Consider the following 57,671-nt stretch of genomic DNA (forward strand, 5'->3'; position numbering starts at 1 on the left):
CGGGGCCTCCGGCCGCGCCGAACTGCTGCGCGCCTCCGCCCTGGCCCGTGCCGCCCGGCTGCCCCGCCTGTCCGCCGCCTGCGTCGCCGTGGCGGCCGGAGCACGCGACCACCCCACCCCCGACTTCGACCTGTCCGCCTACACCGCCTCCCTCACCGCCCTGCTCGACCTGGCCTGGCGGCTGGGCGGCGGCCCCGAGGGCGGGCGCCCCGCCCCCACCCGGGCCGACGTCGGAGTCGGACGGCGCGCCTACACCGAGATCGGGTCGCTGCGCCTGTACGGCCTGGGCTGCGAACGCGTCGTCACGGCCTCGGGGTACGCGGGCGTGGTCACCCATCTGGTGTCGTTCTCCGACGGCGCGGCACGGACATGGAGCGTCTCCGACATCGCGCCCGGCGGCCCGGAGCGGGCGGCCGCCGCGCACGGCGCCCGGGTCTCCTTCGGCGGAACCGCCCTGAGCCACCGCGACCTGGGGCGGACCGCCCTCGTCGCCCAACGGGTGGGCGCCAGCGCCGACGGCCGGCTCAGCGGGACGTCGGCCACCACGGCCGCCACCGCCGACGCCCCGCCCTGGGACGAGGGGCCCCTGGCGGTGCTGTGGGAGCGCCCGGCGGCCGAACAGATCGCGGACGCGCTGGCGGCCCTGGCGGTACCGACCCGCCGCAGCGGCGCCGACCTGGTCTTCGCCGAGTTCACCGTGGTCGGGCCGCACCCGGAGGGCGCGGCGGTGACCGCGGACGGCCGTGCCCACGTCCTGGTCGCCGACGGCGCCCGGGACCCGCTGCGGGCCCGCAACCTGGCCCGCATCGCCCGGGACCCGGGGACGGTGCTACGGGTCATGGCCCGCCCGGTCCTGGAACACCCCGGCGCTCTGGTGCCGATCACCGTCGGCGACCTGTCGGACCTGCCGCAGGCCCGCCGCGGTCGTGCCGACCTGTCACTGGACACCCTGCGCTGGGCGGACCCGGAGCCGGTCGTGCCGCCGCCCGCGTTCCCGCCGCCGCCCGCCCCCGACCCGGGGACGGCGGTCCTGGCCCGCGTGCTGAGCCGCCTGGCCGAGGCCGGCCGGGAGGCCGTCCCCGCCGATCCCGGTTCGCGGTTGCGCGAGCGCCACCTGCCGACCGGCGCCGACCTGCTCACGGAACTGGCGGCGGCCGCCCGTGAACGGGTGCGCACGGCGACGGGGGAGTCGGCGGTGCCGCCTCCGGACCGGCTCGCGCTGGCCTGGCTGGCCGCCTCGACCTACCTCACCGCGGTCCGCCACCGCCTGCACACCCTCGCCTGGGGTCTGTGACCCGTCCCCGCCGGGGACGGGCCGCACGCCGGCCCGGCGGACACCGCCGCCGGGCCGGCCGGGGTCAGGGGCGGCGCCAGGCGAGGACGGCGGCCCAGACGGCGGCGCCGGTCAGGACCAGCGCCAGCGGCACGTGCGCCTGGAGCGGGCCGTAGGTGCCCAGCGCGGCCTGGGGGAAGCCCAGCAGGAACGCCAGCCCGCTGACCAGCATCAGCGTCCGGGGGACCCCGCCGCCGCGGCCCGCCGAGTTCCAGTACCAGAGCGCCGCCGCCAGCTGGAGCACCGCCATCGCGTGCACCCCGAACGCCCCGTAGTAGTGCAGGGGCAGGGCGGCCTCGTTGAACGTCACCAGCTGGCCCGCCGTCGCCCCCTCCCACAGGATCGCGGCCAGGTGGGCCAGTGCGGCGAAGCGCAGCACCCACAGTCGTGTCGGTATCGCGGTGGTCGTGGTGGTGTCCATGGCGGGCCTCTTCGTCTGTGCTCGGTACGGCCGACCCGGCCATTGTCCCCCGCGGGGCGGCCCCGGTCTGCCTACAAGACGACACGGACGCCACATGTCGCCGACCGGCTTCGGGCCCTTCTCCGGCCGCGAATCCCGCTACGATCGGTGCCCATGTCCCGTCTCGACAGCAAGGCCGTGCTCCAGGGCCGCCGCTCCCGCCATTCGATCACCCTGATCCTGGGTATCACCGTCAGCCTCGTCTGCATGGCGGGCATGCTCGTCTACCTGTGGCTGCTGGCCCTGGCGGGCGGCGCGGCCGCGGGCATCGACGGCGCCACCGGGTTCGTCGTCGCACTCGTCGCCGCGGTCATCCCGGCCGGCATCCTGGTCCCGCTCATCCTCATGCTCGACCGCCTGGAGCCCGAGCCCGGCTGGGTGCTCTTCTTCGCGTTCGTCTGGGGTGCGGGCGTGGCCGTGGTTGCGGCCCTGCTGCTCAACACCTGGGGGTTCGCGGCGATCACCGTCCCGCTGTTCGGGCAGGAGGTGGGCGACTTCCTGGGCACCTCGGTGGTGGCACCCCTGGTCGAGGAGAGCGCCAAGGGCATGGTGCTGCTGATCCTGTTGTGGCGGCGCCGCAACGAGATCGACACGTTCACCGACGGCGTCGTCTACGCGGGCATGGTGGCGACCGGGTTCGCCTTCACCGAGAACATCCTGTACTTCCTCAGCGCCTTCTTCGACGGGACCCTGGTCGCCACGTTCGCGATCCGCGGTATCGTCGCCCCCTTCGGACACCCGCTCTACACCGCGATGATCGGTATCGGCGTCGCCTACGCGGCCATGCGGCCGGGCTTCCTGCGCCTGTTCGCGCCGATCGTCGGCTGGGTGTTCGCGGTGGTGCTGCACGGCATGTGGAACGCCTCCACCTACTTCGGCTGGACCGGGCTGGGCCTGGCCTACCTCGTGCTGTTCGTCGTGCTGGTGGGGGTCCTGGCGCTGGCCGCCCACGACCGCCGCGGCCAGGTACAGGCGATCGCCCACTACCTGCCGCCCTACATCCCCACCGGGCTGGTCTCCCCGGCCGACATCACCATGCTCAGCACGCTCAAGGAGCGCCGTCGGGCCCGTGAGTGGGCGGCGCGCAACGCGGGGGCCAAGGGCCGTGAGGCGATGCGCGAATACCAGCTCGCGGCGACCGAGCTGGCGCTGCTGCACAAGAAGCTGGACGCGGGGGTGCGCCGGGAGGACTGGAAGGTCCGCCGGGACGCGTTCCTGGCCCTGATGCATGTGTCACGGGACGCGTTCCTGGGCCGTGTCCCCCAGCCGGTGGCCCCGGGCTGGGCCGAGCGGCCCACGGACTCGGGCTTCCTGCGCCGTGCGGACTTCGCCCACGTCATCGCCCAGACACGGGCTCAGCAGGAGTACTCTCCGCGGCACGGTCGGTGAGGGCGGACTCCCCGCCCGCCGGGACCAGGCGGGTGGTGGCGAAGTACAGCCGGGAGATCGCGATCCAGGTCAGTGCCGAGCCCAGCACGTGCAGGACGACCAGGCCCTCGGGCAGGGCCAGGGCGTACTGCACGTAGCCCACGACCGCCTGGCCGACCACGACGGCGACCAGCAGCAGCGAACCGACCTTGGCGGACCGCCCCGCCCCGGTGCGGAACGCCAGCACGGCGGCCAGGACCGCGCAGGCCAGCGTCAGCCAGGCCAGCGCCGAGTGGAGCTTGGTGACGGTCTCCAGCACGAAGCCCCAACGCGGCGCGGCGGCGTCGCCGCCGTGCGGGCCGGTGCCGGTGACCACGGTCCCGGCGATCAGCAGCAGGAAGCCGATGACGACGAGGCCGATGCTCAGGGTGTGCAGCATCGGGTTCACGCAGACCCGCGGTGTGCCCTCGGGCTCGCGGGAGCGCACGTACAGCGCCACCGTGATGAAGACCATCACCATGGACAGCAGGAAGTGCGCGGCCACGGACGCGGGGTGCAGGTCGGTCCACACGGTGATGCCGCCGACCACGCCCTGGCCCAGAACGCCGAAGGGGATGATCGCGGCCAGGCGCACCAGGTCGCGGCGGCGCGGCCGGGCCCGCAGGAAGGCCACGAACGTGATGACGGCCACCGCCAGCACGATGAAGGTCAGCGTCCGGTTGCCGAACTCGATGGCGGCGTTGAGCGCGGCGTGCCCGGTGTCGACGGGCACGAAGCTGTCGGGCGTGCACCTGGGCCACTCCGAGCAGCCCAGGCCCGAGGAGGTCACGCGCACGGTGGCGCCCGTGACGGCGATGCCCGCGTTGACGGCGATGTTGCCCAGGGACCACAGGCGCAGGGACTTCGCGGTGGGGTTCCAGATGCTGCGGGCCAGCAGGATCAGGGCCAGCACACCGGTGGCCGCGACGGCGATCTGCCATCCCCACAGGGGGACGCCGAGCAGGGCGATGTCCTCCGCCGCGAGCGGGGCGGGGGTGATCGCGGCGGACGCCGCGGAGACCGGGGAATCAGACATACGACAGAGCGTAGTACACGGGCCCGGGGGCCGTGACCCGACCCCGCCGACCGGTGCGACCTGCACCGACAGGGGGCCGTCCGCAGGCGGCAGGGCGCGCCGCGGCGTGTTCGCCCCCGGTCGTACCCGGTCGGCCGCCGCCCGCGCCTACCCGGACCGCTCCGCGGCGCCCGACGCGGACGTGCGGGTGGACCCCGCGCTGGCGAGGATGACACAGCCCACCGCCAGCCACTGCCAGACGGTGAGCAGTTCGCCCAGCAGGAGCAGGCCGACCAGGGCGGCGGCGGCTGGTTGCAGGCTCATCAGCACGCCGAACACCCGCGGCGGCATCCGGCGCAGGGCGTTCAGCTCCAGCGTGTAGGGGACCACCGACGACAGCACGCCCACCGCCAGGCCGAACAGCAGCACCCGCCAGTCCAGCAGCGCGGCACCGCCCTGGGCGATGCCCGCCGGGGCCATCAGCAGCGCCCCCACCACTCCGGCGATCGCCAGCCCGGACGCCCCGTCGAACCGCTGGCCGGTGGCCGCGCTGAGCAGGATGTACCCGGCCCAGGACACCGCGGCCAGCACCGCGAACAGGATGCCGAGCGGGTCGAGGGAGCCCGACTCCAGGCCCAGGGCGGCCACGCCCAGCCCGGCCAGGCCCGCCCACAGCAGGTCGACCCGGCGGCGCGAGCCCAGGACCGCGATGGCCAGCGGGCCCAGGTACTCGATGGTCACCGCGATGCCCAGGGGGATGCGTGCGAACGCCTGGTAGATGAAGAAGTTCATCATCGCCAGCGCCACGCCGTAGCCGACCACCACCAGCCAGTCGCCGCGCGTGTACGCCTTCCAGGCGGGGCGCACCACCAGGCCGAGCAGCAGGGCGGCGGTCAGCAACCGCAGCCAGACCACGGCGGCGGGCGGCAGCACGTCGAACAGGTTCTTGGCCACTCCGGCGCCGGTCTGCACCGAGACGATGCCGATGAGCACCAGCCACACGGGTGGTACCGCGTCCGCCGCGGTGCGCAGGGAGAACGGTGCCTTCGGAGTGGTCGGGGTGCCCATGGTCATTCATCCTATGTTTTGTGGCTCGTGCTCCGGGCGCCCCTCCACCTCCGTGGACTCCACGCCGTCCGAGACCCGGGCGGGGAAGACCGCCGCCAGCAGCATCAGACCCCAGGCGGCCATGGACACCGACGGCTGGAGCAGCGTCATCACCAGCCCGTACACCGTTCGCTCCGCCTGGTCGACGATCGCCTGCACCCCGATCCACAGGAACGGCAGCGCCGCCGCCAGCAGGTTCACCGCCAGCGCCGCCCAGATCAGTCCGGAGCGGCCCGGCCGCCGCCATAGCAGCAGTGCCCCGCCGGCCACGAACAGGAACACGGGCGGGCCGAGCAGACGCACGGCCATGAACCAGGGCACTCCGAGGGCTTCCATACGGGGACTTTATCGAGAGCGCCCCACGCTCCCCGATTTATGGGGGAACGTGAACGAAAGGTGCGAAACGGTATGACATGCTTCCTGATGGACCGTCCCCCGCCCACTGGAGCCTGTTCCCCATGTCCCGATCCCGCCGTCGCGCCGTCCCCCGAGCCGCAACGGAACGGTACATACCCCGCTGGCCGATGCTCGCCGGCGCCACCGCCCTGGTCCTCGCCGCCGCCATCGTCGGCTACGTGGGCGGTCTGTTCACCGCCCCCGACGACGCGCGGGCCGATGAGAGCGTGATCGCCGTCTCGGGTGTCCTGGTACAGCCCGGGGCGCCGGAGGAATCCCCCGAGCCCTCCCCGGAACCCTCCGAGGAACCGACCCACCCCGCGGGGATCGACCCCGAGACCGTCTACGTCCTACAGAACGTGCACGGCGACCGCGCCCTGGACGTCGTCCAGGCCGCCACCCACAACGGCGCCCCCGTCCACCTGTGGGACCGGCACGACCAGGGCAACCAGCAGTGGCGGTTCAACCCCGTCGAGGGCGGGTTCTACGAGATCGAGGGCGTGGGCAGCGGCAAGGTCCTGGAGGTCCCCACCGACGCCGCGGCTCCGCCGGTGGCCACCCTGCTCACCAGTACCGGGGCGAGCAACCAGCACTGGACCGTCGTCGACGTGGGCGGTGGCGTCGTCCGCCTGGTCAACCGGGCCACCGGCCAGGCCCTGGAGGGCCAGGGCGGCGCCCCGGACAACGGGACCCCCGTCATCCAGGCCCCCGACGGCGGGCACGCCTTCCAGCAGTGGCGGCTCGTCCCCCTGAGCTGAACCGCCCGGCCGCCGGTCAGGGCAGCAGCAGCTCGTGTACCGTCTTCCAGCAGGTCTCGTCGGCGGCGTTCAACAGCCCCAGCACGTCCCGGCCCTGGTCGGGCCGGTAGGGCGTCCCGTCCGGCCGCCGCGACACCCCGCCCGCCTCGGCCAGCAGCAGCGCGCCGGGGGCGTGGTCCCAGGGCAGGGTCCGGTGGAACAGCAGGAAGTCCTGGGCGCCCTCGCACAGCAGCGGGTAGTCGACGGCACAGCAGTGCGCGCCGGCTCCCACGCGGGCGAACCGCGGCACCGACGCCTCCACACGCCGCTTCGCCGCCGGATCCAGGAAACGGGTGAGCACCGAGCCGCGCAGCCGCCCGGGGTCGGTCGGCGCCGGATCCCGGTGCAGCCGCGTCCCGTCGCGCCAGGCGCCCGCACCGCGTTCGGCGGTGTACACGCGGTCCCACTCGGGCTGCACGATCCACGCCGCGACGGTCTCCCCGCCGTGCACCAGGGCCGCCATCACCCCGTACTCGCGGCGGCCCTCGACGAAGTTGCGGGTCCCGTCCAGCGGGTCCACCAGCCACACCACCGGTTCGGTGCGCAGCGCGTCCACCAGCGCGGGGTCGGCGGCCACCGCCTCCTCGCCCACCACCGGCGCGTCGAGCAGCCCTCGCAGCCGGGCCGTGATGACCCGCTCGGCCTCCTGATCGACGACGGTGACCAGCTCGCCCGGGGTCTTCTCCATGACCTCGCCCTCGGACAGCGAACGGGCCCGGGGCAGGACCACCTCGCGGGCCACATCGCGCAGGATTCCGGTCACCGCGTCCATGTCGATCATGCCCGCCATCCTAGGACCGGGCCCCGACACGCCTGATACCCTGGCCCCGTGTTCCACCCCTGTGCGTAGACCGGCACCGGACCGCCGCACCCTCCGTGCCCGCGGTTCCTCCGGTGTCCGTGCACATCCGCGGCGCCCGTGCGCCGCCGCCCCCTGAGGGAACACACCCGTGTCATCGCCCCACCGGGCCGACTCCTACCGTGCCGTCCTGCGCACGCCCGGAGCGGTCCGCTTCTTCGCGCCCGCCATGCTCGGGCGCCTGTCCTTCGGCCTACTGGGCCTGGCCCTGATCCTGTCCGTCACCGCCGCGGCCGACTCCTACGCGGTGGTCGGCGCGGCCACCGCCGCCTACGGCGCCACCGCCACCGCCCTGGCCCCGGCCCGCGCCCGCCTCATCGACCGCCACGGCATGCCCCGCACGCTGGTCCCGATGGCGGTCCTGGCCGCCGCCGGCCTGCTCGCCCTGGCCTGGCTGACCTGGCGGCCGGGCGCCCCCGCCTGGTCCCTGGTCGCGCTACCCGCCCTCGTCGGGTCGGTGATCCCGCCGCTGGGGCCGGTCACCCGCACCCTGTGGAGCCGTCTCCTCGCCGATCGCGACGGCCTGCGGCAGCGGGCCTACAGCCTGGACTCGGTCGTGGAGGAGGCGGTCTTCCTCGCCGGTCCGCTGCTGCTGGGCGCCCTGCTCCCGTTCGCGCCGCCCGCGGTCGGCCTGGCCGGGGCCGCACTCCTGCTGGTGACCGGGGTCGTGCTGCTGGTGGGCACACCCCTGGCCCGGCGGGGTGCGTGGGAGATCCAGGACCCGGCCCCGGACGGCGGCCCGGCGCCCTGGCGGGCCCTGGCGCCCGCGATGGCGATGGCGGCGGCGCTGGGCCTGACCCTGGGCGCGGCCGGCATGGTCCACGTCGCCTTCGCCGAACGGCACGGCGACGCCGCCCTGCTGGTGCGGTTCGAGATCGCGCAGACCGCGGGCGGGATCATCGGCGGGCTGGTCTACGGCGCCGTGCTGTGGCGGCGGGGGCCGCAGCCCCGCCTCATCGGGCTCGGCCTGGGCGTCGGGGCGGCGACGCTCCTCGCCGCGACCGTGTCCGGGCCGCTCGCACTGTGCGCGGTGCTCTTCGCCGCGAGCGCGGCGGCCACTCCGGCGATCACCACCGCCTACCTGGCGGCCGACGCGGCGGCGGGTCCGGGGCGGGCCACCCGGGCGGGCACCTGGGTCAACACCGCCTTCAACGCCGGGGCGTCCTCGGGCGGTGCGGCGGCGGGCGTGCTCGCCACCCTGGTCGCACCCGCCCAGGCCTACCCGGTGGCGGCCCTGCCCCTGCTGGTCGTGCCCCTGCTGGTCGCCGGGGCCGCGGTGCTCACTCCCAGCGGAAGAGGCGGGCGGCCAGCGCTCCGCCGACCACGGCCCACACCAGGAGGACCGCGAACACCCCCGGAGAGGGAAGGGAGCCGTCCGTCAACACCGTCCGCAGACCCTCGCTGAGCGCGGTGATCGGCAGCGCCGAGGACACCGCCTCCAACGGGCCGGGGAACGCGCTGACGGGGAAGAGCACCCCGCCCAGCCCCAGCAGCAGGATGTAGACCAGGTTGGCGGCGGCCAGCGTGGCCTCGGCCCGCAGCGTCCCGGCCATCAGCAGCGCCAGCGAACTGAACGCGGCGGTCGCCAGCAGCACCAGGGCGGCCGCCGCGACCGCACCGCCGAACGACGCCGCCGGGGTCCAGCCCAGCGCCAGCGCCACGGCGCACAGCACGGCGATCTGGATGACCTGCACGCCCAGTACGGCCAGCGTCTTGGCGGCCAGCAGCCCGAACCGGGACAGCGGGGTGGCGCCCAGCCGCTTGAGCACCCCGTACCGGCGCTCGAACCCGGTGCCGATGGCCAGCCCGGTGAACGACGTCGACATGATCGCCAGCGCCAGGACACCCGGGGTGAGCGCGTCCACCCGGGGGCCCTCGCCGACGTCCAGGACGGAGGTGAGGCTGAAGCCGACCAGCAACAGCACGGGGATGACCATGGTCAGCAGGAACTGCTCGCCGTGGCGCAGCATCACCCGCAGTTCCATCCCGGCCTGCGCGCAGACCATCCGCCACATCGGCGCGGCGCCGGGGGCGGGGACGAACGGGGAGGCGCCGCCGTCCGCCGGGCGCGCCGCGCCCGGCGCGGGCGCGGCGGTGCTGGAGATGTGCTCGCTCATGATTCGCGCAGTTCCCTGCCGGTGAGTTCGAGGAAGACGTCTTCGAGGGTACGCCGTCGCACGCGCAGATCCTCGGCCAGGACACCGGCGGACGCGCACCAGGCGGTCACCGTGGCGAGGAACTCCGGGCCCAGCGCCTCGGGATCGTCGGTGCCGATCACGTATTCGCGTCGGCCGCCCGCACCGCGCGCGGAGGCGATCCGGGTCCCGGCGGGCAGTGCGTCGCGCAGCGCGTCGGCGTCGATGGGGGCGTCGGTGCAGAAGCACACCTCGCGGCGGCCCCCGGCCAGTTCGGCGGGGGTGCCCTCGGCCACGACGGCGCCGCGGTCGATGATGACCACGTGGTCGGCGAGGCGCTCGGCCTCCTCCATGTGGTGCGTGGTGAGGATGACGGCCACGCCCGCACCGCGCAGTTCGGCGACCAGGTCCCAGGTGGCCATCCGCGCCTGGGGGTCCAGGCCCGCGGTGGGCTCGTCGAGGAAGACCAGTTCGGGTCGGCCGATCACGGCGCAGGCCAGCGACAGGCGCTGCTGCTGCCCGCCGGACAGGCGGCGGAACGGGGTGCGCGACACCGAGGTCAGGCCCAGCCGCTCCAGCAGCAGGTCCGGGGACACGGGGGAGGTGTGGAAGGAGGCCATCAGGCGCAGCCACTCGGCCGCGCGGGCCCCGGTGGGCACCCCGCCGGACTGGGGCATGACCCCGACCCGGGGCTTGAGGGCGTCGGCGTCGGAGACCGGGTCCAGGCCCAGGACCCGCACGCTGCCGCCGTCGGCGCGGCGGAAGCCCTCGCAGATCTCGATGGTGCTGGTCTTGCCCGCACCGTTGGGTCCGAGCAGGGCGGTCACCGCGCCCCGGCGCGCCCGGAAGGTGAGGCCGGAGACGGCGGTGGTGGCGCCGTAGCGCTTGACCAGGTCGACGACCTCGACGGCGGCTGTGTCCATGGGCCCAGAGTCTACGTGCGCCCGCGCGAGGCCCTTCACCGCCCCGCGCGCACCGGTGGCGGCGGGGGTGGCGGCCCGCCCGGCGGGAGGGGCTGCGCATTGTCCATATCTCGGGACGGTTGTCTCACTTTTCGAGACGATCGGTCGAAGGTAGGATGACCTGCGCTTTTCCGCTCGGGGTTTCGCCACGGTGAACTCCCAGTTAGGCAAGCCTGACCTTCGTGACGAAAGGCATGAAAGCGGGTTTGCCACGGCGGACTGATTTACGCCACACTGATGTTGTCAAAAACAGGAGTCGCCGTCGAGGGGAGGGGACCGTCGTGCCCGACGCCACCAACGTACCCCGCCCCCTGGCCGGGCCCGAGCGCGGAGCCGAGACCGGCACGCGCGCGCGTGTGGCCCGGCTCATCCTGGAGCAGGGGCCGATCACCGCCTCCGCCCTGGGGGAGCGGCTCGGCCTGACCCCGGCGGCCATCCGCCGCCACCTCGACAACCTGACGAGCGAGGGCATGGTCGAGGCCCGCGACGCCCGACCCCCGGGAGGCCGACGCGGCAGGGGGCGCCCCGCGCGTGTCTTCGCCATCACCGAGGCCGGTCGCGACGCCTTCGTCCACGCCTACGACGACCTCGCCACCAGCGCGCTCCGCTTCCTCGCGGAGACCGCCGGTCCCGAAGCGGTCGGGGAGTTCGCCCGCAGTCAGGTCGCCGACCTGGAGAGGCGCTACGAGCCGCTGCTCGCCGCTGTTCCACCCGAACAGCGCGTCCGGCTGCTGGCCGAGGCCCTGTCCAACGACGGTTACGCCGCCACCGCCGGCCGGGCACCGGCCCCCGGAGGCGGCGACCAGTTGTGCCAGCACCACTGCCCTGTCGCCCACGTCGCAGCCGAGTTCCCGCAACTCTGCGAGGCCGAGATCGAGGCCTTCGCGCGGCTTCTGGGCACCCCGGTGCGCAGGTTGGCCACCATCGCCCACGGCGACGGTGTGTGCACCACGCACGTCACCCCCAGGGGTGACGACGGGGCGGGCGGGGACGACCACGCCCCCGCGACCACCAGCGCCCGCCGCACGGCGGGCGGAGGATTGCAACACCACTAGGACGTCTGAGTCCAGGAGGAGTCCGCGCATGACGTCTATCGCGCATCCCGAACTCGAAGGGATCGGCAACTATGAGTACGGCTGGGCCGACTCGGACCAGGCCGGTGCCTCGGCCCGCCGCGGTCTGAACGAAGAGGTCGTCCGCGACATCTCCGCCAAGAAGGGCGAGGCGGAGTGGATGACGAAGCTCCGGCTCAAGTCGCTGAAGCTCTTCGACAAGAAGCCCATGCCCAACTGGGGCGCGGACCTGTCCAAGATCGACTTCGACAACATCAAGTACTTCGTGCGGTCCACGGAGAAGCAGGCCACCTCCTGGGAGGAACTGCCCGAGGACATCAAGAACACCTACGACAAGCTGGGCATCCCCGAGGCGGAGAAGCAGCGCCTGGTCGCCGGTGTCGCCGCGCAGTACGAGTCCGAGGTCGTCTACCACCAGATCCGCGAGGACCTGGAGGAGCAGGGCGTCATCTTCCTGGACACCGACACCGCGCTCAAGGAGCACCCGGAGCTGTTCCAGGAGTACTTCGGCACGGTGATCCCGGCCGGCGACAACAAGTTCGCCGCTCTCAACACCGCCGTGTGGAGCGGCGGCTCCTTCATCTACGTTCCCAAGAACGTGCACGTGGAGATCCCGCTCCAGGCCTACTTCCGGATCAACACCGAGAACATGGGCCAGTTCGAGCGGACGCTGATCATCGTCGACGAGGGCGCCTACGTCCACTACGTCGAGGGCTGCACCGCGCCGATCTACAAGTCGGACTCGCTGCACTCCGCGGTCGTCGAGATCATCGTCAAGAAGAACGCCCGCTGCCGGTACACGACCATCCAGAACTGGTCGAACAACGTCTTCAACCTGGTCACCAAGCGCGCCATCGCCGAAGAGGGCGCGACCATGGAGTGGATCGACGGCAACATCGGCTCCCAGGTGACCATGAAGTACCCGGCCGTCTACCTGATGGGCGAGCACGCCAAGGGCGAGACCCTGTCCATCGCCTTCGCGGGCGAGGGCCAGCACCAGGACACCGGTTCCAAGATGGTGCACTGCGCGCCCAACACCTCCTCCACCATCATCTCCAAGTCGGTGGCCCGCGGCGGGGGCCGCGCCTCCTACCGGGGTCTGGTGCAGGTGCAGGAGGGCGCCCACAACGCCAAGTCCTCCGTCAAGTGCGACGCGCTGCTGATCGACACCATCAGCCGCTCGGACACCTACCCCTACAACGACCTGCGCGAGGACGACGCCGAGCTCGCGCACGAGGCGACCGTCTCCAAGGTCAGCGAGGACCAGCTCTTCTACCTGATGAGCCGGGGCATGGACGAGGACGAGGCCATGGCGATGATCGTGCGCGGGTTCGTCGAGCCCATCGCGCGCGAGCTGCCCATGGAGTACGCGCTGGAACTGAACCGGCTGATCGAGCTTCAGATGGAAGGAGCGGTTGGTTAAGTTGACCGGCCCGAGCATCGAACCCAAGGCCCACAGCCACGGCCTCGGGGACATCCCGTTCTCCAAGCTTGCGACCCACGGGTCCTTCGACGTGAACGACTTCCCCGTCCCCAACGGCCGTGAGGAGGAGTGGCGGTTCACCCCGCTGCGCCGCCTCAAGGGCCTGCACGACGGCACCGCCGCCGCCGACGGCACCGACAAGATCGACATCGACGCCCCCGAGGGCGTCACGGTCGAGACCGTCGGCCGTGACGACGCCCGTCTGGGCACCGCCGGCACGCCCGCCGACCGCGTCATCGCCCAGGCCTACTCGTCCTTCGAGCAGGCCACGGTGGTGACCGTCGCCCGGGGCACCGCGCTGGAGCGCCCGGTCACCATCAACCGGGAGGCCCAGGGGGGCACCCGCTACGACCAGTTCGTCATCGACGTCCAGCCGCTGGCCGAGGCGGTCGTCGTCCTGGACCAGACCGGCACCGGTGTCCGCGCCGGCAGCGTGGACGTCCACGTCGGCGAGGGCGCCCGGCTGACCCTGGTCAGCCTCCAGGACTGGGACCGCGACGCCGTCGACGTCACCCAGCACAACACCCAGGTCGACAAGGACGCCACGTTCAAGTCGATCGTCGTCACGCTCGGCGGCGACCTGGTCCGGCTCTCCCCGAAGGTGGCCTACAAGGGGCGCGGCGGCAACGCCGAGCTGCACGGCCTGTACTTCACCGGCGACGACCAGCACCACGAGCACCGCTCGCTCATCGACCACAACGTCTCCAACACCCGCTCGCGGGTGGAGTACAAGGGTGCGCTGAGCGGCAAGGGCGCCCACGGTGTGTGGATCGGTGACGTCATCATCGGTGAGGGCACCACCGGCACGGACTCCTACGAGCACAACCGCAACCTCCAGCTCACCGACGACACCCGCGTGGACTCGGTGCCGAACCTGGAGATCTTCACCGGTGAGGTGGAGGGCGCCGGCCACGCCGCCGCCAGCGGTCGCCTCGACGACATCCACCTGTTCTACCTGCGCTCGCGCGGCATCCCGGAGGACGAGGCGCGCCGCCTGGTCATCCGCGGCTACTTCCTGGAGCTCATCAACCGCATCCCGGTCGAGGGGCTCGCCGAGGAGATCATGGCCAAGGTCGAGCGGAAGCTGGCCGCACATGAGTGACGCCGGTCGCTGGGTGAAGGTCGCCGAGCTCGCCGAGATCCCCGAGGAAGGGGTTCTCGGGGTCGAGACCGACGACGAGACGCCCATCGCACTGGTCCGGTCCGAGGGCGAGGTGTTCGCGGTGCGGGACGTGTGCTCGCACGCGGAGGTCCGCCTGTCCGAGGGCGAGGTCGAGGACGGCACCATCGAGTGCTGGCTGCACGGCTCCTGTTTCGACCTGCGCTCGGGGGCGCCGATCAACCCGCCCGCCACCCGGCCGGTCCCCACCTATGACGTGAAGATCGACGGCGACGACGTGCTCGTGTCGTTGGACGAGAAGAATTCCTGAGGCTTGAAATGACGAAGTTCGAAATCCGCGGTCTGCGTGCCGACGTCCTGATCGGTGAGGACGAGCGCCGGGAGATCCTCAAGGGCGTCGACCTCACCATCAACTCCGGTGAGACCCACGCCATCATGGGCCCCAACGGCTCGGGCAAGTCCACGCTGGCCTACGCCATCGCCGGGCACCCGCGCTACGAGATCACCGAGGGCGAGGTCCTCCTCGACGGCGAGAACATCCTCGACATGAGCGTGGACGAGCGCGCCCGCGCCGGCGTCTTCCTGGCCATGCAGTACCCGGTCGAGGTCCCGGGCGTGTCCATGTCCAACTTCCTGCGCAGCTCCGTCACCGCGGTGCGCGGCGAGGCCCCCAAGCTCCGGCAGTTCTCCAAGGAGCTCCAGGGCGCGATGAAGGACCTCTCCATCGACTCCGACTTCGCCGCCCGCGGCGTCAACGAGGGTTTCTCCGGCGGTGAGAAGAAGCGCCACGAGATCCTCCAGCTGGAGCTGCTCAAGCCGAAGATCGCGATCCTGGACGAGACCGACTCCGGCCTGGACGTCGACGCGCTCAAGGTCGTCTCCGAGGGCGTCAACCGCGCCAAGGAGAACAACGACCTGGGCGTCATGCTCATCACGCACTACACCCGGATCCTCAACTACGTGAAGCCGGACCACGTCCACGTCTTCGCCAACGGCCGCATCGCCGAGTCCGGCGGCTCCGAGCTGGCCGACACCCTGGAGGCCGAGGGCTACGAGCGTTTCGTGAAGGCGGGCGCATAACCGATGACCACTGTCCGCGAGTTCGGTGGGGCCACGGCCCCGCTCGACGTCGCGGCGATCCGGAAGGATTTCCCGATCCTGTCCCGGACCGTCCGCGACGGACGTCCGCTGGTGTACCTGGATTCCGGGGCGACCTCACAGAAGCCCCGCCAGGTGCTGGACGCCGAGCGTGAGTTCTACGAACGCCACAACGCGGCGGTGCACCGCGGTGCGCACCAGCTCGCGGAGGAGGCGACCGACGCCTACGAGGCGGCGCGGGAGACCATCGCCCGCTTCATCGGCGGCGACGTCGGCGAGGTGGTGTTCACCAAGAACGCCACCGAGGCGATCAACCTCGTCGCGTACGCGATGGGCAACGCCGCCACGGCGGACGAGGGCCTGCGCCGCTTCCAGGTGGGTCCCGGCGACGAGATCGTCGTGACCGAGATGGAGCACCACGCCAACCTGGTGCCCTGGCAGGAGCTGTGCCGTCGCACCGGGGCCACCCTGCGGTGGTTCCCGGTGACGGACCGGGGCCGCCTGGACCTCTCGGGTCTCGACACCCTCATCGGCGAGCGCACCAAGGTGGTCGCCTTCACCCACCAGTCCAACGTGCTGGGCACCGTCAACCCGGTGGCCGACATCGTCGCCCGGGCCCGTGAGGTGGGGGCCCTGACGGTGCTGGACGCCTGTCAGTCGGTGCCGCACATGCCGGTGGACGTGGCGGAGCTGGGTGTGGACTTCCTGGCCTTCTCCGGGCACAAGATGCTCGGACCCAACGGCATCGGCGTCCTGTGGGGGCGCCGGGAGCTGCTGGAGGCCATGCCGCCGTTCATCACCGGCGGGTCCATGATCGGTGTGGTCCACATGGAGTACTCCACCTGGGCCGAGCCGCCGCAGCGGTTCGAGGCCGGGGTGCCGATGGCACCGCAGGCGGTGGCCCTGGCCGCGGCCTGCGACTACCTGTCGGCCGTGGGCATGGACCGGATCGCCGCCCACGAGCACACGCTGGTGGAGTACGCGCTCAAGGCGCTCTCCGACGTCGAGGGGCTGCGCATCATCGGCCCGAACGACGCCGTGGACCGCGGCGGCGCGGTGTCGTTCGAGGTGGAGGGCATCCACCCGCACGACCTCGGGCAGGTGCTCGACGACCGCGGGGTGGAGGTCCGGGTGGGTCACCACTGCGCCTGGCCGCTGCACCGCGCCCTGGGCGTGCACGCGACCACGCGCGCGTCGTTCTACCTCTACAACACCACGGAGGACGTGGACGCGCTCGTGACGGCCGTCAGGGCCGCTCAGGAGTTCTTCGGAACCCGGGGCTAGGCCCCGCACCGCGGACGGGCCCGGGAACCGGGGTGCGAGAGCCCCCGCGGTCCGGGACCGAACCCGGCCGAAGCGGAGCGCAGGCCAGAAGAATGACGAGGAAAATCCGCACATGCAGCTGGACGCGATGTACCAGGAGATCATCCTGGACCACTACCGGAACCCGCACCACAAGGGGCTGCGGGATCCGCACAACGCCGAGGCGCACCACATCAACCCCACCTGCGGGGACGAGGTGACGCTCCGGGTGGCGCTGACCCCGGCGCAGGGGGACGGAGCACTGGACGATCAGGCTCTCGTCAGTGACGTCTCCTACGAGGGCATGGGCTGCTCGATCAGCCAGGCCAGCACCTCGGTGCTGACCGACCTGCTGATCGGGCGCACGGTGGCCGAGGGGATGCGGACCCTGGAGGCCTTCAACGAGCTCATGCACTCCAAGGGCAAGGGTGAACCCGACGAGGAGGTCCTGGAGGACGCGGTCGCGTTCGCCGGGGTGTCCAAGTACCCGGCCCGGATCAAGTGCGCCCTCCTCGGGTGGATGGCGTGGAAGGACGCGGTAGCGCAGTCCCTGGAGAAGGAAGGCGTCTGATGTCAGTGAGCGAGAACGAGACCCCGACGACCGAGGCCGCCCCGGCCGAGGTCCCGCTGTCCCCCGAGGCCGAGGCGCTCGTCGAGGAGATCGGTGAGGCCCTCAAGGACGTCATCGACCCCGAGCTCGGCGTCAACGTCGTCGACCTGGGGCTGCTGTACGGGGTGAACGCCGACGACGCGGTGATCACCCTGGACATGACCCTGACCAGCGCCGCCTGCCCGCTCACGGACGTGATCGAGGACCAGGCCACCAGCGCGCTGGAGGAGTTCGGCCGCGAGGTCAAGATCAACTGGGTCTGGATGCCGCCGTGGGGTCCGGACAAGATCACCGACGACGGGCGCGACCAGCTGCGCATGCTGGGCTTCAACGTCTGAGTCGTCCGACGGCCGAACGGGCCGGGCACCCCTGGCGGGTGCCCGGCCCGTCGTCGTGTCAGCGCACCTTCTGGGTGACGGCGACGCAGGCCAGGACCACGAGGACGGTGGGCAGGGCGCCGGTGCCGGGCCGCTCGCCCAGCAGCAGCACCGCCCAGGTCAGGGTGAGCAGGGGCTGGACCAGCTGGATCTGCCCGGCCCGCGCGACGCCGATCAGACCCATGCCGCGGTACCACGGGATGAAACCGCCGAACTGGCTGACCAGGGAGAGGTAGACCAGACCGGCCACCGCGGAGGGGGTCGGCGCGACCGGTTCCAGGGCCAGGGCGACGGCGGTGACGGGCAGGCTGAGGGGCAGGGTCAGCACCAGGCCCCAGGCGATCACCTGCCAGCCGGGCATCGAGGCCGCCAGCCGGCCGCCCTCGGCGTACCCGTAGGCGCAGGCGAGCAGTGCGCCCAGCAGGAAGAGGTCCCCGAGCCCGGGTGAGCCGCCGGTGCGGGCGAGGGTGAACCCCGCGACGGCCGCGGCGCCGACACCGGCGGCGATCCAGAACGCGGGGGAGTGGCGGGTCCCGCCCAGGAGGGTGGCCAGGACGGCGGTGGTCACCGGCAGCAGCCCGACGACCACGGCGGCGTCGCCCGCCCCCGTGCTCCCCAACGCCAGTGAGGTCAGCAGCGGGAAGCCCACCACACAGCCGGCGGCGACCGCCGCCAGGGCGGGGAGCTGCGCACGGGTGGGCAGCGGTGCGCGGACGGCGGCCAGGCAGCCGGCGGCGACCAGCCCGGCGACCGAGGCCCGCAGCACGGCGGTGGTCCACGGGCCGAAGCCCTCCAGGGCCAGTGCTGTGGAGGGAAGGGTGAGGGAGAAGGCGGCCACTCCGAGGAGGGCCAGGACGGCGCCGCGCGGAATCGCTACCGAGGATCGAGTGGTAGCGCTATCGTGTGCTTTCATGAACAAGGGTAGCAGTGGCCGGGATCTGACCGAGGTCCTGCGTCGTGAGTTCGAGCGCTACGCCCCCGGGGAGCGGCTGCCCGCCAGCCGGACCCTGGTGGAGCGGCACGGGGTGGGACCGGTGACCCTCTCCCGGGCGATGGCCCGCCTGGTCGCGGAGGGGCTCGTGGTCACCCGACCCGGTGCGGGCTCCTTCCGGGCCGGGGAACCGGTGCGCCGGCCCGCGCGGGACACCTCCTGGCAGGAGGTCGCCCTGGACGCGGCGCCCGAGGCGGGCGGGATCCCGCGCAGCCTGGACGACTCCGGGTTCCTCGCCACCCTCGCCCCCGCCCCGGCCGGGGTCGTCCCCCTGCACGGCGGCTACCCGCACGCCTCGCTGCGCCCGGACCGGGAGCTGGCCGCCGCCGCGGCCCGGGCCGCCCGCCGCCCCGGCGTGTGGGGGAGCCCGCCGCTGGAGGGGGTGGCGGAGCTGCGCGACTGGTTCGCCCGGGAGATCGACGGGGCGTCGCTGGACGCCTCGCACGTGCTGGTCACGGCGGGCGGGCAGAGCGCCCTGTCCACCGCGCTGCGGGCGCTGGCACCGCCCGGATCCCCGGTCCTGGTGGAGTCGCCGACCTACCCGGGGCTGCTGGCCATCGCCCGGGCCCTGGGCATGCGCCCGGTGCCGGTCCCGGTGGACGGGGACGGGGTACGGGTGGAGCTGCTGGTCGAGGCGTTCGCCGCCACCGGTGCCCGGGTGCTGGTGTGCCAGCCCCTGTTCCACAATCCGACCGGGGCGGTGCTGACGCAGGAGCGCCGTGCCGGGGTGCTGCGGGCCGCCCGGGAGGCGGGCGCGTTCGTGGTGGAGGACGACTACGCACGGCGGTTGGCGCACACCGACGCCCCTTCCGTGCCGCCGCCACTGATCGCCGACGACCGGCACGGGACGGTGGTGCACGTCCACTCGCTGACCAAGGCCTCCTCGCCCGGGCTGCGGGTGGGCGCCCTGGCGGCGCGCGGACCGGTGCTGCGCCGGCTGCGCGCCGTCCAGGTGGTGGACTCCCTCTTCGTGCCCCGGGTCCTCCAGGAGACGGCCCTGGAGCTGGTGGGCTCCCCGGCCTGGGCGCGGCACCTGCGGGCGTTGGCCGAGGGGCTGACCCGGCGGCGCACGGCGGTGGCGGCCGCCCTGCTGGAGCGGGCTCCGCTGGTGGAGCAGGTGTTCCGGCCGGGCGGCTACCAGGTGTGGGCGCGCCTGCCCGACGGCACCGACGAGGACGCCGTCGCGGCGGCGGCCCCGCGCGCCGGGGTGAAGGTGGCGGCCGGGCGGCCGTTCTTCCCCGGGGAGCCGCCCGCACCGTACCTGCGCCTGGCCTACGCGGGCACCTCGGGGCCGGAGGAGGCCGCCGAGGGGGTGGCCCGGCTGGCGGCGGCCCTGGACGCCACCCGGGAGCCGCTCTAGAAGGGTCCGCAGGCGTCGGGCAGGTTCGCCAGGGCGTGCACCTCGGCGGCGACGTCCTCGGGGCCTTCGACGGTGCGGCCGAAGGGCAGCCGGACGTCGTGGTCGCCGTCGGGGCCCTCGAAGCGCAGGGTCATGCCGTAGCGGTCCACGCCCAGAGGGCGGGGCGGGACCGGGGGGACGTCCCCGGGGCATACCTCGGCCAGTGCGGCGAGCAGGTCCGGGTGGTCCTCCTCCAGGTGGCGCAGCCAGGGGCCCTCCCAGCGGCCCAGCGGGTCCGGCTGGGCCCGGAGGAACTCGTCGTTGCCGAGCAGGTGGCAGCCCTCGGTGTCGGAGTGCACCACCAGGTACGGGTCCAGGGCGACCATGGTGCGGCCGTGGCCGATGTCGAGCAGGCGCTCGTCGGGGTCGTCGCGGATCAGCCGCAGGGCCCGCATGCGCGCCGTCGCCTCGTCCAGGGCGGTGAGGGTCCCGCTGATCCACAGCAGGGAGCGCGTGGGGTCGCGCAGCGCCACCGCGCTGGTGTCCGTGAACTCGACGGTGGCCGCGGTGCGCCCGCGGGACATCTCGTCCAGCAGGTGGTGGCGGTCGGGGAGCAGCAGGCTCACCGTGCCGCCGGGGTGCACGTGGCAGGCCGGGTCGACGAGGTGGAGGGTGCCGCTCTGGGTCGTGACGGTGGCCGGATTGGGCCGGGCCAGGACCGCTCTGGCGCGCTCGGCCGGGGAGGGGGCCAGATGCCGGGAAGTATGCAGGGGAACCACCTCAACTATGCTTAGGTAAGGCTAACCTACAAGAATCATCGGGTGGAGGGAAAGTCCCGGATGTGAAAAACCAGGCCCCCGGTCGTGGGACCGGGGGCCTGGACGATGCTTCCAGGGCGTGTTCGCCGGATGCTTTCGTGCGGCTCGGCGCTTGCGCCGAAGGACACGAGCGGCCGCCGGGCGATCTCTCGCACGACGACGAGCGCAGGCGGCGCAGCGGGAGGCGGCCCGGCGGCTCCGCTGAGGCACCGCGCCGACGGCGTCCGTTGAGGGCGGCGGGGGCGGGCGGAACGACCCGTCGAACACGCCCTAGTGGGCTGCGAACAACCCGGCGCGCAGCTCGCCCGCGATGTCGTTGTCGCCCCGCCGGGTGAGCAGTTCGATCAGGGACTGCGGGTCGGTCGGGGCCCGGTCGTCGCTGGCGGTGATCCGGCGGGAGAGGATCTTCAACGCCTCCTCGGTGGAGGACGGTGCCGTGTAGCCGCTCAGGTGCAGCGCCCGCGCGGTCGGCGAGTAGTTGCTCAGGTCGGTCGCCGGCAGTTTGCGCGCGTCCAACCGGTCGCCCGACACGGTGATGAAGACGCGGTCGCCGGGCTGGGCGGCCTGGCGGCGCAGCAGCGGCCGTAGCGAGTCGAACGCGGGCTGGTCGCGCCAGACCAGGACCAGCAGGTCCGCGCCGGGCGCGGTCAGGCACAGCAGCCGTCCGGGCTGTAGGCCCAGGTGGGTGGCGTATCCGGCGGGCACCGCCACCGGGGCGCCGTTGAGGTGGTCGGCGGTGATGTCGATGCGGTGCCACCAGCGGCCGTCGGGCGCCCGGAAGCAGCGGGCCGCCATGGCCGGGTCGCCGGGGATCGGCCGTCCCGGGGCGGCGGGCGGCGCCATCGGAGCCGGGGCGGGCGGCATCTGCTCCGGGGGCGCGGGCATCCGCATGTCCGCGGCGGCCGCGAACGGGGCGGGAGCGGGGTGTGCGGGCTCGGGCGCCGGCCCGTCGGGGCGGCGGCGGATCGGGAGTCCGTTCTCCGTGGTGGCCCCCGAGTCGTCCGTGGTGTGCCCGGGCTGGCCGCCGGGCGCCTCCATCGGCACCGACGGGTCGACGAGCACGCGCCCGTCCTGAAGGCTCACCCCGGGGGTGCTGAGCAGCCAGGCGCGCAGCTCCTGCTGGCGGATGCCGATCCGGCCCAGCCGGATGCCCGCCTCGGTCAGGCCGGGCCCGTCGGACAGCAGCTCGCGGGTCTGCCAGCGCAGGCGCCCCGGGTCGTCGGCGATGAGCCAGCCGTTGTGCATGCGCCGGTCGGTGAACAGGGTGATCACCACCCGCCACAGCGGCGTGTGCAGGGTGGGCACCTCCACCGGGTGGTCGGGGTGGGCGTTGATCAGCCGGTCGATCGTGGTGGCCGTGCCCAACTGCTCCGACAGGTCCCGCAGGTGCTTGGTGATGGGGGCGCCCTCGGGCGAGTTCAGCCAGCGCAGCAGCCGCTCCTCGACCTTGCGCTGGGCGGACCGGATGTCGGTGACGTCCACGGCGATCTGCTCGGACAGCACCCGGATACTGATGGGGTCGGTGGCGAACAGGCGCTCGGCGGCCACCGTGCGCTCCAGATCGGGCCAGGAGCGGAACATCTCCTCGACCATGTCCACCAAGGGGTGCTCGCCCAGTGCCGGGGCGGGCGGGCGCTCCTCCTGCTCGGGGCGGTGCTTGGGCGGCCCGAAGCTGGGTCTGCGCAGGGTCCGCCCGGGGCCCAGCAGCGAGCTGCGGAACTGCGAGCGCAGGTCTCCCACGCCGTTCCCGGCCGAGGCCTCGGCCTCCAGCGCCGGCCCGGGGATCATCGCGGCGGAGCTCACCATGGCCATCGGCACCGGCTCGGGGCCGCCGACGGCGGCGGGCAGAGCGGTCTCCTGGTGCTCTTCGTCGCGCTGGGCGCGCAGCGCCCGCAGCGTACGGATGGCCCGGGTGGCCGGGGTCTGCGGCGGCGTCGGATCGCTTCCGGCGCCCCCGGAGGCCGCGGCCTGGTCGGAACCGGTGGCGGTGGTCAGGTAGTCCAGGGCGTTGCGCACGTGCTCGGGCGCGGTGTCGGGTAGCCAGTGCGCGATGGTGCGCACCGCCTCCAGCATCAGCGCGGGGGAGGGGGTGGGCCCGCCGGGCAGGTCGCCGCAGGGTTGCAGGGCCCGCCAGGCCACGGTGCTCACCACGTCCATCACGCGGCAGTCGCCCAGAGGCCAGGCGCCGATCTCCTGGGGCGGGCTGGAGATGAGGTGGTCCCAGTCGCCGGCCGACGACAGCACCGCGCTGCGCACCGGCTCGGCGAGGTCCTCGCAGCGCACGTCCTGGGAGCGCAGGTTCGGCAGGAACTCGGCCAGGGGCACGTGCCCCCACTGCTCCACGGCCAGACGCGCGATCCCGTGCGCCAGCCAGGGCGGACCGGCGATCTCCAGGACCCTGGCGACCGGCAGCGAGTGCCACCAGCCGTCGATCAGCCGGTCATGGTGGAGCAGGGGAGCCACATCCGGCGACCTCGACCAGCGCAGCGCGGGCGCGAGGTCGACGAGGCAGATCGGAGAGACGGCGTTCATCCGCTGGGGACCTCGACCTCCTGGTGTCTGCACGTGAATTGGGGAGGAACCGCACGGGCCTTCGGTTCGATGCACCACAGTACGCGCCCTTCACCCGCCGAGGGGACCCGCCCGGAAGGCGGATGGGGATGCCACGGGTGGGCACGGCGGCCGGGGGACAGGGGTGCCGTGAGCACTTCCGGAGATCGTACGTCCCTTGACGCCACATGGGTACCCCCAGGCCGCCCCGGTCCTCGCGGAGAACACCCCGCCGGCGGGGTGTCGGTCACCCCGGAGCGGGATTTGCGCCACGTGGAACCGCAAGGATATGTGATCCACCTCATAAGGGGCATTAGACTCTTCCCCTGGCGTGCGGGCGTTGTTGTTCACGGAGCCGTCACGCTCGCTCCCCGCTCCCGAAACGGGGGAGGGCGGTGGGCGGCGGAGGATACAGGCGCGCCCCACCAGCGCGTTCGGTGACCCGCACGCCTTCGTCGGTCCCGGGTATGCTGGACGGGCACTGTCCTCGCCCGAACGACCTTCGAGCCGGGTGGCCGCCCCGCGGCCGCAGGGGTCGACGGTGTTTCGGAGACGGGGGGCGACCCACCGCGACCCGTACCAGGATTCCGTACCCGCGCACCCTACGGCGCCCAGTCGGCGTGGGACGGTCGAGCCGGATGATTGGTTGACGTGACAGACCTTGAGATGAATCCCCCCGTGACCGCTCCCTCGCGTAGACCGGAGTCCATTCGGTCCTATGTGGCGATCGGTGACAGCATCACCGAGGGGATGGAGGACGACAGCGGCCCCGGCGGCCAGTACCGCGGCTTCGCGGACCGGCTCGCCGAGCACCTCGGCCAGGTGACCGCGGACTTCCGTTACGCCAACCTGGGCGTGCGCGGCCGTCGGATGAAGCACATCTTCGGCGAGCAGCTCGACCGGACGCTGGAGTGGAAGCCCGACCTGGTCACCGTGCTGGCGGGCGGCAACGACGTGCTGCGCCCGGGTACCCGGCTGGACGACATCGCCGAGGAGTTCGAGCAGGGCATCCGCCGCCTGTGCGACGCGGGCATCCGCACCGTCATCATCTCCGGACACGACACCGGCTGGATCCCCGTGCTGCGCTACTACCGCGGCCGCATCGCCGTGTTCAGCATGCACATGCGCGCGATCGCCGAGCGCACCGGGACGGAGATCGTCGACATGTGGGCGCTCAACGCCCTCACCGACCCGCGCGCCTGGAGCGACGACCGGCTCCACCTCAACGGCACCGGCCACCAGATCGTGGCGGCCCGCATCGCCGACCTGCTGGGCTTCCCGATGGGGCCGCGCGAGTCCTGGACCGACCCCTGGACCACCCCGCCCCGGCAGCTGCCCGCGATCCTGCGCCGCCGGGAGAACCGCCGCTGGGCCCGCCAGCACCTGGTGCCGTGGCTGCGCCGCCGCGCCATGGGCCGCTCCTCGGGCGACGGCCTGCTGCCCAAGCGCCCCGAGCTGGACTACCTCAACGACGAGGAGACCCGCGCGCGCATCGCCCGCGCCATCGCCGAGGGCCGCTCCCCGCTGGTCCCGGTGGAGGACGCCGCCGAACAGCCCACCAGCAGCCCGTCCGGCGTCAAGGGCCCCGAGCCCCTGCGCTGACCCCGGCCGCACGCGCCCCGCCCGGCCCGGCGGTTTCAAGGGGGCGTCGCGACACCGATCGAACCGAACGGGGTCCGGCGGACGCTCGGCCGGGGAGTCCCGGCCGAGCGTTCCGCGTGGACGGTGATTCGGCTTCTGAGCGACGTGCCCAGGATCCGACGGCTCCCGGCGCGGGGCGCCGTCGTACCCGGCGGAGAGGCCGCGGGGCACCGGCGGGGTTCCGCGGACCCCGAGGCGTGTTCCTAGGTGCGGGAGAGGGACTGGATGAGGTCGCTGATGCGGACCACGCCCAGGCACTGGCCGTAGGTGTTGACCACCACGAGGTCGTCGTAGACGCGCTCGGTGTCCTGGCCGGCGATGCGCAGCGCGGCGATCGCCGACATCCACGCCGGGACCGTGCGCGGCGACTCCCCCAGCCGGATCGCGGGGCGCTTGGCGTGCAGGGCGTGCCCGTAGCGGCCGGTCACCGACAGCAGGAACCGGGTCCGGTCGATCACGCCCACCGGCCGCTCCCGGTGGTCGATGAGGATCGCGCTGTTGAGGGCCTTGTCGTCGGTGAAGGCCTCAAGGACCTGCTCGGTGGTGGCGTCGGAGTCGAACCCCACCGGCGGGACCATGAACTCGGTGACCTGCGGGCCGTCGTCCCCCGCCTGCCCATGCCCGGCGGTCGGCTCGGGCACCGGGTTCACCCGCTCCCCGGGCCGCCAGGCGGGGTCGGCGAAGAACGGGCCGGTGCCCACCTTCACCCCGCAGCGGCGCAGCCGCACCACGTCCTCGGCGGTGTCCACCCCCGCGGCCATGGCGTACACCCCGCTGCCGCGGCCGATCCGGGCCAGGCCCTCCACCACGGTGGCGTGCCGATGGTCGGCGGCCACCCCGGAGACCACGCCCGGGTCGATCCGCATCAGGAACGGCGTCGCCTCGACCACCAGGTCCGGGCGTACCATCGCGGTGCCGAAACCGCACCGGAAGCCCGCGCTGCGCAGCCGCGACACCCCCGACACCACGATCTTGCGGGGCAGGTCGGCCAGCTCGGACCCGAGCATGAACGTGATGTCGCGGGGCCGCCGTCCGGCCCGGCGCAGCAGGCCGTCCACCAGGTCGACGAACCCGTTGCGGGCCATCAGGGTCCGCGCGGGCAGCGGCAGCACCAGCGGTAGCAGGCTCTCGGTCCCGGCGGACTCGCGCACCAGGGCCAGCAGCCACTCCGCGATGGCCTCCATCTCCTCCGGAGGCATCTCCAAAGGCCCGCCCCGTGTCCCGGCCGGGGCGGGGGAGATGATTTCGACGGCCACGACGGCGCCCGAGTCCAGGTCGACGATCGGCTGGAAGCCGAACGGCGTCCGGTCCGGGCGGGGTGCCGGTCCGGCCGCCCGGGGAGCGGTCACCGTGGGGGTCCGGTGCGAGTGCGTTGTGGTCACCTGTCCATGGTGACGACAGGCCCGGCGTACCTGAAGGCGTTTTCGCGGCTGTTCAGCTCACCTTCACGGGCCGTTGGTCGGGTTCTCTCCTGCATAGGGAGAAGGACCCCGCCGACCGACGGGGTCCTCGTGCGTCCGCGGACGCGGTGTGCCGGATCAGGCCCGGCGGAACACCAGCGCGACGTTGTGGCCGCCGAACCCGAAGGACTCGTTGATCGCGGCGACATCGCCGGAGGGCATGTCCCGGGGCTTGTCGCGGACGATGTCCACCGCCACCTCCGGGTCCAGCTCCTGGATGTTGATGGTCGGCGGGATGCGTCCGTCGTGCAGCGCCAGGACGGTGGCGATCGACTCCACCGCGCCCGCACCGCCCAGCAGGTGGCCGGTCATGGACTTGGTGGAGGTCACCGCGATCCGGTCGGCGGCCGACCCCAGCGCGGCGCGGATGGCGCGGGTCTCGCCCACGTCGCCCGCCGGGGTGGAGGTGGCGTGCGCGTTGACGTGCACGATGTCCTCGGGCGCCAGGTCGGCGTCGGCCAGCGCCTGGGTGATGGCGCGGGACTGGCCGGCGCCCTCCGGGTCGGGCTGGACGATGTCGTAGGCGTCGTTGGTGTAGCCGACGCCGGCAGCGTGGGCGTACACCCGGGCACCGCGCTTGGCGGCGTGCTCGGCGGACTCCAGGATGACGATGCCCGCGCCCTCGCCCATCACGAAGCCGTCACGGTCCTTGTCCCAGGGCCGCGACGCCGTCTGCGGGTCGTCGTTGCGGGTGGACAGGGCGCGCATCGACGCGAACGAGGCGATGTTGAGCGGATGGATCGCGGCCTCGGTGCCGCCCGCGATGACGATGTCGGCGCGGCCGGCGCGGATCATGTCGACACCGTTGGCGATCGCCTCGGCGCTGGAGGCGCAGGCGCTGACCGGAACGTGCGAACCGGCGCGGGCGGTGTACTCCAGGCTGATGGCGGCGGCCGGGCTGTTGGGCATGAGCATGGGCACGGTGAACGGGGAGACCCGCCGCCAGCCCTTCTCACGGAAGGTGTCGTACTGCTCCAGAATGGTCAGGATGCCGCCGATGCCGCTGGAGACCACCACGCCCAGGCGCAGCGGGTCCACCTCCGGGGCGCCGGCGTCGGTCCAGGCCTCCGCGGCCGCGATGAGCGCGAACTGCTGCGTGCGGTCCAGCCGGCGCAGCCGCGGCTTGGGGAGCTTCTCCGAGGGTTCCTGCGCGATACGCCCGGCGAAGTGCACCGGAAGGCTCTCGTGCCACTCCTCGGGCAGCGAGCTGATACCGGAACGGCCGTCGAGGAGCGCGGACCATGTGGTCGCGACGTCCCCCCCGAGCGGGGTGGTGGCGCCGAGGCCGGTGACGACGACATCGGTCTTTGTCATGATCCGATCGCCCTTCGTGGGTCGTCCCGGCTACGGGGCCGGGCGTGGCGGATGACTGGGATGGTCCGGCGGGGTGGGCCGGTCGGGCCGCCGGGTCGGGATGATCGGTCCCCGGCGACCCGGACGGGTCACTTCTGGATGAAGGTGATGACGTCCTGGACCGTCTTGAGGTCCTTGAGCTGCTCGTCGGGGATCTCCACACCGAACTTGTCCTGGGCGGCGACGGCGATCTCCACCATGGACAGCGAGTCGATGTCGAGGTCGTCCACGAAGTTCTTCTCCGGGGTGACCTCGGAGGGCTCGGTGCCGACGATCTCCTCGATGATGACGCCGAGGCCTTCCAGGATCTCCTGCTCGCTGTGAGCCATGTGCTTCTTCTCCTTGCGTGTGTTCTGTGAACGGGGATGCGGTCCGGATCTTCGGCCGCGTGTCGTCAGGGGATGCGGATCACCTGTGCGGCATAGACCAGCCCCGCGCCGAAGCCCAGGGTGAGGACGGTGCTCCCCGACGGGAGCTCCCCGCGTCCGATCATGCGCGACAGCGCGAGCGGGACGGACGCGGAGGAGGTGTTGCCAGCGGTGACGATATCGCGGGCCACGAGTGCCTGGGGCGCGCCCAGCTTCTTGGCGATCGATTCGACGATCCGCAGGTTGGCCTGGTGCGGGACGAAGGCGGTCAGCTCCTCGGGAGCCACTCCCGCGCGCTCCAGCGCTTCCAGGGCGGTCTTGTACAGCTCGGTGGTGGTCCAGCGGAAGACCGCCTGGCCCTCCTGCCAGAGGTACTTGTGGTCGCGCAGGTAGATCTTGTCGGCGCGCTCGCCGGAGGACCCCCACACCACCGGGCCGATGGCGTTGTCCTCCGCGGCGGAGACCACGGCCGCGCCGGCGCCGTCGGCGAAGATCACACAGGTGGAGCGGTCCTCCCAGTCCATCCAGTCGGAGAGCTTCTCGGAACCGATGACCAGGGCGTTGCGGGAGCTTCCGGCGCGCACCATGTCGGCGGCCACGCCCAGGGCGTAGCAGAACCCGGCGCAGGCGGCGTTGAGGTCGAACGCGCCCGGGGCGACGATGCCCAGCCGGGCGGCGACGGTCGCCGCGGTGTTGGGGATCTGGTCCTGCGGGGTGCAGGTGGCCACGATGACCAGGTCGATGTCCTCCGGGGACAGCCCGCCGGCGGCCAGGGCCTTGCCGCCCGCGGTCACGGCCATGCTCGCCACGGTGTCCTCGGGACCGGCGATGCGCCGCTCCTTGATACCGACGCGGCTCTGGATCCACTCGTCGCTGGTGTCGACCCGCTTCTCCAGATCGGCGTTGGTGACCACCTGCGCCGGCTGGTACTCGCCGAAGGAGCGGATCGCCGCGCCACCGGGGATGCTCGGGGTGGGGAACATGGGTCAGCCTTCCTGGTCGGTGCCCGCGGCGGAGGTCCCCGCGTGCTCCTTGATGAGGACGCCGGCGCGCTCGATGTCCTCGGGCGTCTTGACCGCGAGGAGGTCGATGCCGCGCAGGGCGCGTTTGGCCAGACCGGTCAGCGTGCCCGCGGGGGTCAGCTCGATGAGGGCGGTGACGCCCAGATCCGCCAGGGTCCGCGTGCAGGCGTCCCAGCGCACCGGGGAGGAGATCTGGGAGACCAGCCGGTCCAGGTACTCCTTGCCGCTCTCGACCACCGCGCCGTCGGCGTTGGACAGGATCGGCACCACCGGGTCGGAGGGTGACAGGGTGTCGGCGGCCGCGCGCACCCGCTCCACGGCCGGGGCCATGTGCCCGGTGTGGAAGGCGCCCGCCACCGACAGGGGACGCAGCCGGGCCCTCTCCGGCGGGTTCTCCGCGAAGGCCGCCAGCTGCGCGGTGGTGCCCGCGGCGACGATCTGGCCCGAGCCGTTGTCGTTGGCGGGGGTGAGTCCCGCGGCGGCGATGGCCGCCAGCACCTGCTCGCGGTCGCCGCCCAGGACGGCGGTCATGCCGGTCTCGGTACGGGCGGCGGCGTCGGCCATGCCGCGGCCGCGTTCGGCGACCAGGGACAGCGCGTCCTTGGGGGAGAGCACACCGGCCACCGCGGCGGCGGTGAACTCGCCGACGCTGTGCCCGGCGACGGCGTCCACCAGGGAGGCCTCCGCCGGCAGGGCCGGGGAGGGCGAGGCCGGCGGACCCAGGACCGCCGCGGCCGCGATCAGGCCCGCACCGACCAGCAGCGGCTGGGCGACGGCCGTGTCGCGGATCTCGTCGGCGTCGGCGGTGGTGCCGTAGCGCACCAGGTCGAGCCCGACGACCTCCGACCACGCGGCGAGCCGGTCGGCGACGCCGGGCAGTTCGAGCCACGGGGAGAGGAATCCGGGGACCTGGGCACCTTGGCCGGGAGCAACGATTACAAGCACGATATCCACCTTGCCCTGTAGGAGATCACCGGTTGGAGGGGGAGGAACACGAAGTTCCCTCGGAGGTGCTTGTGGGAACCCCACAAACCCGTGTCCGACGTGTGTCCACAAGCCCGCGGGCCGGTGAGAGGGGTCACTCTCGACGGTACATTCCCGCAGCCCGGAGGCCTTCCCACCGCGGGCCGGCGGCCTTCAGCCCGGGACACCGGGGTGGACCGCCGCCCCCGGGGGCGGGGGATGCGAACCTAGAGGGGTGAACACCGATGAGAACGCCGGCACCGATGAGCAGGAGCGCGTCCGCGCCGAAACGGTCCGCCGCCTGGAGCGCTCCATGGGCACCCTGGGCACCGCGGCCGTCGCCCGTATGGAGGAACGCCTCGGCTGGTTCCGCCGGATGTCGGCCCAGGACCGCTCCTGGGTGGGCCTGGTCGCCCAGTCCGGGGTGGCGGCCTTCGTCGACTGGTTCCGCAACCCCAGGCGCGGGCGCCCCGCCATCACCGTCGAGGTCTTCGGCACCGCTCCGCGCGAGCTGACCCGGTCGGTGTCCCTACAGCAGACCGTCGACATGATCCGCGTCGTCATCGACGTCGTCGAGGGCCAGGTCGACGAGCTGGCCGCGCCCGGCGGCGCCCAGCAGCTGCGCGAGGCCGTGCTGCGCTACACGCGCGAGGTGGCGTTCAGCTCCGCCAAGGTCTACGCCCGTGCCGCCGAGGCGCGCGGCGCGTGGGACGCCCGGCTGGAGGCGCTCATCGTCGACGCCCTGCTGCACGGCGACCGGGAGGACGGGCTCCAGACCTGGGGGTCGGCGCTGGGCTGGTCGCTCACCCCGGTGATCACGGTGGCCGGGGAGATCGCCGAGGGCGACGACGAGACCAAGGTCCTGGACGACCTGCGCGCCGCCGCACGGCGCCTGAGCCACGACGTCCTGGCCGGGACACAGGGCCGGCGTGTGGTCGTGGTGGTGGGCGTGGGGGAGCGCTACCCGGCCGAGGACCTGCCCGGTGCCGCCGCCGAGCCGCTGGCGGGGCTGTTCGGCCCGGGGCCGGTGGTGGTCGGCCCGGTCGTGCCCGACCTGCGCTCGGCGGGGGAGTCGGCCCGGGCCGCCGTCAGCGGGCTGCGGGCCGCGGTGGCCTGGCCGGACGCGCCGCGCCCGGTCTCGGCCGCCGACCTGCTGCCGGAACGGGCGTTCCAAGGGGACGCCGAGGCACGCGCACAGCTGGTGCGGGAGGTGTACCTGCCGCTGGCCGGGGCCGGGTCACCGCTGCTGGACACCCTGTCGGTGTACCTGGAACACGCGTCGTCGCTGGAGGCGACGGCCCGCATGCTGTTCGTCCACCCCAACACGGTGCGCTACCGGCTCAGCCGGATCGCCGAGCTGACCGGCCACACGCCCTCCGACGGGCGGGGCTCGTTCGTGCTGCGGGTCGCCGTCGCACTGGGACGACTCGCCGAGGCCGCGGACGGTTGACGTGGGATGTGTCATTCATCCCGAAACGGCCATGACCCTGTCGAACGGGGAACCCGGGACGTAACCTGATCGTTAATCCGCCATGCGTGCGCCCTTATCCGAGCTTCACCTGCGCCGGGTATGTCTGATGCTGCCCGTGTGCGCCCGGGGACCGCATGAAAAGGGATAGCTTTGTAACGGTGAAGCGCGAGGTCCGCCCGGTCTGAGGGCACTCCCGGGTGGGGGCCCGCGCACACCGTCGGGTCACGACGTTCTTTGGGGGTCAACGCTGTGGTCGAACGACCGAGGAAGTGGTCCTGGACGGACAATCCGGTGACCGAGTTCGTTCTCCAGCCGACGCAGGAAGGCGAGCTGCGCAGACGGGCGCTCTTCTGGCTGCCCGCACCGCTTCCCGTGGTCGGACTGGTCGCCCTGTCCGTGGGCGGTTCCCTCTCGGCCGCGGGGTGGACGATCCTGCTGGCGACGAGTGTGGGCGTGGGCACGCTGCTGATGTCCCTCATCGTCCAGCCCACGCCGCTGCCCGAGGGGCTGGCGCCGCCGGTGTCCGCCCGCCGGGCGCTGCACCGGTTCCGCCAGTTCACCGGGCTGCGCATCGCGCTGGCCCTGGCCACGATGGCGATCGGCGCCGCCGCGGCGCTGGTGGGCGGCGGGCTGTACCCGCTGCTGGCGGCCCTGGCCCTGGCGGTGCCGCAGCTGCTGCTGGCGATGCCCACCTTCTTCACCATCACCCGGGCCCGCCGCGCCATGGAGGCGTGGGGCACCACCGCCTACCTGTGGCACGCGCTCTCGCGCCCGGCCAAGGTCACCTGGCCGATCGTCACCCCGGCGGTCAAGGCCTGGCGTTCCCGCCGGGTCGAGCGCTCCCGCGAGTCCATGCGGCAGAAACTCGCCGAGCGGGCCTGGCGCAAGGCCGTCCGCGACGAGACCGAGAACGGCGGCGGGGCGGACCTGGAGGCCGCCAACGAGCGCACCGACCTGCTGCGCCCGGTGGCCCCGCCGGCCGCCGGCGCGGACGAGCCCACCGAGGTCGTGCCGCACCTGGGCGCCGACCCGGCCGGGGACGCCCCCCAGCGCGCGGGCGAGGACGGCGGGGAGCCCACCGCGGTCCTGCCGCACCTGGCCGAGGACGAGCCGACCGCCGTGCTCCCGCACCTGGGCGAGGCGTCCGACGCCGGGGCCGAGGAGGCGGCGGCGAAGAAGCGCGAGGGCTCCGGTCCGCGCGCCACCGTCAACCGGGCCGCCCGGCAGTTCATCGAACGCGGCAGCGGGGCCCTGGGCCTGGCCGTCCGCAAGACCCGCCGCGGCCACTCCACCACCCGGCCCCACCCGCACAAGCCCTGATCCGTTCCGGGGCCGCCGCCCCGGCCCCGCGGCGCGCTCCGGATCACGGCCCTGCCCGTCCCCCGTCCCCGCCCGGCCCGCGGGCGGCGGACCCGGTGCGGGCCGGCGCCCCTCCACCGGCCGCCACGGCCGGTCGCCGCCGTCGGCGGCGGGCGGCTCCGAACCGGACGGACCCGACCGGACCCACTCCCGCTCCGGCGGCGTCGGCCCCCCTCGTGCCACCACAGGCCGAGGGGACGGACGCCGCCCGGCCACCGCCGCTCTCCCCGTGGCCCTACACGTCCACGGTGGAGTGCACCTCGGGCAGGGCGTCGGGGCCGCCCTCCACCACGTGGTACCAGCGGGCCCGCGCGGTACGGCCCGCGAAGGACACCTCGCCGATGGTGTTGCCGAAGTAGAGCCCCGAGGACAGCCGCCAGCGCAACGGCGACCGGGGCACGCGCGCCAGCCACGTCATGATCCGCCCCGCCAGGTGCACGGGCGCGCTCGCCGACAGCCGCGCCATCCGGCGGAAGTTCTCCGGCAGCCGGTTGCACAGCGGGGAGGACACCAACTGGAGGATCGTCGACCCGCCCTCGCCCACGTCCCGGTGCCGGGCCGGGGCCGTGTAGGAGAAGTGGACGTCGCCGCTGAGCAGCAGCACCGACGCCGGGGCCGGACCGCGCTCGCCGCGCGCCACTCGGCCCACCGCGTCCGCCAGCCGCTCGAACGAGTACCGGAAGGCGCCCCAGTGTTCGAGGTCCAGGGCCTGGCGCAGCCGCTCGGCGGGCCCGCGCAGCCACCCGCCCCAGGCACCCGCGCACACCGCCTCGTTCCAGGCCTCCAGATGGTGCACCGAGGGCGGCAGCAGCACCGGGACCGTGGAGGCGACCACCACGTGGTCGGGCCCGCCGGTCAGGTGCTCGTCCAGCCAGGCGTGCCCCGACGCCCCCAGGATGGACCGTGAACCGTCCGACGGGTCGCCCTCGCCCAGGGCGCGGCCGCACCGCGTGTCGAGCATCAGCACCCGCACGCCGCCGATGTCGTGGCGGTGGCTCCACCGGTAGGACTCCGGCTCCGCGTTCGCCCGCAGCGCGAACGCGTCCACCTCCGTCCCGGCGTCGACCCGTGCGGCGCGCACCCGCGCCCACAGCGGGTCCTTGTCCCTCTCGGCGGGGGAGAGGTTGCCCAGGTGCTGGTAGACCCAGTAGGCGCCCAGCCCCGACGTGATCCTGGTGCGCCACCAGGGGTGGCCGTCCATATCGCGTCGCCAGGCCGCCGAGGTGTTCCAGTCGTCGCGGATGTCGTGGTCGTCGAACACCATCAGGGTCGGCACCGTCGACAGCAGCCACCGCACCTGCGGGTCGCTCCACGACTGCCGGTACAGCTCGGCGTACTCGTCGAAGTGGACGACCTCGTCCTCGGGGCCGTCGCCGCCCGTCTCCTCCCGGTGCCCGCGCAGGAACGCGCGCATCGGCTCCTGGATCTCGTCGGCGTACACCTGGTCGCCGATGAGCAGCATCACCAGGTTGTCCTCCACCGGAGCCGCCGCCAGCCGCCGGGCCGTCGCCCGCAGCAGGTCCGGCCCGTAGCGGACCACCCCCTCGGGGGTGTCGCCGGTGGGCGTGCGGCACGAGCCGTACAGCAGCCGGGTCGGGGCGTCCGGATCGAGGGTGCGCAGCGTGCTCGGCGGGAACGCCGACCCCGGCTCCGGCCACACCCGTTCCTCACCCAGGAAGACCTCGTAGGGCAGCACCGATCCCGGTTCCAGACCGGTGATCTCGCACACCGCGAAGTGGTGACCGTGCACGGTGAACGTGTCCGTGACCGCCGTCACTCCGCCGTCCGCCACCACCCGGACCCGACCGGGCGCGGACGTCTGCACCCACACGGTCGCGGTGGTCACGCCGACATGCCGCAGCACGGGCCCCAGCGGTAAAGAGGCGGTCACCGTTCTCCCTCGTTTCGGGCGGGTTGGCACACGTAGTGGACGAGTATGGCCCCTCTCGGACCGTATAGCCATCCACAGGCCGAAAACGGGATGGTTGCACGAAGGCCCCACCTGCGCGAAGGTGACGCTATGCGGACACAGATCCTGGAGTTGCACACCGGCGGATCGGAGAGCATCACCGACATCACCCGCCAGTGCGACGAGTTCGTCGCCGATAATGGAGGCGACGGCCTGCTCAACGTCTTCGTCCCGCACTCCACCGCGGGTGTGGCGATCATCGAACTCGGCGCGGGCTCCGACGACGACCTTCTGGCCAACCTCGACGACCTGTTCCCCGCCGACGACCGATGGCGGCACGAGCACGGGACACGGGGACACGGCAGGTCGCACGTCATGCCGGCCTACGTCGCACCGCAGACCACCGTTCCGGTGTTCTCGGGGCGGCTCGGACTGGGAACATGGCAGTCCATCGCGGTGGTCGACCTCAACGTGGACAACCCCGACCGCACGGTACGGCTGTCCTTTCTCTCCTCCGGGTGAGCCGCAGGGCCGCCCCGGCGACGGGGACACGTTGACGGACGGGCCCGCTAGCGTGTGAACTAGGCCATCAGCGATGGCCGCGGGCACACGTGACGGGTGGCGGAAAAGCCCGGCATCGTTGTGACAACTGCTTCGTGCAGGCAAGATTGAGAAAAACCATCTGTGGAGGAGAACTTTCGTGAGCGCGACCGCGGGCCAGGCACAGAGCGAGCGTGACTTGGCTGACCGACTCGGATTCAAGCCGGGTCAGGTGGTGCAGGAATTCGGCTTCGACGACGACGTCGACGAGGGCCTGCGCGCATCCATCGCCGAGCTCACCGGTGAGGAGCTGGTCGACGAGGATTACGACGGCGACGTCGATGCGGCGCTGCTGTGGTGGCGGTCCGACGAGGAGGGTGACCTGACCGACGTCCTCGTGGACGTGGTGACCACCATCGCGGACGGCGGCACGATCCTGGTCCTGACCCCCAAGGCGGGCCGTGAGCTGCACGTGTCCCCCAACGATGTCGCCGAGGCGGCCACCACCTCCGGTCTGTCCCAGACCAGTGCGGTGAGCGTCGGAGCGGACTGGTCGGGAACGCGCCTGGTCGTGCCCAAGCGGTGACGGACATCACCCGTACGGGGTGACGCATCCGGTGCCGCGCGTCCCGCCTACGGGCGCGCGGCGCTTCAGGGACGCCCGCACACGAACGAACGAGCAGATGACGGACATCGTGCCGGGGGACACCGCCCCCGATTTCACCCTCCAGGACCAGTACGGACGGGACACCGCGCTCTCCGCGCTGCGCGGTCGGCCGGTCCTGGTGGTGTTCTACCCCCTGGCGTTCTCCGGCGTGTGCTCCGGGGAACTCGCCGAGCTGAGCGCCCGCCACGCCGAACTCGCCGAACTGGGCACCGTACTGGCCGTCTCGGTGGACTCGGTCTTCGCCCTGCGCACCTGGTCGGACCGGGAGGCGTTCCCGTTCGCGCTGCTGTCGGACTTCTGGCCGCACGGGGCCGTCGCCGACGCCTACGGGGTCCTCGACCCCCACCGGGGGACCGCCCGCCGCGGTACCTTCCTCATCGACGCCGAGGGCGTCGTCCGCTGGACCGCGCTCGCCCCGATCTCCGAGCCCCGCGACACGGAGGACTATCTGAAGCAGCTGCGCGCCCTGGCCTGAACCGGGCGCGCAGAACCGCGCGCGGACCGCCGCCGCGAAGCGGTATGATCGCCTGCGACGCAAGGGCGCGTAGCTCAGCTGGTCAGAGCAATTGCCTTACAAGCAATAGGTCAGGGGTTCGAGTCCCTTCGCGCCCACTCCACTCTCACACGACCCTGCTCGGGGGCCTCCGGCCGCCTCGCAGGGTCGTTCCGTGCTGTCCGTCGGGGGAGACCCGGTTGTCCCCTGGTCGAGGCCACGGGGCCGGATCGGTGGGCGGACCGCACCCGCACAGGGCGGTCCGCCGCCCGGTACGCCGACGTCGGGCATGCCGTCGTACCGGGCGGCGGACCCGTGCCGCGTCCTCAGCGTTGCAGTGTCAGCAGGCCGGGCCGGTAGGGCAGGAGGCCGTAGTCGGTGCCGTCAGAGCCGGGGTCGCGTCCCTGGTAGAGGAACTGCAGGTTGCAGGCGTCGACGGTCATGGTCTGGTCGGGGTCGGTGCGGATCAGCTCGCCGTGGCTGATGTCCCTGGTCCAGGTGGCGCCGCTGTTGGCCAGGCCGGCGAAGGGGTTGCCCTCGGTCGCGGCCTGCGGCGTCCACGTGCCGTCCAGGCCGGTGGCCGTGAACGAGCGGAAGTAGCGACCGTTCGCCCCCATGGCCTCGACGAGCATGAGGTACCGCTCCTCGCCTTCGAGCTTGTAGACCTGAACCGCTTCGAACAGGTTGCTCCTGGTGTCACTCATGACGACCGTCGATGACGAGCCGAAGCTGCCCGGGAAGTCGTCGATGGGCATGTCGGCCCGGTAGATGTTGCCGTTGTTCCCGGCGAAGAACAGGTACATGTGCGTGCCGTCGCCGATGATCGCCTGATCGATGGGTGCCGAGTCGGGGATGCCCCCGGAGAAGAGCGTCTGCGGCGCCGACCAGCTGTTCACGTCTGTGGGGTCGGTCGACGTCCGATAGGAGAAGGCGGGTCCGCCCCACTGGTAGGCGAGCACCCAGATGTCCTCGGGGGCGAAGTAGAAGAGCGACGGTGCGACGGCGGGGAAGGGCATCGGGTTCTGGCCGGCCGAGGCCATGCCGGACCAGTCCGAGAAGAGCCCGAAGTTCATCGAGTCCCATGACGTTCCGGTGTCATGGGTCGTCGCATAGACGAGGTGCCTGCCGTTGTAGGGGGCGTGGGTGAAGTCCTTGAGCGAGACCCATCCCGGCCCCGGCTGCGCCAGCGGTCCGGTCGACGTCCAAGAGTACGTTGACGGAAGGGCGCACGTGTCGCCCGCGCCGTCGACGCGGACGAGTCGCCACTGCTGGTTGGCGCCGCCCCAGTCGTCGTACTGCACGACGTCGGCCCCGTCGGCGGTCGAGGCCCCCTGGACCTCCACGGCCTTGCCGCTGTGCCGGTTGACCAGCCGGATGTGGCCGTCGGGCGAGTCCTCCAACCGGAACTGCTGGTTGGCCTGGTCGTGGTCGGTCCACTGGACGATGGCGGCGCCGTTGGCGGTCGACCAGTCGTGGACGTCCAGCACCTTGCCCGAATGCCGTGACTGCAACCGGTAGTGGCCGTTGCCGGAGTCGACGAACCGCCATTGCTGCTGGTACTGGTCGTTCCGGGGCCACTGGGCGATCCGAGCCCCGTTGTCGGTGGCCAGGTTGTACACGTCCAGTGCCTTGCCGCTGGCGCGGTTCACCAGCACGTACCACGCGTTCGTGTCGACCGTCGCCGCCGCGGCGGGCGTCGGCGTTGCCAGGGCGCCGGCACCGCCGATCACCATCGCCATCGCACCGGCGATGACGAACCGCAGCAACCAGCCGCGCCGCGATGAGGGCGGCGTGGCCGGAGGCCTGTCTGATGCGGACATGATCCTTACCTCCCATGGCCGAGAACCGCACGGTCCGCCCGAGCCGGGTTCACCTCGGGTTCCGGGCGCGCACTCGGCTTTGTGAGCGCTAACATTTTTCTCGGGACGCTTTGGCGCATGCCTGGAGCAAGCTCTGCCATTGCAGCCCTGTCCGGAAAAGCAGGGGCTCCGCTGCCCCCGCCATCGAATGTGAGCGATCACACTTTGGATGTCAAGATGGGTATCCGGTGTGAATTCTCGACGTGGGCCTCGACGGCCGAGGGCCCCTCGTGCCGGGGGTCCGGGGCACCCGGCGCCACGAACCGGATGCGAACGCGGGCCCGGAACGCCGGTTCGCCCCCACCGCCCGGCGCGCCCGACCACCGGTGCTGTCGGACGCGCCGCTCTCGCCGCCTCGCGGGGCCGTCCCGCCGTTCCTCCCGGACTACCCCGGCGTGGTGTCCTGGCGTGCGGTGGCGGGACGGGCGTGGAGGCGGGGGGCGATCAGCGGCGGTCGGCGCTGCCGCGAGTCGGGCGAGCGCAGGGCGTGGAACTCCGTCTGCTCGTACACGATCGAGCTCTGCACCCGGGTCACCTCGGAACGCTGCGACATCACGTCGAGCACGAGCTGTTGGAGGTGCTCGGCGTTGCCGACCGCCACATGGATCAGGAAGTCCTCGGCGCCGCTGACGTGGTAGAGCGAGCGGGTCTCCGGCAGGGCGATGGCGAAGTCCACGAACCGGTTGAACACCTCGCGGGTGTGCGGCCGGACCTGCACGGAGAGGATCGCGTTCATCGCCAGCCCGATGGCCGTCGACGACACGTGGGCGTGGATCCCCGTGATGACGCCCCTCTCACGCAGCCGTCGGACACGCAGCAGGCAGGTCGACGGTGCGACTCCCACCTGTTCCGCCAGTTGCTTGTTGGGGATGGTGGCGTCTTTCTGGAGCTGTTCGAGGATGGCCCAGTCGATCGCGTCCAGTTCGATTGCGGCGGCCATAGCTCTCCATGATACGGACCGCATACGGGTCGGAATCCGCCCCGATCGGGACACGGTCTCGGGGCGTCCGCCCGGGAACACCCCGCGTTCACCGGGGGGACGCCGCGGCGGACGTCCCGGTCGCGGTGAAACCGGCCTGGATCTCGCGCAGCCGCGATTTTGTGAGCAGGCCCTTGGCGAGCACGAGCTCGGCCACGCCCGCCCCGGTGGCCAGCGCCTCCGTGGCGACGGCGGTGGCCTGCTCGTAGCCGAGGTGCGGGCTGAGCGCGGTGGCCAGGCCGATGGACCGCTCCACCTGCCGGGCGAGGTGCTCCCGGTCGGTGGTGATCCCCGCGACGCAGCGGTCGGCCAGGGTGCGGCAGGCCGCGCCCATGTGCGCGAGACCGGACAGCAGGCGGTGCGCGATGATCGGCTCGAAGGCGTTGAGCTGCAACTGGCCCGCCTCGGCGGCCATGGTGACGGTCAGGTCCCCGCCGATCACCTCGAACGCGACCTGGTTGACCACCTCGGGGATGACCGGGTTGACCTTGCCGGGCATGATGCTCGACCCGGCCTGCACGGCGGGGAGGGTGATCTCGCCCAGCCCGGCGCGCGGGCCCGAGGCCAGCAGCCGCAGGTCGTTGCAGGTTTTGGACAGCTTCACCGCGATGCGCTTGAGCACCCCCGACAACTGCACGAACGCCCCGGCGTCCTGGGTCGCCTCGACCAGGTCGGGAGCGACCGACAACGGGATCCCCAGCAGCGCGGCCAGGTGCTCGCAGGCGGCGGCCGGGTAGTCGGGGTGGGCGTTGAGGCCGGTGCCGATGGCGGTCCCGCCGAGGTTGATCTCGTGCAGCAGCGCGCACGCCTCGGAGAGCCGGGACCGGTCCTCGGCGAGCATCACCGCGTAGGCGCCGAACTCCCGGCCCAGGGACATCGGCACGGCGTCCTGGAGCTGGGTCCGGCCGACCTTGAGCACGTCGTCGAACTCGGCGGCCTTCACCGCGAAGGCCGAACCGAGGTGCTCCATGGCGTCCGACAGCCGGCGGGCGGCCAGGTGCAGGGCGATCTTGACGGCGGTCGGGTAGACGTCGTTGGTACTCTGCCCGGCGTTGACGTCCTCCAGCGGGTGCAGATGCCGGTAGTCGCCCCTGTCGTGCCCGAGGTGCTCCAGCGCGCGGTTGGCGATCACCTCGTTGGCGTTCATGTTGGACGAGGTGCCCGCCCCGCCCTGGACCACGTCGACGACGAACTGGTCGTGCAGGCGGCCGTCGAGGATCTCCGAGCACGCCTTCTCGATCGCGGCGGCCTTGCCGCCGGGGAGCAGCCCCAGGTCGCGGTTGGCCCGGGCGGCGGAGAGCTTCACCGCCGCGAGGGCCCTCACCAGCTCGGGGTGGGCGGACAGGGGGATGCCGGTGATGGGGAAGTTCTCCACCGCGCGCAGGGTGTGGACGCCGTAGTAGGCGTCCGCGGGTACGTCGCGCCGTCCGAGCAGGTCGTGCTCCACCCGGTGGCCGTCCTGGCGGGGCGGGGTCATCGCAGGACTCCGTCGGTCTCGGGCGCGAGCGGGGCGAGCGGTTCGTCGGAGAGCAGCCGGCCCAACGCCGCGATGCGCTCCGCCGGGTCCGAACGGTGCAGCAGGGCGGAGATCACGGCCATCCGGGCCTGCGGCGCGCGCAGGGTCCCGGTCGGCACCGCTCCGGCCGCGATCAGGTCGACCCCGCCGCCACCGGAGTAGATCCCGGCGACCGGGCCTGCGGGCACCCGGGTGGTGAGCGCGACGAGCACCCCGGCGGAGACCGCCTCGGCGACGGCGTCGACGAACACGGGGGAGGCGTTTCCGGATCCGGTGCCGGCCAGGACGATGCCCCGGGCCCCGGCCGCGACCGCCGCGCGCAGCAGCACCGGGTCGGCGCCCGCGTGGTGCGTGACGATGTCGACCCGGGGTGCGGGTCCGTCGGGGAGCGGCAGCGGCGGCCGCCGCGGCGGCCGGTGCCGGATGAGCACACGGCCCTCGGAGACACCGCCGACCGGCGTGCCGGACGGGTCGCCGAAGCCCTCGACGGCGAGCGTGTGCTGTTTCACGGTGCCGCGCGCGGCGTGCACCAGGCCGTCGAACACCACCACCACACCGAGGTCGTGCCCGGTGGCGGCGACGCTCAGGGCGTCGCGGAGGTTGGCCGGGGCGTCGCTCTCGTCGTGGTCCGGAGGCCGCTGGGCGCCGGTGAACACCACCGGTCGGCCGTCGCGGTGGTACAGGTCGATCAGGAACGCCGACTCCTCCAGGGTGTCGGTGCCGTGGGTCACCACGACACCGTCGACCTCGTCGTCGGCCAGCGCCTCGTGCACGGCGCCCAGCAGGGTCAGCTGCTGGTCCGTGGTGAGCGCCGAGCTGTTCGCCGTGAACAGGTCCCGGACCCGAACCCGCAGTCCGTCGGGGACACCGGCCCCCTCAAGGATCTGGGGTCCGCTCAGCTCGGCGGTGTACCCGTCCCCGATCCGGCGGCTGGCGATCGTCCCGCCGGTGCTGATCAGTACGACCCGGCGGGTCGCGTCCTTCTGGCGCATCGTTTCCTTCTCGTTCCGAAGAGTCCTGGACCGGGACGCGGCCCGGGCCCGCCTGCGGCGGGTGCGGACCGCGTCCGGGTGGCGGTGGGTGCGGTCACCCGCAGGGCCGGGTCAGCGGGCTTCCGGGGCGGTACCGGACCGTGCGTCGTGCTCGTCGGCCGGGCCGGGCTCCCAGCACTCGATGCCGGTGACATCGGGCATCCTGTCCCGGGTGAAGACCGGGTCCAGGCCCTGCCTGCGCTGTTCCCGGTAGTCCGCGAGCAGGCGCAGGGCGAGCGCGCCGAGCGGTGCGATCGCGATCAGGTTGATCACGGCCATGACCCCCATGGTGACGTCGGCGAGGTTCCACACCAGGTCGAGCGAGGCGATGGCGCCCAGGAACACCATGGCGACCACGGCGGTGCGGTACACCGGCAGGGCTCCCGGGTGCCCGGTCAGGAACCGCAGGTTGGATTCGCCGTAGTAGTAGTTGCCGACCAGCGAAGTGAACGCCAGCAGGAAGATGATCACGGTGAGCAGGTGCAGCGACCAGGAGCCGAGGTTCGCTTCCAGCGCCCGCTGGGTGAGCTCCGCGCCGACCTCCTCGCCGTACACGGGGTCGGAGACCAGGATGATGAACGCGGTGACGGAGCAGATGACGAGGGTGTCGAAGTAGACGCCGAGTGTCTGCACCAGGCCCTGCTTGACCGGGTGGCTGACCGACGCCGTCGCCCCCGCGTTGGGCGCGGAGCCCATGCCCGCCTCGTTGGAGAACAGGCCGCGGCGGATGCCCATCATGATCGCGGTGCCCACGCCCGCCGCGCCGAACTCGCGCAGGCCGAACGCGGAGCCCACGATGTTCGTGAGCACGGCGGGGACCTGGTCGATGTTCATCCCGACCACGATCAGGCCGATGGCGAGGTAGGTCAGCGCCATGAACGGCACCAGGGCCTGCGCGACGTGGGCGATGCGGCGCACACCGCCGAAGATCACGAGCGCGGCGAGGACGGCCAGGGCCGCGCCCACGACGGGTGCGATCCACTCGGGGTTCTGCGCGCCGGTCGCGGTCGCCACCGAACCGCCCACGGCGCCGGCGATGCTGTTGGCCTGCACCATGTTGAACGCGAATCCGAAGGTGAAGATGATGGCGATGGCGAACAGTACGCCCATCCACCGCGCCTTGAGCCCGAGGGTCATGTAGTAGGCCGGGCCGCCGCGGAATCCGGTCCTGTCCGGGACCTTGAACAACTGGGCGAGGGTGGACTCGACGAACGCGGCCGAGCCCATGACGATGCCCATCAGCCACATCCAGAGCACGGCTCCGGGGCCGCCGAGGGCGATCGCGACCGCCACTCCGACGATGTTGCCCGTTCCGATGCGGGAGGCCGCCGAGATCGAGAACGCCTGGAACGCCGAGATGGCCTTCCCGCCGTCCGGGGCCGACTGCGGGGCGCTGCGCATGGAGCGCAGCATCTCGGGCACCAGCCGGATCTGGACGGCCCCGGAACGCACCGTGAAGTAGACGCCGACGACGGCCAGCAGGGGGATGACCAGGTAGGCCCACAGGACGTCGTTCATGCCTACGATGGCGCTGTTCAGCGCATCCATATGTTCGCTCCTTGTCGTGTGCGGGCACGCGGGGGATGCCGGGCTCGTCTCACCGGCACGACAGGGTTCCGTGGCTGGTCACCGAGGCGTGCTTCCGCTGATCGGCAATGGTCGACCCATCGGCGGTGTGCTTCAACACACCCTGCTCGCCGTGCGGGGAACAGGCGCTGTCTCCGAACCCTGTTCGACGCCGGGCGCCTTCCGTGCAGTGGCGCACGCCACATGTTCGACGGCCGTCCCGCCGGCCTGTCGGAGCCGGGCGGTAGCGTCGCTCCCAAACGAACGTTCGGTTGGACCTCGACATCGGGAGCAGTATGACCGAGCATCCGGCGGTCGGCCGCCACTTCGGCCTGACCGTCCCCCCGGCGGTGGTCGACGCGGTCGACCCCCGCCTCCTCGACCGGTGGATCGGCGGCGCGGACCACCTGGTGGGCGCGGAGAGCGGCCGGCCCCGCGCCGCCCTGACCGCGGTCGAGGTCTGCCCCGGCTTCAACCCGCTCGGCCGCGCCGGCTGGGTCGCCCAGGGCCTGGAGGAGGGCGACCTCTCCGACGCAGAGGTGGCCGAAACCCTCGACCGGATCCCGGGGTCGACCGCAGCCACGGTGCTGCGCGCCGTACTCGACCGCAGGTCCGGCCTGGACCGCAGCCCGCACGCCGACGCACTGCTGCCGCTGCTGTCCGACGCCGGGAACGAGTGGACCGCCCGCATCTGGGCCCTGGAGGCCGTCATGCCGGTCGTCGGCGACGGACACGCCCTGGCCGGGGCCGCCGCGGCCCTGCTGGAGAAGGACCCCTACAGCCGCCCCTGCCTGGCCGCCGTGGCCAGGGCACACGAACTCACCGGCGAGGAGCCCGTCCTGACCGCGGAGGAACTCGGCCGCAGGCGCGCCCTGGCCGAGACCACCGCCGGGTACCTCATGCGGCTGAGAGAGGATCCCGCCGCGGCCGGGGAGGTCCTGGCCGAGGTCGGCGACCCCGGCCCGGCCGAGGTGCTGGCCCGGCGCATCCTGCTGCGCGCCGACGTCGACGGGCCCGCGGAGGAGGCCCTCCGGTGGGCGCTCCGCGTCGTCCTCGACTCCGACCGCGACGACCGGGCCGCGCTGGCCGCCGCCGGGCTGGAGCACCTGCCAGCCGAGGGCCGAGCCCACACCGTCGCCGGGCTGGAGGTCGACGCCCCCGACGACCCGCTCGTGGCGGTCCTGCACCACCTGCTGGAGCACACCCCCGAGCCCGCCACCTCCGACGTCGTCGGCGAGATGTACAACGACGACCTCAAGGAGGCCGCCTTCAAGGCCCTCGCGCCGGTGGCGCACGAACCGGAGGTCTTCGACGGTCTGATGCGCCTCGCCGAGCTGCCGGGACCGGGCAGCAGCGTCGAGAAGCTCTGGGAGGAGCTGTTCAACCCGTTCGACGAGGCGGGCTACATCCTGCACCGCCTCACCGGTGAACAGGCCGCGCGGGCGGCCCGGGCCATGGTCGCCACGCAGCTGGGGCACCCGGACATCGGTGCGCGCTCCACCGCCGGGCACCAGCTCTTCCGCTTCGACCACCCCGGGGCCGAGGAGTTCCTGATCGGTGCGCTCGACGAGTACGGGCGGCGCTACGCCGAATCCGACCAGGCGAGCAGTCCCGTCCTCGACCACGGCCGGACCCTCCACGATCAGCTGGAGGACGTCGTCGCCAACCTCTACTCGGCGCTGCGCAACATGAAGACCCCCACCTCGCGCACCGCCCTCATCGAGCGGCTGTTCACCGAGCGGCGCAGCATCTGGCGCATGGGCGACGCGATCGGCGAGGTCTTCTCCGCCGAGGTGCACCGGGAGGTCATGCGGCGGCTGCGGGAGAGCCGCGACCACCGCGCGGCCGCCCACTACGCCGACGCGCTCGCCGGACACGTGAAGCAGCGCCGGCCCAAGGTGAAACTCCTGGAGGAGATCGCCACCTGGCCGGTCCCCGAGGACGTGATCGAGCGGCGCGTCTTCAAGTACGCCCTCGGGGTCGGCATCTCGGCCGCACTGGAGGAGAAGGCGTTCGACCTGGTCCGTGCCGCCCACCCGCTCCTGGCCGCCATCGCCGAGGACGCGGCGGAGCCCGACGCGCTCGCACGCGGCCGCGCCTGGGAGGACCCGCTCGCCGCCGAGGACACCCGCGCCCTGCTGGAGTCCGTGCTCACCGGTGCCGCCGACACGGCCCGGCAGGCGCTGATCGAGCAGGGCCGGGCCGCCAGGGCGGCGGGGAGACCGCTCAAGCGCGTCACCGACGACCATCTCGCGACGCTCGCCGGGACCACGGTGCGGCTGCGGCTGCTGCACGACGGGACGACCGGGGAGGTGTGGTTCCTCGACACCGAGGGGGCGGTGTTCGCCTTCGACGGCTACGGCGTCGCCGAGCCGCCCTTCGAGGCGACCCTCGTCGGCTGCTCCGGTGTGCCGGACTTCCTCGCCGACGTCACCGCGCAGTCCGAGCGGGCGCTCCTGTGGACCCGGTCGGCCCGGCGGTTCGTCGAACTCGTGCGCTACGGCGATCGGCTCGTCCGGCGGTGGGGGGACAACAACGGCATGTTCGAGACCCTCGGCCTCGCCTTCCCCGGCCCGGAGGCCGCCGCCGACGCCTTCGAGCGGATGAGGGCCACCTGCGTGGCCGCCAAGTACACCGAGTCGGACCCGTGGTACCTCCCCGGCCGGGCCGCGGTCCAGCGGACCTTCAAGCCGCAGGACGGCGGCGAGTGGGAACGGCTGATGGGCTTCGACCCCGTCGCGCACGCGGTGACCCCCGAGGCCGTCGCCGAGGCCGAGCGGCGCGAGCTCGAACTGCACCGCCAAGGCGTGTGGCCGGCCACGATCGAGTGGGTGAGCTGGGAGAAGTACCGGGTGCTCGACGAGATGCCGGTCGCCGACTGGATGCGCGCCCGCATCCGCAACGACGGGCAGGACGCCGCCTGGCACGTCGAAGCGCTGGCCGAGATCACCGGGTACCTGCGGTCGCACGGCTACACCGAGCACGGCCCCGGCCTGGAGTCGCTGCGCGCCGAGGTCGGCCCGCCCGCCGCACCGGAGGACGTCGCCGCGCTGGAGGCCGCCCACGGCGCCCCGCTCCCGCAGGTCCTCAAGGATTTCTGGGGCCGGATCGGGTACGCCGAATGGACCCTCGGCGGTACCGGCATGCGCATCCTCGGCCCCCGCGAGGTCCTCGACGCGATCCCGGTCATGGAGGAGTTCGGCCGGGAACGCCTCGCAGCCGTCCCGTCCCACGCCCGGGAGCGGTGGGAACCGGTCTTCGGGGCGCTGCGCGGACTCTCGGTGCACCTGGGCGACGGGACCCCCGACGTCGTGTTCACCGCGGAGCCGATGGCCGACGGTCGGGTGTTCTCCCGGGTGCAGGGCCGCCCCGCCGACCAGTGGTGGGAGAAGGCGCTGGGGTGGATGTTCGCCACCTCGTTCCTGTCGGCCTTCGTCCGTGCGATCGAGGAGGCGGTGCCCGAGACGGCGATGCTCTACCACGGCCGGCGCCGCGGACCGGGCCTGGCGGGCCGCCGCTTCGAGGCCGAGGGCGGACAGGGCACGAAGTTCTGGGAGGTCTGGACCGACCCCGGACTGGACGTGGTCGCCACCCGCCACGGCAGGGCCGGTACCGCCGGGACCGTTTCCACCCGGCGCTACGCGGACCCCGGCAAGGCCGCCCGCAAGGCCGCCGGGCTCATCGCCGCCAAGGAGAAGGGCGGGTACCGCGAATCGGCGGGGTGACGGCGGCGGGCCCGCCGGGACGGCCGGTCCCGGCGGGCCCCGGCCTCACCCCAGGAGCCTGCGGGCGAAGGCCGCGTAGGTCTCGGCCAGCTCGCCCACGTCGATCCCCAGCTCGGGACGCCACCACTCGGCGACCCGCAGACCCATGGAGCCCAGGGCGGTCATGCCGAGCAGCGGGTCGAAGTCGCCGAAGAGGCCCTGTGCCTGGCCGCGCTCGATGATGGAGACCGCGACCTGCTCCGCGCCGACCCGCGAGGCGTAGGAGGCCTCGCGGGCCTCGGGCGAGAGCGCCTCCAGTTCCCGGTTGGCCACGCGCATGAGCAGCGGGTAGTCGGCGTGGACGCGTACGAGCTCGGAGACCATCGCGGTGATCTGTGCGGCCGGGTCGTCCCCGGCCCCGGCCACGGCCGCGCCGAGCCGCTCGGCCTGCTCCTCGTGGCCGATCCGGATCAGTTCGGCGAGGATGTCCTGCTTGGACTTCACATGGGAGTACACGGTGCTGGGGTGGATGCCGACGGCTCCGGCCAGGTCTCGGACCGAGACCGCGTGGTAGCCGCGGGCGCCGAACTGCAGCAGCGCCTCCTCGAACAGGCGGCGCCGGGTCCCGGTGCCGGTCGCCCGGGGCGGCAGCAGGGTGGGTGCGGCGCCGGTCGTGGTGGGGCCCAGATCCGCGTTCGTCCGCAGGGCGCGGCGCCTGCCGTCGCTTCCGTCCCGTGCCCCGCCCGCCACCGTGCCGCCGCCCTCCCCGCCGTCCGGATGCCGATCTCCCGGAATTGTAGGTGCAGACCGCTCCCGGGGCCGCCGGTTCCACCGCCTTTCGGTCCCGACCTCCCCCTTTGGAGGTGTTAGCCACATCCGAGGCTCCCGGCCCGGATCCGAATGTGGCATTGAGGAAGGTTAGGCTAACGTAACCCGCATTGTGGGAATCGGTTCGCCGGACAGGCGAACCCGGTCGAGGGCGGGATCATTGAAAATCACGATGCGTACGTGCGCTGCCACCTTCGGTGTATCCGTTCTGGCGGCGGTCTCGGCCGGTTGCGGCGTATCCGAACCCGTGCCGGAACACACCGCATTGGCCGGTGAGAACGCCACGACATATCCGCTGGTCGTGGAGAACTGCGGCCAGGAGGTGACGTTCGACGCCGCACCGCAGCGGGTCGTGTCCCTCGACCAGGGGTCGACCGAGATCCTGCTGTCCCTGGGGCTGGAAGAGCGCATGGTGGGGACGGCGTCCTGGACCGACCCCGTACGGGAGAACCTCGCTCAGGCGAACGACGGGGTGCCCAGGCTGGCGGACGAGGCCCCCACCTACGAAGTGGTCCTGGACACCGACCCTGATTTCGTGACGGCCTCGTTCGGACGCCACTTCGCCCAGGGCGGAGTGGCGGAGCGGAGCCGGTTCGCCGACACGGCGATCGGGACGTACCTGTCGCCGACGGACTGCGAGGGTGAGACGAGCATCAACGCCGGCGGTACCCGTACCGAACCGCTGACGATCGACGGCCTCTACCAGGAGATCCGCGAACTGGCCCGGATCTTCGACGTTCCGAGCCGCGGTGAGGAGCTGGTCGACGAGCTGGAGACCCGACGGCAGGAGGCGCTGGCCGGTGTCGACGCCGCGGACACGAGCACGGCGTTCTGGTTCGCGGACCTGAAGTCGCCCTATGTCGCCGGAGGGCCGGGGGCGGCGAACATCCTGGCCACCGAGGTGGGCGCCTCGAACGTGTTCGCCGACCTCGACGACGACTGGCCGGCCACGACCTGGGAGGTCTTCGTCGACCGGGACCCCGACGTCATCGTCCTGGGAGACCTGAGCCGCGAGCGCGCCCCGGGTGACCGGTTGCAGGAGAAGATCGACTTCCTGCGGACGGATCCGGTCACCAGGGACCTCACCGCGGTCCGGGAGGAGCGGTTCATCTCTCTGCACGGAGCCGAGATGAATCCGTCGATCCGGATGATCGACGGACTGGAGGCCCTGGCCGAAGGACTGCGCTCCTTTGAGGAGACGCAGTGACGCTCAGTCCCTCCCGGCCGGAGACCGCCCTGCTCCCGCCGCTCCCGGACCGCTCGGGGCTGAGGTTCCTGGGCGTCGTCTCGGGAGCGCTGGCGCTGCTGCTCGTCTCGGTCGGGACGGCGATCACCCTGGGCCCCGCCGACGTGTCGTTGGTCAACGTGCGCGACATCGTGCTCAACCACCTCGGGGTCACGGACATCCCGGTCCGGGTGTCCAAGGACGCGATCGTGTGGAACGACCGCCTGCCCCGGTCCCTGGTGGCCGCGGCCTGCGGCGCCGGACTGGGGCTGTGCGGGGTGATCCTGCAATCCCTGCTGCGCAATCCGCTGGCCGATCCGTACGTCCTCGGGATCTCGTCGGGCGCCTCGACCGGCGCCGTCACCATCGGGATCCTGGGGATCGGAGGGACCGCGCTCGGCGTCTCCGGAGGCGCGTTCGTCGGCTCCGTCACCGCCTTCACCGTCGTCCTGCTGCTCGTGAGCCTGAGCGGCGGGGGCAACGACAAGGTGATCCTCGCGGGGATCGCGGTGACACAGCTGTTCTCCGCGCTGACCTCGTTCGTCGTCTTCGCCTTCGCCGACTCGGACCAGGCCCGGGGGGTGATGTTCTGGCTGCTCGGCTCGCTCGAAGGGGTCCGCTGGGACGACGCGGCGCTGTGCGGCCTCGTGGCCCTCGCCGGGACGGCCTTCTGCCTCCTCCGGGCCCCGGTCCTGGACGCGTTCGCGTTCGGCGACGACGTCGCGTCCTCGCTCGGGGTCTCGGTGCGGCGGGCGCGCATCACGTTCATGACCGTCACCGCGTTGCTCACGGCGACGATGGTGAGCGTGGCCGGCGCCATCGGGTTCGTCGGCCTCGTGCTCCCGCACGCGGCCCGTTTCCTGGTCGGTCCCCTCCACGCCCGCCTGGTGACCGTGACCGTGCTGGCCGGAGCGGTCTTCATGGTGTGGGTCGACGCCGTGTCGCGTTTGGTCTTCTCCCCGTCCCCACTGCCCATCGGCGTCGGTACCGCACTGGTGGGCGTGCCCGTCTTCATCGTCATCATGTTCCGTCGTAGGAGGACCTCGTGACACTCCGGACACGAGAGGTCACGTGGAACCGCGGGGGCCGACTCGTCGTCGACGGCATCACCCTGCACCCCCGGCCCGGTGAGACCATCGGTCTCCTCGGCCCCAACGGCTCCGGCAAGTCCTCCCTCATCAGACTGCTCTCCGGTGCCGTGCGGCCCACCTCCGGTGTCGTCGCCCTCGACGACACGTCGCTCACCGACCTCGCACGACGGGAAGCGGCGCGCGCGATCGCCACCGTCACCCAGCACGCCGACACGGTCGTCGACATCGTCGTCCGGGACATCGTCGCCCTCGGCCGCATCCCCTACCGGGGCGCCTTCGGGGGGAACCGGGAACGGGACGCCGCAGCGGTGGCCGACGCGCTGGAGCGAACCGGGCTCACCCACAAGGCGGGGGAATCGTGGCACCGCCTCTCCGGCGGCGAGAAGCAGCGCGTCCACATCGCCCGCGCGCTGGCCCAGCAACCCAGGGAACTGCTCCTCGACGAGCCCACGAACCACCTCGACATCCGCTACCAGCTCGATCTGCTCCAGCTCGTCACAGAGCTGCCGGTCACCACCGTCATAGCCCTCCACGACCTGAACCTCGCGGCGATGTTCTGCGACACGCTCATGGTCCTCAAGAGCGGCCGCGTCGTCGCTGCCGGGCCCCCGGCCGACGTCCTGACGCCGGAGCTCATCGCCGAGGCCTACGAGGTCGAGGCCACGGTCCGGATCGACGACGGGACGCGACGCCCGGTGATCACCTTCCGTCCGGGCCGGGTCCCCGGCGGAGCCCCGGCACGGGGAGGGCCGGAGGGCGTCACCGTCCCCGTCGACTGAGCGGGGGCGGTTCCGCTCGGCCGCGCGCACCGAACGGCCCCAGGGGCACCGGCGGCTCCCGGCGTTCTCGTCCGGGGCGTCGACACGCGTCCCTCGCGTGGTCCGACGACGGCGAACGGTCCGGCCCCCGCGCCCCGGAACGGAGGGGCCCGGCGGATCACCGATCCGCCGGGCCCCTCCACGCCCTCTCAGGCTCCGGTCAGCGCTTGAGGCCGTGCTCGATGGCCTTGATGATCCGCGGCCGCAGCTCCGCCGCGCCGATGATCGCGTCCACCGAGCCCACCTCGACCGCGCGCTGGATGCTGTGCACCCGGTCGAACTCCGCGGCCACCTCGCCGAGCTTCTCGGCCCGCACCGAGGCGCGGACCTCGGCCAGGCTGGTGTTGAGTTCGGCGCGCTCGGCGCCGCTGGTCTCGGCCACCCGGTTCTGCAACTCCACCACGCGCGGGTCGCGCGCGGTGCGGTTGTCCACCTCGCCGGAGAACACCACGGCCGCGGCCGGGGCGCCGCCGAGCACCGACGCGAACGAGCCCTCCAGGGCCAGCACCGTCATGTTCGGGTTCAGCGCCTTGGAGAACACCACGAACGCGCCGCCGTGGTAGCGGGAGATCACGCAGAACACGATCGGGCCGTCGAAGTTGACGATCGCCCGGCCGATCTCCGCGCCGTACTCCAGCTGGAGGGCGCGCATCGACTCCGGCGAGCCGTCGAACCCGGACAGGTTCGCCAGCACCACCAGCGGCCGGTTCCCCGACGCCGCGTTGATCGCCCGGGCGACCTTCTTGGACGACTTCGGGAACAGCGTGCCCGCGGTGTAGGTGTCCGGGCCGTCGGCCGGCGGGAAGCCGCGCCGCGGCACCGCCCGCGACTCGATGCCGACCAGGCAGACCGGCTGCCCGCCCAGGTGCACGTCCTGCACCACCGCGGTGTCGGCGTCGGCCATGCCAGCCCAGCGCTCCAGCACCGGGTGGTCCAGGTCCGACAGGGCGCGCATGACCGTGCGGATGTCGAAGGGCTTCTTGCGGTCCGGGTTGTGCTCCGCGGAGAAGATCTCCCCGACCGTGGTGAAGTCGCTGCCCTCGACCCGGTGGGGGTAGTCGGACACGTCGCGGTCGACGGGGTCCTCGGTCCGCGCCCGCCGCGGCCGCTCCTCGCCCGGGGCGATGTAGGTGTGCTCGTAGTGCGCCATCAGCACGTCGCGGGCGGCCGGCAGGTCCGGCGCCCAGTACTGGGCCTGGCCGTTGGGGCCCATGACCCGGTCGTGGCCGCCGATGCCGAAGTTGTCCTCGGCGGACACACCGCCGGAGAAGTCCAGCGACTGCTTGCCGGTGAGCACCATCGCCGATTCCGGGGTCATCACCAGGATGCCCTTGGTGTGCATGAGCATCGTCGCCTCGGCGTTCCAGTACGGCTGGGCCCCGACGTTGATGCCCGCGACCACGATGTTGATCTCGCCGCCGGCCTGGGTGAACTCGACGATGCGCCGGAGCGCGGCCGCCACCCAGTCCATGTTCTCGGTGCCGGAGGACATCGAGATCCGGGCGCCCGCGGACAGGGCGAACCACTCCAGCGGCACCCCCATCCGCTCGGCCAGGTCCAGCGCGGCGATCACCCGCGAGCACTCGGGCTCGGACAGGGCGCCCAGCGCCTTGGTCGGGTCGCCGAACAGCACCACCCGGGTGATGCCCTGCGGGTGCAGCGCGGTGGGGGTGGTGACGACACCGGCCACGAGCGCCGCGGTGTTGCCGCCCTTGGGGCGGTCCACCGGCACCAGGTTCCCGTCGCCGTCGAGGTCGTGCTCGACGAAGGAGCCCTCGGGACCGGTGAGCATGCCGGTCAGCTCGTAGGGGTAGACGGTGCCGCGGCGGGCCGCGCGCAGCACCTTCTGGCGGTAGTCGTCCAGGACCGGTACCGGTTCGGTGGAGGGCCGGTCGATGTGCACCTGCGGACCCCGGGCGGGGTCGAGGGTGATACGCACCGCGACCTCGGCCAGTTCGCCCCCGGCGTTGCGCTGGCGGGCCACGAACTGGACCTCCTCCAGCCCGGCGCCCTCGGTGGTGGGCAGGATGCGCTGCACCAGGGTGTCGAGCTCCTCAAGGTCGAGCTCGGTCGACGGCCAGACGTACATGAGGATGCGGTTGGTGTCGAACCGCTTGTGCTGGGGTCGCTGCGCCTGGACGTTGCGGATGGCCTCCAGGCAGCCGCTGAGGGTGTCCTCCACGGCGGGCAGCGCGATGAGCCGGCCCTCGGAGTCGCGCAGCGGGGTGAGGTCGCGGACCTGGCTCATCGCGATGAGCCGCTCGTCGGCCGGGTTGCTGCGGGCCACGGCCTGGAACAGGTAGATCTCCTCGTCGGCCGAGGGCAGCCGGGTGAGGTCGAACTCCTGGAGCCGCTGTAGCTGGAGCCGTCGGGCCAGCTGCGGGTGCAGGCCGCGGATCAGCCGGTCCTCGGCCAGGCCGGCGTCGGTCGGGCGGAACGTGAAGTGGTGGTGCATCACGGTGCCGCCCGCACCGGCCACGGTGGTGGTGATGCGGCGCACGCTCGCCGGGAACTCCCGGGCGGCCAGCAGCTCGCCCAGGCGTACGGCCATGGCGTCCACGTCCGGCTGGTCCTCCCAGCCGATGTAGAGGTCGGCGACCAGACCCCGCTCGGGGGTCCCGACCGCGGCGGCGGCCACGGCGTCCAGCGCGGCGGGCAGGGCGGAGATGTCCACCGCGGTGGTGAACAGGCGGGTGGTGCCCCGCGGGTCGGCGTGGTCGGCGGTGACCGTCCGGCAGCCCGCGGTCTCGCCGACCGAGACCGCGGACAGGCCGCGATTGCCGTAGTAGCGGCGGGTCAGCACCTCCAGCAGCGGCCCGTGGTCGCGGTCGGGCCGTCCGATCCGCTGCCCGATGAGGCGGACCAGCGGCTCGGACCCGGCGACCATGGCCTGGATGCGCTCGGCGCGGTCAGGGGCGTCGGGGTTGCGGTCCAGGTGGCGCAGGTCGTCGCGGACGGCCGCGTACACCCTGGCGCGGTTGCGGCGCAGCAGCGGCTGGGTGAACCAGCGGAACACGGCGCCGCGGGCCAGGTCGGACACGGCCGGGAAGCGGACCTGGGTGGCGGCCACCAGGTGCTCCAAGGTGAGCCCGACGCTCTCGGTGAGGGGCCGGGCGGGCATGGCCCCGGCCAGCCAGGCGCGCAGCAGTCCGGACACGGTCTCGACGTGCACGGCCATCCGCTGCTGGGTGAGGAAGATCCGGAAGACCGCGTCCTCCAGCTCCGGGGTGCGGTCCAGGCCGGTGACGCCGTAGCGGGCCAGGACCGCGGTGAGCGTGGCCTCGAACTCCGGGGTGACCGCGGCGCGCTCCACGTCCAGGCTCTGTAGGTAGCCGTGGAACAGTTCGCGGGGGCTGTGCACCTGGGCGTCCCGCTCGGCGTCGGACGTCCCGGCGGGGCGGTTGCGGCTCAGCTCGGACAGGTCGGCGAACAGCGCGACCAGTTCCAGTTCGCCCTGGGAGGGGCGGTCGCCCAGCTCGGCACGGGCGGCCAGGTAGCCGGTCAGCACCCGGTCGACCTCGGAGCGGTCGAAGTCGTATCCCAGCAGAGCGGCGCGCAGGTCCCGCAGGCCGCGCTCGGCGCGTTCGGCGGCGGTGGGGGCGGCGGCCTCGGCGGGCAGGTCGATCTCCGCGTCGGAGCCGGAGTCCTGCGCGGCGCCGGTGTCCTCGTCGGCCAGCGGTTCCAGGCGCATCAGGGCGGCACCGGTCTCCACCTGGCCGCCCACGGACACCGGGCACTCGCGGACGCGGGCACGGAACGGCGCGCGCAGCACCGTCTCCATCTTCATGCTCTCCAGCACCAGGATCGGGGCACCCGCCTCGACCTCGTCGCCGACCGCCAGCGGGGTGGCGACCACCAGGGCGGGGGCGGGGGAGCGGACCACGCCGCCCTCGTCGAGGCTGATCCGGTGGGTGACGCCGTCGACCTCCACCAGGTGGACCGGGCCGTGCACGGCCGACACCAGCCGGTACCGGTGGCCGTTGACCGTGATCCGGCCGCTGTACGTGTCGAAGCGCTCCACCACGACGTCGGCGGGGTGGACGTCGCCGCCGCCGGAGATGCCGACGCGGAAGCGGTCCGGGCCGGTCCGGGCGACGTGCACCCGGTAGCCGACCCCGCGGAGCTTGAGGTCCAGGGGGCGGCCCGGGTCGTGCCGCACCTGCGGGCGGCCGCCGTGCGCGGTGGACAGCAGCCGGCGGCGGCTCATCTCCTCGGTGTCCAGGTAGGCCTCGATGGCGGCCGCGGCCAGGGCGACCGCGGAGTGCCGGTGGTCGACCAGGCGGCCCTGGGCGCGCACACGGTCGATCCAGCCGGTGTCGGCGCTCGCGTCGATGACCTCGGGCTGGTCGAGGAGTTCGAGCACGAAGCCCTTGTTGGTGGCGCCGCCCTCGATGACGACGGTGGTCTCGGCCATCGCGCGGCGCAGCCGGGCCAGCGCCTGCTCGCGGTCGCTGCCGTAGGCGATGACCTTGGCGATCATCGAGTCGAAGTCGGCGGGGATCTCGTCGCCCTCCCGCACACCGGTGTCCACGCGGATGCCGGGGCCGACGGGGAAGCGCAGGTGGGTGATGCGGCCGGGGGAGGGGGCGAAGTCGCGGTCGGGGTCCTCGGCGTTCAGGCGGGCCTCGACGGCGTGGCCCTCCTCGCGGGGCGGGGCGCCCTCCAGGCGGCCGCCGGAGGCCACGTGCAGCTGTAGCCGGACCAGGTCGGTGTCGGTGGTGACCTCGGTGATGGGGTGTTCGACCTGGAGGCGGGTGTTGACCTCCAGGAACGCGAACAGCTTCTCCCCGGGGTGGTAGAGGAACTCCACGGTGCAGGCGCCGCGGTAGCCGACGGCGACGGCGAGCCGCTCGGCCGAGGCCTTGAGGTCGGCGACCTGGTCGGGGGCCAGGACGGGGGAGGCGGACTCCTCGATGATCTTCTGGTTGCGGCGCTGCACGGAGCAGTCGCGCACGCCCAGCGCCCAGGCGGTGCCCTGGCCGTCGGCGATGACCTGGACCTCGACGTGGCGGGCGCCGGTGACCAGGCGCTCCAGGAAGACGACGCCGGAGCCGAAGGCGCGCAGCGCCTCCTGGCCGGTGCGCTCGTAGGCCTCGGCCAGCTCCTCGCCGGAGGAGACCTTGCGGATGCCGCGCCCGCCGCCGCCCGCGGTGGCCTTGAGCATCAGCGGGTAGCCGATCTCCTCGCCCGCACGCAGTGCGTCCTCCAGGGTGGCGACCTCGCCGCGGCTCCACGGGGCGACCGGGACGCCGACCTCCTCGGCGATCAGCTTGGCGCCGATCTTGTCGCCCAGGCGGCGCATCGCGTCCGCGCTGGGGCCGATGAAGGTGACGCCGATCTTCTCGCACAGCTCGGCGAAGGCGGGGTCCTCGGCGACGAAGCCCCAGCCGACCCAGGCGGCGTCGGCGCCGGTCTCCACCAGGGCGCGTTCGAGGACGGCGTGGTCGAGGTAGGGGCGGGCCGCGGCCGGCCCCAGGGAGTAGGCGATGTCGGCTTCGCGCACGAAGGTGGCGTTGCGGTCGGCGTCGGTGTAGAGGGCGACCGTTTCGATCCGTGCCCCCGTTTCGGCGGAAAGCTCCCGGACGGCGTGGATGAGCCGCATCGCGGCCTCTCCACGGTTGACGATGGCGACACGACCGAACACCGGCCGACCTCCCCGATTGTTTGACGACAGAAGGCGACCTCCGGGGTGTGGAGGCCGCCTTTCCCAGCTTGTGCATCTACTCTGCTCGATCACCCACGGGCATGCGATATTCCGAATCACTCACAGCTGAGGCCGAACCTTGTGGGAACTCCACAAAAGGAACTCCGGCCCATCCGCTTCACGTGACCGATCCCACCCGAGGCCGCCTCCCGTGCGCCACAGGAGCCCCGGAGGCGTTTCAGGGAGTGCGCCACCGACCGGGGCGGTCGGGGGCGCGCCGGCCTCAGGCCGGGGCACCCCCGCGCGCGGAGATCACCGCGCGTCCGCGTTCGGAGTCGGGGAAGCGCGCGATCATCGCGCGCAGCTCCTCGGCGCCCACGTTCGCCCCGAAGGGCGGGGTGCCCGGTTCCAGGCGCACGCCCGCGGCCAGCGGGCCCGCCACCACCGGGTCGAACCCCAGCGCGTCCACGATGCCCGCCACCAGGCCCACGTCGGCCGGGTCGTCCCCGGCCACCGCGATCGCCCGGCGGCCGGGCGATCCGGCGGGCGACGCCCCGTCCTCCAGGTCGTGGTAGCCCATGTGGTTGAACGCCTTGACCACCCGGGCCCCCGGCAGGAAGGCCTGGACGGTCTCGCTGGAGGAGGTGCGCGGGTCCACCAGGTCCTCGCGGATCCCGTCCACCTCCCACCAGTAGTTCATCGCGTCGATGACGGGTTTGCCGGCCAGCGCCCCGGCCGGGATCGACCGGTACTTGCCCAGCGGCAGCGCCAGCACCGCCACGTCGGCCTTGTCCGCGGCCTCCTCCCCGGTCACCGCCTCGGCGCCCGGGGCGAGCACGGACACCGCCAGTTCGATCCCGGCGGGGTCGCCCGAGCCGGCGATCAGCACCCGGTGCCCGGCGGCCAGTGCCAGCCGGGCCAGCACCGTGCCG

Annotated in this window: 46 protein-coding genes and 1 tRNA gene (1 of these 47 running past the window's edge); 23 read left to right on the forward strand and 24 right to left on the reverse strand. The window is 72.8% G+C overall.

The genetic code is table 11. The annotated features are described in order from the left end of the window. Window positions 1–1,294 (forward strand): hypothetical protein (locus QJS33_RS13950; RefSeq protein WP_306368383.1); only part of this gene is annotated, 1,294 nt, incomplete at its 5' end. Window positions 1,295–1,358: 64 nt separating this feature from the next. On the opposite strand, the gene QJS33_RS13955 is transcribed toward QJS33_RS13950, so the two are convergent. Beyond that, window positions 1,359–1,754, reverse strand: a complete 396-nt coding sequence (locus tag QJS33_RS13955; RefSeq protein WP_306368384.1) for a hypothetical protein — start codon at window positions 1,752–1,754, stop codon at window positions 1,359–1,361. Between the two features lie 153 nt (window positions 1,755–1,907). Between QJS33_RS13955 and QJS33_RS13960 the strand changes: the two genes are divergently transcribed. Next, on the forward strand, window positions 1,908–3,182 hold the full coding sequence (locus QJS33_RS13960) for a PrsW family intramembrane metalloprotease (RefSeq protein ID WP_306368385.1): 1,275 nt from the start codon (window positions 1,908–1,910) through the stop codon (window positions 3,180–3,182). On the opposite strand, the gene QJS33_RS13965 is transcribed toward QJS33_RS13960, so the two are convergent. The 3 genes from QJS33_RS13965 to QJS33_RS13975 all read right to left on the reverse strand — a co-directional run bounded on the left by QJS33_RS13965 (window position 3,130) and on the right by QJS33_RS13975 (window position 5,658). Continuing rightward, the gene (locus QJS33_RS13965; protein ID WP_306368386.1) at window positions 3,130–4,236 is read right to left on the reverse strand and encodes a heme A synthase; all 1,107 of its coding nucleotides are present in this window, start codon (window positions 4,234–4,236) and stop codon (window positions 3,130–3,132) included. The genes QJS33_RS13960 and QJS33_RS13965 overlap by 53 nt on opposite strands. A gap of 147 nt (window positions 4,237–4,383) precedes the next feature. Beyond that, window positions 4,384–5,283 carry a DMT family transporter gene (locus QJS33_RS13970; RefSeq protein WP_306368432.1) on the reverse strand — a complete coding sequence of 300 codons (900 nt, stop codon included), beginning with the start codon at window positions 5,281–5,283 and terminating at the stop codon, window positions 4,384–4,386. A gap of 6 nt (window positions 5,284–5,289) precedes the next feature. Beyond that, window positions 5,290–5,658 carry a hypothetical protein gene (locus QJS33_RS13975; protein ID WP_306368387.1) on the reverse strand — a complete coding sequence of 123 codons (369 nt, stop codon included), beginning with the start codon at window positions 5,656–5,658 and terminating at the stop codon, window positions 5,290–5,292. A gap of 188 nt (window positions 5,659–5,846) precedes the next feature. On the opposite strand from QJS33_RS13975, the gene QJS33_RS13980 reads away from it, so the two are divergent. Continuing rightward, window positions 5,847–6,476, forward strand: a complete 630-nt coding sequence (locus QJS33_RS13980) for an RICIN domain-containing protein (protein WP_306368388.1) — start codon at window positions 5,847–5,849, stop codon at window positions 6,474–6,476. Between the two features lie 16 nt (window positions 6,477–6,492). On the opposite strand, the gene QJS33_RS13985 is transcribed toward QJS33_RS13980, so the two are convergent. The 3 genes from QJS33_RS13985 to QJS33_RS13995 all read right to left on the reverse strand — a co-directional run bounded on the left by QJS33_RS13985 (window position 6,493) and on the right by QJS33_RS13995 (window position 10,432). Further along, window positions 6,493–7,296, reverse strand: coding sequence for an inositol monophosphatase family protein (locus QJS33_RS13985; protein WP_306368389.1), 804 nt, complete (start codon window positions 7,294–7,296; stop codon window positions 6,493–6,495). 1,358 nt (window positions 7,297–8,654) lie between these two features. Next, complete coding sequence (locus tag QJS33_RS13990) at window positions 8,655–9,491, reverse strand: ABC transporter permease (protein ID WP_306368390.1); 837 nt, start codon at window positions 9,489–9,491, stop codon at window positions 8,655–8,657. After that, the gene (locus QJS33_RS13995) at window positions 9,488–10,432 is read right to left on the reverse strand and encodes an ABC transporter ATP-binding protein (protein WP_306368391.1); all 945 of its coding nucleotides are present in this window, start codon (window positions 10,430–10,432) and stop codon (window positions 9,488–9,490) included. The genes QJS33_RS13990 and QJS33_RS13995 overlap by 4 nt, the downstream gene beginning before the upstream one ends. Window positions 10,433–10,752: 320 nt before the next feature. On the opposite strand from QJS33_RS13995, the gene QJS33_RS14000 reads away from it, so the two are divergent. The 8 genes from QJS33_RS14000 (at window position 10,753) to QJS33_RS14035 (ending at window position 17,495) form a co-directional block, all read left to right on the forward strand. Then, a complete protein-coding gene (locus QJS33_RS14000; protein WP_306368392.1) occupies window positions 10,753–11,526 on the forward strand; it encodes a metalloregulator ArsR/SmtB family transcription factor in 774 nt (257 codons plus the stop codon). A gap of 28 nt (window positions 11,527–11,554) precedes the next feature. Then, window positions 11,555–12,967 carry a Fe-S cluster assembly protein SufB gene (gene sufB / locus QJS33_RS14005; protein ID WP_306368393.1) on the forward strand — a complete coding sequence of 471 codons (1,413 nt, stop codon included), beginning with the start codon at window positions 11,555–11,557 and terminating at the stop codon, window positions 12,965–12,967. Between the two features lies 1 nt (window position 12,968). After that, entirely contained in the window at window positions 12,969–14,129 is a 1,161-nt protein-coding gene (gene sufD / locus QJS33_RS14010) for a Fe-S cluster assembly protein SufD (RefSeq protein WP_306368433.1), read from the forward strand. Further along, entirely contained in the window at window positions 14,122–14,457 is a 336-nt protein-coding gene (locus tag QJS33_RS14015; protein ID WP_306368394.1) for a non-heme iron oxygenase ferredoxin subunit, read from the forward strand. The genes sufD and QJS33_RS14015 overlap by 8 nt, the downstream gene beginning before the upstream one ends. Window positions 14,458–14,465: 8 nt before the next feature. Continuing rightward, window positions 14,466–15,227: a Fe-S cluster assembly ATPase SufC gene (gene sufC / locus QJS33_RS14020; protein WP_306368395.1), complete on the forward strand. Its 762-nt coding sequence runs from the start codon at window positions 14,466–14,468 to the stop codon at window positions 15,225–15,227. A gap of 3 nt (window positions 15,228–15,230) precedes the next feature. Beyond that, the gene (locus tag QJS33_RS14025) at window positions 15,231–16,529 is read left to right on the forward strand and encodes a cysteine desulfurase (RefSeq protein ID WP_306368396.1); all 1,299 of its coding nucleotides are present in this window, start codon (window positions 15,231–15,233) and stop codon (window positions 16,527–16,529) included. A gap of 112 nt (window positions 16,530–16,641) precedes the next feature. Next, the gene (sufU, locus tag QJS33_RS14030) at window positions 16,642–17,118 is read left to right on the forward strand and encodes a Fe-S cluster assembly sulfur transfer protein SufU (protein ID WP_306368397.1); all 477 of its coding nucleotides are present in this window, start codon (window positions 16,642–16,644) and stop codon (window positions 17,116–17,118) included. Window positions 17,119–17,123: 5 nt separating this feature from the next. Then, window positions 17,124–17,495: a metal-sulfur cluster assembly factor gene (locus QJS33_RS14035; protein ID WP_306368434.1), complete on the forward strand. Its 372-nt coding sequence runs from the start codon at window positions 17,124–17,126 to the stop codon at window positions 17,493–17,495. Between the two features lie 58 nt (window positions 17,496–17,553). Here QJS33_RS14035 and QJS33_RS14040 read toward each other — a convergent pair whose 3' ends face one another. Continuing rightward, complete coding sequence (locus QJS33_RS14040; protein WP_306368398.1) at window positions 17,554–18,447, reverse strand: DMT family transporter; 894 nt, start codon at window positions 18,445–18,447, stop codon at window positions 17,554–17,556. On the opposite strand from QJS33_RS14040, the gene QJS33_RS14045 reads away from it, so the two are divergent. Continuing rightward, window positions 18,446–19,885: a PLP-dependent aminotransferase family protein gene (locus tag QJS33_RS14045; RefSeq protein WP_306368399.1), complete on the forward strand. Its 1,440-nt coding sequence runs from the start codon at window positions 18,446–18,448 to the stop codon at window positions 19,883–19,885. The two genes, QJS33_RS14040 and QJS33_RS14045, sit on opposite strands and share 2 nt — an antisense overlap. Here QJS33_RS14045 and QJS33_RS14050 read toward each other — a convergent pair. Together QJS33_RS14050 and QJS33_RS14055 are read right to left on the reverse strand one after the other, a co-directional pair. Continuing rightward, window positions 19,882–20,643 carry a DUF2470 domain-containing protein gene (locus tag QJS33_RS14050; RefSeq protein WP_306368400.1) on the reverse strand — a complete coding sequence of 254 codons (762 nt, stop codon included), beginning with the start codon at window positions 20,641–20,643 and terminating at the stop codon, window positions 19,882–19,884. The two genes, QJS33_RS14045 and QJS33_RS14050, sit on opposite strands and share 4 nt — an antisense overlap. Before the next feature lie 309 nt (window positions 20,644–20,952). Further along, window positions 20,953–23,214, reverse strand: coding sequence for a hypothetical protein (locus tag QJS33_RS14055; protein ID WP_306368401.1), 2,262 nt, complete (start codon window positions 23,212–23,214; stop codon window positions 20,953–20,955). Window positions 23,215–23,952: 738 nt separating this feature from the next. Between QJS33_RS14055 and QJS33_RS14060 the strand changes: the two genes are divergently transcribed. Next, window positions 23,953–24,834: an SGNH/GDSL hydrolase family protein gene (locus QJS33_RS14060; RefSeq protein WP_306368402.1), complete on the forward strand. Its 882-nt coding sequence runs from the start codon at window positions 23,953–23,955 to the stop codon at window positions 24,832–24,834. Window positions 24,835–25,076: 242 nt separating this feature from the next. Here the strand turns inward: QJS33_RS14060 and QJS33_RS14065 are convergent, their stop codons facing one another. The 5 genes from QJS33_RS14065 to QJS33_RS14085 form a co-directional block, all read right to left on the reverse strand. Further along, window positions 25,077–26,255, reverse strand: coding sequence for an EAL domain-containing protein (locus QJS33_RS14065; protein ID WP_372339658.1), 1,179 nt, complete (start codon window positions 26,253–26,255; stop codon window positions 25,077–25,079). 156 nt (window positions 26,256–26,411) lie between these two features. Further along, window positions 26,412–27,647 (reverse strand): beta-ketoacyl-ACP synthase II, encoded by a 1,236-nt coding sequence (gene fabF, locus QJS33_RS14070; protein WP_306368403.1) that lies wholly within the window; start codon window positions 27,645–27,647, stop codon window positions 26,412–26,414. A 128-nt stretch (window positions 27,648–27,775) separates the two neighbouring features. Further along, a complete protein-coding gene (locus QJS33_RS14075; protein WP_306368404.1) occupies window positions 27,776–28,015 on the reverse strand; it encodes an acyl carrier protein in 240 nt (79 codons plus the stop codon). Window positions 28,016–28,080: 65 nt separating this feature from the next. After that, complete coding sequence (locus QJS33_RS14080; RefSeq protein ID WP_306368405.1) at window positions 28,081–29,037, reverse strand: beta-ketoacyl-ACP synthase III; 957 nt, start codon at window positions 29,035–29,037, stop codon at window positions 28,081–28,083. A 3-nt stretch (window positions 29,038–29,040) separates the two neighbouring features. Further along, the gene (locus QJS33_RS14085; protein ID WP_306368406.1) at window positions 29,041–30,021 is read right to left on the reverse strand and encodes an ACP S-malonyltransferase; all 981 of its coding nucleotides are present in this window, start codon (window positions 30,019–30,021) and stop codon (window positions 29,041–29,043) included. Window positions 30,022–30,274: 253 nt separating this feature from the next. On the opposite strand from QJS33_RS14085, the gene QJS33_RS14090 reads away from it, so the two are divergent. Together QJS33_RS14090 and QJS33_RS14095 are read left to right on the forward strand one after the other, a co-directional pair. Beyond that, on the forward strand, window positions 30,275–31,489 hold the full coding sequence (locus QJS33_RS14090) for a CdaR family transcriptional regulator (protein WP_306368407.1): 1,215 nt from the start codon (window positions 30,275–30,277) through the stop codon (window positions 31,487–31,489). 312 nt (window positions 31,490–31,801) lie between these two features. After that, window positions 31,802–32,830 carry a hypothetical protein gene (locus QJS33_RS14095; protein ID WP_306368408.1) on the forward strand — a complete coding sequence of 343 codons (1,029 nt, stop codon included), beginning with the start codon at window positions 31,802–31,804 and terminating at the stop codon, window positions 32,828–32,830. Between the two features lie 274 nt (window positions 32,831–33,104). On the opposite strand, the gene QJS33_RS14100 is transcribed toward QJS33_RS14095, so the two are convergent. Then, the gene (locus QJS33_RS14100) at window positions 33,105–34,760 is read right to left on the reverse strand and encodes an alkaline phosphatase D family protein (protein WP_306368409.1); all 1,656 of its coding nucleotides are present in this window, start codon (window positions 34,758–34,760) and stop codon (window positions 33,105–33,107) included. A 129-nt stretch (window positions 34,761–34,889) separates the two neighbouring features. Between QJS33_RS14100 and QJS33_RS14105 the strand changes: the two genes are divergently transcribed. The 4 genes from QJS33_RS14105 to QJS33_RS14120 all read left to right on the forward strand — a co-directional run bounded on the left by QJS33_RS14105 (window position 34,890) and on the right by QJS33_RS14120 (window position 36,597). Continuing rightward, window positions 34,890–35,300: a secondary thiamine-phosphate synthase enzyme YjbQ gene (locus QJS33_RS14105; RefSeq protein ID WP_306368410.1), complete on the forward strand. Its 411-nt coding sequence runs from the start codon at window positions 34,890–34,892 to the stop codon at window positions 35,298–35,300. Between the two features lie 178 nt (window positions 35,301–35,478). After that, the gene (locus QJS33_RS14110; RefSeq protein ID WP_306368411.1) at window positions 35,479–35,904 is read left to right on the forward strand and encodes a DUF3052 domain-containing protein; all 426 of its coding nucleotides are present in this window, start codon (window positions 35,479–35,481) and stop codon (window positions 35,902–35,904) included. Window positions 35,905–36,001: 97 nt separating this feature from the next. Beyond that, window positions 36,002–36,460, forward strand: a complete 459-nt coding sequence (locus tag QJS33_RS14115; protein ID WP_306368412.1) for a peroxiredoxin — start codon at window positions 36,002–36,004, stop codon at window positions 36,458–36,460. Between the two features lie 63 nt (window positions 36,461–36,523). Beyond that, window positions 36,524–36,597: transfer RNA gene (locus QJS33_RS14120), tRNA-Val, on the forward strand. Window positions 36,598–36,804: 207 nt separating this feature from the next. On the opposite strand, the gene QJS33_RS14125 is transcribed toward QJS33_RS14120, so the two are convergent. The 5 genes from QJS33_RS14125 to QJS33_RS14145 all read right to left on the reverse strand — a co-directional run bounded on the left by QJS33_RS14125 (window position 36,805) and on the right by QJS33_RS14145 (window position 43,411). Next, complete coding sequence (locus QJS33_RS14125; RefSeq protein ID WP_306368436.1) at window positions 36,805–38,217, reverse strand: non-reducing end alpha-L-arabinofuranosidase family hydrolase; 1,413 nt, start codon at window positions 38,215–38,217, stop codon at window positions 36,805–36,807. A 505-nt stretch (window positions 38,218–38,722) separates the two neighbouring features. Further along, window positions 38,723–39,277 (reverse strand): Lrp/AsnC family transcriptional regulator, encoded by a 555-nt coding sequence (locus QJS33_RS14130; RefSeq protein ID WP_306368413.1) that lies wholly within the window; start codon window positions 39,275–39,277, stop codon window positions 38,723–38,725. An 88-nt stretch (window positions 39,278–39,365) separates the two neighbouring features. Next, the gene (locus QJS33_RS14135) at window positions 39,366–40,793 is read right to left on the reverse strand and encodes an aspartate ammonia-lyase (protein ID WP_306368414.1); all 1,428 of its coding nucleotides are present in this window, start codon (window positions 40,791–40,793) and stop codon (window positions 39,366–39,368) included. Continuing rightward, complete coding sequence (locus QJS33_RS14140; protein ID WP_306368415.1) at window positions 40,790–41,824, reverse strand: asparaginase; 1,035 nt, start codon at window positions 41,822–41,824, stop codon at window positions 40,790–40,792. Before QJS33_RS14140 ends, QJS33_RS14135 begins: the two co-directional genes overlap by 4 nt. 111 nt (window positions 41,825–41,935) lie before the next feature. Then, window positions 41,936–43,411: a sodium:alanine symporter family protein gene (locus tag QJS33_RS14145; protein ID WP_306368416.1), complete on the reverse strand. Its 1,476-nt coding sequence runs from the start codon at window positions 43,409–43,411 to the stop codon at window positions 41,936–41,938. Window positions 43,412–43,725: 314 nt separating this feature from the next. On the opposite strand from QJS33_RS14145, the gene QJS33_RS14150 reads away from it, so the two are divergent. Next, on the forward strand, window positions 43,726–47,154 hold the full coding sequence (locus QJS33_RS14150; RefSeq protein WP_306368417.1) for a WGR domain-containing protein: 3,429 nt from the start codon (window positions 43,726–43,728) through the stop codon (window positions 47,152–47,154). 45 nt (window positions 47,155–47,199) lie between these two features. Here the strand turns inward: QJS33_RS14150 and QJS33_RS14155 are convergent, their stop codons facing one another. Next, window positions 47,200–47,883 carry a TetR/AcrR family transcriptional regulator gene (locus QJS33_RS14155; RefSeq protein WP_306368418.1) on the reverse strand — a complete coding sequence of 228 codons (684 nt, stop codon included), beginning with the start codon at window positions 47,881–47,883 and terminating at the stop codon, window positions 47,200–47,202. A gap of 343 nt (window positions 47,884–48,226) precedes the next feature. Here QJS33_RS14155 and QJS33_RS14160 point away from each other — a divergent pair, with 343 nt between their 5' ends. From QJS33_RS14160 to QJS33_RS14170, 3 genes are read left to right on the forward strand one after another with little or no spacing between them, the layout of a single operon-like run. Continuing rightward, window positions 48,227–49,168, forward strand: a complete 942-nt coding sequence (locus QJS33_RS14160; protein WP_306368419.1) for an ABC transporter substrate-binding protein — start codon at window positions 48,227–48,229, stop codon at window positions 49,166–49,168. Further along, the gene (locus QJS33_RS14165) at window positions 49,165–50,235 is read left to right on the forward strand and encodes an iron ABC transporter permease (protein WP_306368420.1); all 1,071 of its coding nucleotides are present in this window, start codon (window positions 49,165–49,167) and stop codon (window positions 50,233–50,235) included. Before QJS33_RS14160 ends, QJS33_RS14165 begins: the two co-directional genes overlap by 4 nt. Then, a complete protein-coding gene (locus QJS33_RS14170; protein WP_306368421.1) occupies window positions 50,232–51,056 on the forward strand; it encodes an ABC transporter ATP-binding protein in 825 nt (274 codons plus the stop codon). The genes QJS33_RS14165 and QJS33_RS14170 overlap by 4 nt, the downstream gene beginning before the upstream one ends. A gap of 199 nt (window positions 51,057–51,255) precedes the next feature. Here the strand turns inward: QJS33_RS14170 and QJS33_RS14175 are convergent, their stop codons facing one another. Next, window positions 51,256–56,739 carry a carboxyl transferase domain-containing protein gene (locus QJS33_RS14175; RefSeq protein WP_306368422.1) on the reverse strand — a complete coding sequence of 1,828 codons (5,484 nt, stop codon included), beginning with the start codon at window positions 56,737–56,739 and terminating at the stop codon, window positions 51,256–51,258. A gap of 283 nt (window positions 56,740–57,022) precedes the next feature. Next, window positions 57,023–57,671, reverse strand: partial view of an NADPH-dependent F420 reductase gene (locus QJS33_RS14180; RefSeq protein WP_306368423.1) — the 3' portion only. The gene runs 59 nt beyond the window's last position; the window shows 649 of its 708 coding nt (coding positions 60–708); its start codon lies beyond the right edge, outside the window; the stop codon is at window positions 57,023–57,025.

The organism is Nocardiopsis sp. CC223A (assembly GCF_030766825.1).
Lineage (GTDB): Bacteria > Actinomycetota > Actinomycetes > Streptosporangiales > Streptosporangiaceae > Nocardiopsis.

Coding starts and splice junctions, on each gene's coding strand:
- QJS33_RS14040 (WP_306368398.1), bottom strand. CDS start 18,447: ATGAAAGCACACGATAGCGCTACCACTCGATCCTCGGTAGCGATTCCG.
- QJS33_RS14145 (WP_306368416.1), bottom strand. CDS start 43,411: ATGGATGCGCTGAACAGCGCCATCGTAGGCATGAACGACGTCCTGTGG.
- QJS33_RS13970 (WP_306368432.1), bottom strand. CDS start 5,283: ATGGGCACCCCGACCACTCCGAAGGCACCGTTCTCCCTGCGCACCGCG.
- QJS33_RS14135 (WP_306368414.1), bottom strand. CDS start 40,793: ATGACCCCGCCCCGCCAGGACGGCCACCGGGTGGAGCACGACCTGCTC.
- QJS33_RS14115 (WP_306368412.1), top strand. CDS start 36,002: ATGACGGACATCGTGCCGGGGGACACCGCCCCCGATTTCACCCTCCAG.
- fabF (WP_306368403.1), bottom strand. CDS start 27,647: ATGACAAAGACCGATGTCGTCGTCACCGGCCTCGGCGCCACCACCCCG.
- QJS33_RS14080 (WP_306368405.1), bottom strand. CDS start 29,037: ATGTTCCCCACCCCGAGCATCCCCGGTGGCGCGGCGATCCGCTCCTTC.
- QJS33_RS14075 (WP_306368404.1), bottom strand. CDS start 28,015: ATGGCTCACAGCGAGCAGGAGATCCTGGAAGGCCTCGGCGTCATCATC.
- QJS33_RS14055 (WP_306368401.1), bottom strand. CDS start 23,214: ATGAACGCCGTCTCTCCGATCTGCCTCGTCGACCTCGCGCCCGCGCTG.
- QJS33_RS14015 (WP_306368394.1), top strand. CDS start 14,122: ATGAGTGACGCCGGTCGCTGGGTGAAGGTCGCCGAGCTCGCCGAGATC.
- sufB (WP_306368393.1), top strand. CDS start 11,555: ATGACGTCTATCGCGCATCCCGAACTCGAAGGGATCGGCAACTATGAG.
- sufU (WP_306368397.1), top strand. CDS start 16,642: ATGCAGCTGGACGCGATGTACCAGGAGATCATCCTGGACCACTACCGG.
- QJS33_RS14105 (WP_306368410.1), top strand. CDS start 34,890: ATGCGGACACAGATCCTGGAGTTGCACACCGGCGGATCGGAGAGCATC.
- QJS33_RS13995 (WP_306368391.1), bottom strand. CDS start 10,432: ATGGACACAGCCGCCGTCGAGGTCGTCGACCTGGTCAAGCGCTACGGC.
- QJS33_RS13990 (WP_306368390.1), bottom strand. CDS start 9,491: ATGAGCGAGCACATCTCCAGCACCGCCGCGCCCGCGCCGGGCGCGGCG.
- sufC (WP_306368395.1), top strand. CDS start 14,466: ATGACGAAGTTCGAAATCCGCGGTCTGCGTGCCGACGTCCTGATCGGT.
- QJS33_RS14125 (WP_306368436.1), bottom strand. CDS start 38,217: ATGGCGATGGTGATCGGCGGTGCCGGCGCCCTGGCAACGCCGACGCCC.
- QJS33_RS13955 (WP_306368384.1), bottom strand. CDS start 1,754: ATGGACACCACCACGACCACCGCGATACCGACACGACTGTGGGTGCTG.
- QJS33_RS14150 (WP_306368417.1), top strand. CDS start 43,726: ATGACCGAGCATCCGGCGGTCGGCCGCCACTTCGGCCTGACCGTCCCC.
- QJS33_RS13960 (WP_306368385.1), top strand. CDS start 1,908: ATGTCCCGTCTCGACAGCAAGGCCGTGCTCCAGGGCCGCCGCTCCCGC.
- QJS33_RS13975 (WP_306368387.1), bottom strand. CDS start 5,658: ATGGAAGCCCTCGGAGTGCCCTGGTTCATGGCCGTGCGTCTGCTCGGC.
- QJS33_RS14130 (WP_306368413.1), bottom strand. CDS start 39,277: ATGGCCGCCGCAATCGAACTGGACGCGATCGACTGGGCCATCCTCGAA.
- QJS33_RS13985 (WP_306368389.1), bottom strand. CDS start 7,296: ATGATCGACATGGACGCGGTGACCGGAATCCTGCGCGATGTGGCCCGC.
- QJS33_RS14045 (WP_306368399.1), top strand. CDS start 18,446: ATGAACAAGGGTAGCAGTGGCCGGGATCTGACCGAGGTCCTGCGTCGT.
- QJS33_RS14025 (WP_306368396.1), top strand. CDS start 15,231: ATGACCACTGTCCGCGAGTTCGGTGGGGCCACGGCCCCGCTCGACGTC.
- QJS33_RS13980 (WP_306368388.1), top strand. CDS start 5,847: ATGCTCGCCGGCGCCACCGCCCTGGTCCTCGCCGCCGCCATCGTCGGC.
- QJS33_RS13965 (WP_306368386.1), bottom strand. CDS start 4,236: ATGTCTGATTCCCCGGTCTCCGCGGCGTCCGCCGCGATCACCCCCGCC.
- QJS33_RS14140 (WP_306368415.1), bottom strand. CDS start 41,824: ATGCGCCAGAAGGACGCGACCCGCCGGGTCGTACTGATCAGCACCGGC.